The organism is Phaeospirillum tilakii (assembly GCF_042683125.1).
GTDB classification, from domain to species: domain Bacteria; phylum Pseudomonadota; class Alphaproteobacteria; order Rhodospirillales; family Magnetospirillaceae; genus Phaeospirillum; species Phaeospirillum tilakii.
In genome coordinates this window covers 1-50,787 of record NZ_JBHUIY010000027.1, presented here as the reverse complement: position 1 = coordinate 50,787, position 50,787 = coordinate 1, and the positions used below count along the sequence as shown (strand labels likewise).

50 protein-coding genes, 1 tRNA gene and 1 riboswitch are annotated in these 50,787 nt (G+C 70.8%); of the genes, 32 read left to right on the top strand and 19 right to left on the bottom strand.

The window, feature by feature from the left end:
• From ACFSNB_RS13270 to ACFSNB_RS13255, 4 genes are all read left to right on the top strand, one after another.
• Positions 1-519 (top strand): energy transducer TonB (locus tag ACFSNB_RS13270; protein ID WP_377317333.1); only part of this gene is annotated, 519 nt, incomplete at its 5' end.
• 120 nt (positions 520-639) lie between these two features.
• Positions 640-1,677 carry a glycosyltransferase family 4 protein gene (locus ACFSNB_RS13265; RefSeq protein ID WP_377317331.1) on the top strand — a complete coding sequence of 346 codons (1,038 nt, stop codon included), beginning with the start codon at positions 640-642 and terminating at the stop codon, positions 1,675-1,677.
• Positions 1,678-1,741: 64 nt separating this feature from the next.
• Positions 1,742-2,329 carry a heme utilization protein gene (locus ACFSNB_RS13260; protein WP_377317329.1) on the top strand — a complete coding sequence of 196 codons (588 nt, stop codon included), beginning with the start codon at positions 1,742-1,744 and terminating at the stop codon, positions 2,327-2,329.
• A 131-nt stretch (positions 2,330-2,460) separates the two neighbouring features.
• On the top strand, positions 2,461-2,694 hold the full coding sequence (locus ACFSNB_RS13255; RefSeq protein WP_377317327.1) for a hypothetical protein: 234 nt from the start codon (positions 2,461-2,463) through the stop codon (positions 2,692-2,694).
• 30 nt (positions 2,695-2,724) lie between these two features.
• On the opposite strand, the gene ACFSNB_RS13250 is transcribed toward ACFSNB_RS13255, so the two are convergent.
• Positions 2,725-4,374: a histidine kinase N-terminal 7TM domain-containing diguanylate cyclase gene (locus ACFSNB_RS13250; protein WP_377317325.1), complete on the bottom strand. Its 1,650-nt coding sequence runs from the start codon at positions 4,372-4,374 to the stop codon at positions 2,725-2,727.
• Positions 4,375-4,532: 158 nt separating this feature from the next.
• On the opposite strand from ACFSNB_RS13250, the gene ACFSNB_RS13245 reads away from it, so the two are divergent.
• Complete coding sequence (locus tag ACFSNB_RS13245; protein ID WP_377317323.1) at positions 4,533-6,380, top strand: tetratricopeptide repeat protein; 1,848 nt, start codon at positions 4,533-4,535, stop codon at positions 6,378-6,380.
• Positions 6,381-6,603: 223 nt separating this feature from the next.
• Here ACFSNB_RS13245 and ACFSNB_RS13240 read toward each other — a convergent pair whose 3' ends face one another.
• From ACFSNB_RS13240 to hyfB, 6 genes are all read right to left on the bottom strand, one after another.
• Positions 6,604-7,134, bottom strand: a complete 531-nt coding sequence (locus tag ACFSNB_RS13240) for an NADH-quinone oxidoreductase subunit B family protein (RefSeq protein WP_377317321.1) — start codon at positions 7,132-7,134, stop codon at positions 6,604-6,606.
• On the bottom strand, positions 7,131-8,603 hold the full coding sequence (locus ACFSNB_RS13235; RefSeq protein WP_377317319.1) for a hydrogenase large subunit: 1,473 nt from the start codon (positions 8,601-8,603) through the stop codon (positions 7,131-7,133). The genes ACFSNB_RS13240 and ACFSNB_RS13235 overlap by 4 nt, the downstream gene beginning before the upstream one ends.
• A 211-nt stretch (positions 8,604-8,814) precedes the next feature.
• The gene (locus ACFSNB_RS13230) at positions 8,815-10,299 is read right to left on the bottom strand and encodes a hydrogenase 4 subunit F (protein WP_377317317.1); all 1,485 of its coding nucleotides are present in this window, start codon (positions 10,297-10,299) and stop codon (positions 8,815-8,817) included.
• Positions 10,296-10,964 carry a hydrogenase-4 component E gene (locus ACFSNB_RS13225; RefSeq protein ID WP_377317315.1) on the bottom strand — a complete coding sequence of 223 codons (669 nt, stop codon included), beginning with the start codon at positions 10,962-10,964 and terminating at the stop codon, positions 10,296-10,298. The genes ACFSNB_RS13230 and ACFSNB_RS13225 overlap by 4 nt, the downstream gene beginning before the upstream one ends.
• The gene (locus tag ACFSNB_RS13220; RefSeq protein WP_377317313.1) at positions 10,964-11,911 is read right to left on the bottom strand and encodes a respiratory chain complex I subunit 1 family protein; all 948 of its coding nucleotides are present in this window, start codon (positions 11,909-11,911) and stop codon (positions 10,964-10,966) included. The genes ACFSNB_RS13225 and ACFSNB_RS13220 overlap by 1 nt, the downstream gene beginning before the upstream one ends.
• A complete protein-coding gene (gene hyfB / locus ACFSNB_RS13215; RefSeq protein WP_377317311.1) occupies positions 11,908-13,923 on the bottom strand; it encodes a hydrogenase 4 subunit B in 2,016 nt (671 codons plus the stop codon). Before hyfB ends, ACFSNB_RS13220 begins: the two co-directional genes overlap by 4 nt.
• A 213-nt stretch (positions 13,924-14,136) precedes the next feature.
• On the opposite strand from hyfB, the gene ACFSNB_RS13210 reads away from it, so the two are divergent.
• The 3 genes from ACFSNB_RS13210 (at position 14,137) to ACFSNB_RS13200 (ending at position 15,502) form a co-directional block, all read left to right on the top strand.
• Positions 14,137-14,646, top strand: a complete 510-nt coding sequence (locus ACFSNB_RS13210; RefSeq protein ID WP_377317309.1) for a hypothetical protein — start codon at positions 14,137-14,139, stop codon at positions 14,644-14,646.
• A gap of 173 nt (positions 14,647-14,819) precedes the next feature.
• Positions 14,820-15,065, top strand: coding sequence for a type II toxin-antitoxin system prevent-host-death family antitoxin (locus ACFSNB_RS13205; RefSeq protein ID WP_377317307.1), 246 nt, complete (start codon positions 14,820-14,822; stop codon positions 15,063-15,065).
• 5 nt (positions 15,066-15,070) lie between these two features.
• Complete coding sequence (locus ACFSNB_RS13200; protein ID WP_377317305.1) at positions 15,071-15,502, top strand: hypothetical protein; 432 nt, start codon at positions 15,071-15,073, stop codon at positions 15,500-15,502.
• Between the two features lie 31 nt (positions 15,503-15,533).
• Here ACFSNB_RS13200 and ACFSNB_RS13195 read toward each other — a convergent pair whose 3' ends face one another.
• On the bottom strand, positions 15,534-16,112 hold the full coding sequence (locus tag ACFSNB_RS13195; protein WP_377317303.1) for a hypothetical protein: 579 nt from the start codon (positions 16,110-16,112) through the stop codon (positions 15,534-15,536).
• Between the two features lie 213 nt (positions 16,113-16,325).
• Positions 16,326-16,997, bottom strand: a complete 672-nt coding sequence (locus tag ACFSNB_RS13190) for an extensin family protein (RefSeq protein WP_377317301.1) — start codon at positions 16,995-16,997, stop codon at positions 16,326-16,328.
• A 267-nt stretch (positions 16,998-17,264) separates the two neighbouring features.
• On the opposite strand from ACFSNB_RS13190, the gene ACFSNB_RS13185 reads away from it, so the two are divergent.
• The 3 genes from ACFSNB_RS13185 to ACFSNB_RS13175 are packed head-to-tail and all read left to right on the top strand — an operon-like array spanning position 17,265 to position 21,286.
• Positions 17,265-18,371, top strand: a complete 1,107-nt coding sequence (locus ACFSNB_RS13185) for an NAD(P)/FAD-dependent oxidoreductase (protein ID WP_377317299.1) — start codon at positions 17,265-17,267, stop codon at positions 18,369-18,371.
• Positions 18,368-19,594 carry a hypothetical protein gene (locus tag ACFSNB_RS13180; RefSeq protein ID WP_377317297.1) on the top strand — a complete coding sequence of 409 codons (1,227 nt, stop codon included), beginning with the start codon at positions 18,368-18,370 and terminating at the stop codon, positions 19,592-19,594. Before ACFSNB_RS13185 ends, ACFSNB_RS13180 begins: the two co-directional genes overlap by 4 nt.
• A gap of 51 nt (positions 19,595-19,645) precedes the next feature.
• On the top strand, positions 19,646-21,286 hold the full coding sequence (locus ACFSNB_RS13175) for an AMP-binding protein (RefSeq protein WP_377317295.1): 1,641 nt from the start codon (positions 19,646-19,648) through the stop codon (positions 21,284-21,286).
• Between the two features lie 193 nt (positions 21,287-21,479).
• Here ACFSNB_RS13175 and gluQRS read toward each other — a convergent pair whose 3' ends face one another.
• On the bottom strand, positions 21,480-22,304 hold the full coding sequence (gene gluQRS, locus ACFSNB_RS13170) for a tRNA glutamyl-Q(34) synthetase GluQRS (RefSeq protein ID WP_377317293.1): 825 nt from the start codon (positions 22,302-22,304) through the stop codon (positions 21,480-21,482).
• Positions 22,305-22,436: 132 nt separating this feature from the next.
• Between gluQRS and ACFSNB_RS13165 the strand changes: the two genes are divergently transcribed.
• From ACFSNB_RS13165 to hemW, 9 genes are all read left to right on the top strand, one after another.
• Positions 22,437-23,111, top strand: coding sequence for an alpha/beta hydrolase (locus ACFSNB_RS13165; protein WP_377317291.1), 675 nt, complete (start codon positions 22,437-22,439; stop codon positions 23,109-23,111).
• 155 nt (positions 23,112-23,266) lie between these two features.
• Positions 23,267-24,001 carry a heme ABC transporter permease gene (locus tag ACFSNB_RS13160; protein ID WP_377317289.1) on the top strand — a complete coding sequence of 245 codons (735 nt, stop codon included), beginning with the start codon at positions 23,267-23,269 and terminating at the stop codon, positions 23,999-24,001.
• Positions 24,002-24,005: 4 nt separating this feature from the next.
• Complete coding sequence (ccmD, locus tag ACFSNB_RS13155; protein ID WP_377317287.1) at positions 24,006-24,203, top strand: heme exporter protein CcmD; 198 nt, start codon at positions 24,006-24,008, stop codon at positions 24,201-24,203.
• Positions 24,200-24,643, top strand: coding sequence for a cytochrome c maturation protein CcmE (gene ccmE / locus ACFSNB_RS13150; RefSeq protein WP_377317285.1), 444 nt, complete (start codon positions 24,200-24,202; stop codon positions 24,641-24,643). The genes ccmD and ccmE overlap by 4 nt, the downstream gene beginning before the upstream one ends.
• 89 nt (positions 24,644-24,732) lie before the next feature.
• Positions 24,733-26,718, top strand: coding sequence for a heme lyase CcmF/NrfE family subunit (locus ACFSNB_RS13145; protein WP_377317283.1), 1,986 nt, complete (start codon positions 24,733-24,735; stop codon positions 26,716-26,718).
• 19 nt (positions 26,719-26,737) lie between these two features.
• Positions 26,738-27,283 (top strand): DsbE family thiol:disulfide interchange protein, encoded by a 546-nt coding sequence (locus ACFSNB_RS13140; RefSeq protein WP_377317281.1) that lies wholly within the window; start codon positions 26,738-26,740, stop codon positions 27,281-27,283.
• Complete coding sequence (locus ACFSNB_RS13135; protein ID WP_377317279.1) at positions 27,280-27,759, top strand: cytochrome c-type biogenesis protein; 480 nt, start codon at positions 27,280-27,282, stop codon at positions 27,757-27,759. Before ACFSNB_RS13140 ends, ACFSNB_RS13135 begins: the two co-directional genes overlap by 4 nt.
• On the top strand, positions 27,756-28,574 hold the full coding sequence (gene ccmI, locus ACFSNB_RS13130) for a c-type cytochrome biogenesis protein CcmI (protein WP_377317277.1): 819 nt from the start codon (positions 27,756-27,758) through the stop codon (positions 28,572-28,574). The genes ACFSNB_RS13135 and ccmI overlap by 4 nt, the downstream gene beginning before the upstream one ends.
• A gap of 75 nt (positions 28,575-28,649) precedes the next feature.
• Positions 28,650-29,762, top strand: coding sequence for a radical SAM family heme chaperone HemW (hemW, locus tag ACFSNB_RS13125; RefSeq protein ID WP_377317275.1), 1,113 nt, complete (start codon positions 28,650-28,652; stop codon positions 29,760-29,762).
• Between the two features lie 67 nt (positions 29,763-29,829).
• On the opposite strand, the gene ACFSNB_RS13120 is transcribed toward hemW, so the two are convergent.
• Positions 29,830-30,171, bottom strand: a complete 342-nt coding sequence (locus ACFSNB_RS13120; protein WP_377317273.1) for a hypothetical protein — start codon at positions 30,169-30,171, stop codon at positions 29,830-29,832.
• 117 nt (positions 30,172-30,288) lie between these two features.
• On the opposite strand from ACFSNB_RS13120, the gene nudC reads away from it, so the two are divergent.
• Positions 30,289-31,218, top strand: a complete 930-nt coding sequence (gene nudC, locus ACFSNB_RS13115) for an NAD(+) diphosphatase (RefSeq protein ID WP_377317271.1) — start codon at positions 30,289-30,291, stop codon at positions 31,216-31,218.
• 22 nt (positions 31,219-31,240) lie between these two features.
• Here the strand turns inward: nudC and ACFSNB_RS13110 are convergent, their stop codons facing one another.
• Positions 31,241-32,665 carry a TrkH family potassium uptake protein gene (locus ACFSNB_RS13110; RefSeq protein WP_377317269.1) on the bottom strand — a complete coding sequence of 475 codons (1,425 nt, stop codon included), beginning with the start codon at positions 32,663-32,665 and terminating at the stop codon, positions 31,241-31,243.
• Positions 32,666-32,676: 11 nt separating this feature from the next.
• Positions 32,677-34,125, bottom strand: a complete 1,449-nt coding sequence (locus ACFSNB_RS13105; RefSeq protein WP_377317267.1) for a TrkH family potassium uptake protein — start codon at positions 34,123-34,125, stop codon at positions 32,677-32,679.
• A 162-nt stretch (positions 34,126-34,287) separates the two neighbouring features.
• On the opposite strand from ACFSNB_RS13105, the gene ACFSNB_RS13100 reads away from it, so the two are divergent.
• The 8 genes from ACFSNB_RS13100 (at position 34,288) to ACFSNB_RS13065 (ending at position 41,539) form a co-directional block, all read left to right on the top strand.
• Positions 34,288-34,584, top strand: a complete 297-nt coding sequence (locus ACFSNB_RS13100; RefSeq protein ID WP_377317265.1) for a YggT family protein — start codon at positions 34,288-34,290, stop codon at positions 34,582-34,584.
• A 2-nt stretch (positions 34,585-34,586) separates the two neighbouring features.
• Entirely contained in the window at positions 34,587-34,919 is a 333-nt protein-coding gene (locus ACFSNB_RS13095) for a DUF167 family protein (protein WP_377317263.1), read from the top strand.
• The gene (gene folD, locus ACFSNB_RS13090) at positions 34,912-35,805 is read left to right on the top strand and encodes a bifunctional methylenetetrahydrofolate dehydrogenase/methenyltetrahydrofolate cyclohydrolase FolD (protein WP_377317261.1); all 894 of its coding nucleotides are present in this window, start codon (positions 34,912-34,914) and stop codon (positions 35,803-35,805) included. The genes ACFSNB_RS13095 and folD overlap by 8 nt, the downstream gene beginning before the upstream one ends.
• Positions 35,806-35,834: 29 nt before the next feature.
• Entirely contained in the window at positions 35,835-37,199 is a 1,365-nt protein-coding gene (locus tag ACFSNB_RS13085) for a TldD/PmbA family protein (RefSeq protein WP_377317259.1), read from the top strand.
• 85 nt (positions 37,200-37,284) lie between these two features.
• The gene (locus tag ACFSNB_RS13080) at positions 37,285-38,091 is read left to right on the top strand and encodes a hypothetical protein (protein ID WP_377317257.1); all 807 of its coding nucleotides are present in this window, start codon (positions 37,285-37,287) and stop codon (positions 38,089-38,091) included.
• 117 nt (positions 38,092-38,208) lie between these two features.
• A riboswitch (TPP riboswitch) is annotated at positions 38,209-38,325 on the top strand.
• A 56-nt stretch (positions 38,326-38,381) separates the two neighbouring features.
• Positions 38,382-40,220: a phosphomethylpyrimidine synthase ThiC gene (thiC, locus tag ACFSNB_RS13075; protein WP_377317255.1), complete on the top strand. Its 1,839-nt coding sequence runs from the start codon at positions 38,382-38,384 to the stop codon at positions 40,218-40,220.
• A 105-nt stretch (positions 40,221-40,325) separates the two neighbouring features.
• Complete coding sequence (locus ACFSNB_RS13070; RefSeq protein ID WP_377317253.1) at positions 40,326-40,919, top strand: NMCC_0638 family (lipo)protein; 594 nt, start codon at positions 40,326-40,328, stop codon at positions 40,917-40,919.
• Entirely contained in the window at positions 40,916-41,539 is a 624-nt protein-coding gene (locus tag ACFSNB_RS13065; protein ID WP_377317251.1) for a hypothetical protein, read from the top strand. The genes ACFSNB_RS13070 and ACFSNB_RS13065 overlap by 4 nt, the downstream gene beginning before the upstream one ends.
• Before the next feature lie 111 nt (positions 41,540-41,650).
• Here ACFSNB_RS13065 and ACFSNB_RS13060 read toward each other — a convergent pair whose 3' ends face one another.
• The 4 genes from ACFSNB_RS13060 to ACFSNB_RS13045 form a co-directional block, all read right to left on the bottom strand.
• Positions 41,651-42,967, bottom strand: coding sequence for a porin (locus ACFSNB_RS13060; protein WP_377317249.1), 1,317 nt, complete (start codon positions 42,965-42,967; stop codon positions 41,651-41,653).
• Between the two features lie 292 nt (positions 42,968-43,259).
• Entirely contained in the window at positions 43,260-44,576 is a 1,317-nt protein-coding gene (locus tag ACFSNB_RS13055; RefSeq protein ID WP_377317247.1) for a porin, read from the bottom strand.
• Between the two features lie 396 nt (positions 44,577-44,972).
• A complete protein-coding gene (locus ACFSNB_RS13050) occupies positions 44,973-45,212 on the bottom strand; it encodes a DUF1150 family protein (RefSeq protein WP_377317245.1) in 240 nt (79 codons plus the stop codon).
• A 3-nt stretch (positions 45,213-45,215) separates the two neighbouring features.
• Entirely contained in the window at positions 45,216-45,644 is a 429-nt protein-coding gene (locus tag ACFSNB_RS13045; protein ID WP_377317243.1) for an Hsp20 family protein, read from the bottom strand.
• Positions 45,645-45,855: 211 nt separating this feature from the next.
• On the opposite strand from ACFSNB_RS13045, the gene ACFSNB_RS13040 reads away from it, so the two are divergent.
• The 3 genes from ACFSNB_RS13040 to ACFSNB_RS13030 all read left to right on the top strand — a co-directional run bounded on the left by ACFSNB_RS13040 (position 45,856) and on the right by ACFSNB_RS13030 (position 50,018).
• On the top strand, positions 45,856-46,566 hold the full coding sequence (locus ACFSNB_RS13040; protein WP_377317241.1) for a cytidylate kinase-like family protein: 711 nt from the start codon (positions 45,856-45,858) through the stop codon (positions 46,564-46,566).
• Between the two features lie 138 nt (positions 46,567-46,704).
• A complete protein-coding gene (locus tag ACFSNB_RS13035; RefSeq protein ID WP_377317239.1) occupies positions 46,705-49,146 on the top strand; it encodes a circularly permuted type 2 ATP-grasp protein in 2,442 nt (813 codons plus the stop codon).
• Positions 49,143-50,018: a transglutaminase family protein gene (locus ACFSNB_RS13030; RefSeq protein ID WP_377317237.1), complete on the top strand. Its 876-nt coding sequence runs from the start codon at positions 49,143-49,145 to the stop codon at positions 50,016-50,018. The genes ACFSNB_RS13035 and ACFSNB_RS13030 overlap by 4 nt, the downstream gene beginning before the upstream one ends.
• A 146-nt stretch (positions 50,019-50,164) precedes the next feature.
• Here the strand turns inward: ACFSNB_RS13030 and ACFSNB_RS13025 are convergent, their stop codons facing one another.
• Together ACFSNB_RS13025 and ACFSNB_RS13020 are read right to left on the bottom strand one after the other, a co-directional pair.
• Complete coding sequence (locus tag ACFSNB_RS13025) at positions 50,165-50,461, bottom strand: hypothetical protein (protein WP_377317235.1); 297 nt, start codon at positions 50,459-50,461, stop codon at positions 50,165-50,167.
• Between the two features lie 199 nt (positions 50,462-50,660).
• Positions 50,661-50,737: transfer RNA gene (locus ACFSNB_RS13020), tRNA-Met, on the bottom strand.
• Positions 50,738-50,787 lie beyond the last annotated feature (50 nt).

Below are 50,787 nucleotides of genomic sequence, written 5' to 3'. Positions count from 1 at the left end.
CCGGCCCGGCCGCAGCCGCCGCTGATGACCAGCAAGCTGCCGCCGCCGCCGCCCCAGCTGAAGCGGGCCCGGCCGGCCGAACGCTCGGCCAGTCCGCAGGGCCATGACGACCGCCGCCCCGCCAGCCCGGGCGTGCTCGGGGTCGGCCCGGTGGGCGGCGCGCGCGGCGGCGCGGTGCGCGGCGAGCTGAGCCAGAGCGCGCAGGATTTCCTTCAGGCCCAGATCCTGCGGATGTGGCATTTCGATTTCAGCCCGTTGCGCGGCAAGGGGGTGGTGATCTCGGCGGTGATCGAGATCGACCGCGACGGCACCCTGCTCGGGGGAATGAACCGGGCGGCGCCGTGGAACCCGGGGGCGGTGATCCCCGGCTACGAACGGATGCCCGACAGCCCGGTGCGGCGGGCGCTGGAATCCTACCTGCTGGCGCTGCGGATGGCCCAGCCGCTGACCCTGCCGCCCGACGACGGCAAGGGCTGGCCGCGCCGGATGGTGCTGCGCTTCGCGATCGATTCGCTGTAGGCCGCCCCGGCTCTGGCGGCGGCGGGCGGCGGCCCCCACCTTCCCTCTGTCATCGTCTCGTCACTTGCCCCGCCCCCCGGCTCGGCCTAACCGTGGCGGACTGAGGAGAGGGAAGCGAAGATGCGGATCGCGATGGTCACCGACGCCTGGACCCCGCAGCGCAACGGGGTGGTGCGGGTGCTGACCGCGCTGACCGCGACGCTGAAGGCGATGGGCCACGAAATCGGGGTGTTCGAGCCCGGCGCCTTTCCCACCCTGCCCTGCCCGAGCTATCCCGAGATCCCGCTGGCGCTGTTCCCCGGGGCACGGCTGGCCGGGCTGCTGGAGGCGTTCGCCCCCGACGCGGTCCATCTCGCCACCGAGGGGCCGCTCGGCTGGGCCGGGCGCGGCTGGTGCCTGGAACGCGGCCTGCCCTTCACCACCGCCTATCACACCAAATTCCCCGATTACGTCACCGCCCGCACCGGGCTGCCGCTCGACTGGTCCTATGCGGTGATGCGCCGGTTCCACCGCCCGGCGGCGGCGACCTTGTGCCCGTCGCCCTCGGTCTACCGCGAATTGCGCGAACGCGGCTTTCCCGGCGCGGTGGAATGGTCGCACGGGGTCGATACCGACACCTTCCGCCCGCGCGGCAAGGGGATGTTCGGCCTGCCCCGGCCGGTGTTCCTCTATGTCGGCCGGGTGGCGGTGGAAAAGAACCTGCCGGCCTTCCTCGATCTCGACCTGCCCGGCTCGAAACTGGTGGTCGGCGACGGCCCGGCCCGGGCCGGACTGATGCGGCGCTACCCCGAGGCCCATTTCCACATCGTCAACGGCGACGACGAGCTGGCGCGGGCCTACAGCGACGGCGACGTGTTCGTGTTCCCGAGCCGCACCGACACCTTCGGGCTGGTGATGCTGGAGGCGCTGGCCTGCGGGGTGCCGGTGGCCGCCTTCCCGGTGACCGGGCCGCGCGACGTGGTCGATGGCGCGGCGGTGGGGGTGCTGTCGGAGGATCTGGCCGGTGCGGCGCGCGCGGCGCTGGCCATCGCCCCCGACGCCTGCCGGGCCCACGCCGCCCGCTTCTCCTGGGGCGCGGTGGCCCGCCAGTTCCTGACCCGGCTGCGCCCGTTCGGCCCCGCCGCGCAAAAAGGCGCCGCCACCACGCAAGCCGGTTGATTCTTGCCGGGCCGAAGCCGAAACTGCCGCGGTTTTTCCATCCCGTTGTGAGGAGGGGTCGACCGTGAGTCGGTTCCGTGTCGTCGCCGTTGCCTGTTGCCTGGTTTTCACCGCCGCCGCCGCCGAGGCCCGCACCGCCAAGAGCGAGGGCGGCAGCTGCGCCTCGCCCGAGCAGATCCGCGCCGCCCAGTTGCGCCAGTTCCACGATCAACTCCAGGTCGCCGCGCTGAACTGCCGCGCCGACGACGCCACCCTGCGCGACAAATGGGGCGCCTATGCCGCCCGCTTCAGCGGCACGATGGCCGAAAACGCCCGCACCCTCCAGGTGCTGTTCAAGAGCCAGGCCGGGTTCGACCGCTACAACACCAAGGTGACCAATTACGAATCGGTGCGGGTGCACGAGATCGAGGATTACTGCGCCACCCGCGCCCAGATGTTCGATCAGGTGATGACGATGAGCCCGGCCCAGCTCGGCGATTTCGCCGCCGCCACCATCGGCCAGCCCGACCACGTCTCGCCCTGCGGCCAGGGCAAGACCCGTCAGGCCAAGGCCGAGGCCAAGCCGAAGCCGGAGAAGCACAAGGAAAAGGCCGAAAAGCCGGCGGCCGGACACGGCACCACCCCGGCCGCCAAGAGCGACGCGGACAAATAGGGGCTTCGGCCCCGGCGGTCTCTCATCCCTGCCCTGCCTGCGCCATGGTGGCATCTCCCTCGTGGATGATCTACCATGAGGCAAGATCCCGGGACCGATTCGGTCCCGGGGCAGAGACGGGAGGGACCGCCATGTCCAACCCCATCCAACTCGCCCTGACGCTGCACCACGCCTGGATCGACGCCTGGCTGGCCTCCACCAGTCTGGCGCTCCGAGGCTGGGGCGACCTGATCGACCTCGACGGACGATTGTTCCAGGAGGCCGACGCCCTGATCCGCCGCCATGCCGAAATCGATGACGGGCCGACCTTCACCGGCAAATATGGCCGGCGCCGGTTCGACATCGACCCCGAGCATGATGTCTGATCCCGCAGAGCCGGCGCCGGAAGAGCGGCATCACGCCGGACCGGCGCCGGCGCCTTCGCCCGTCAGCCGGTCGGGCGCGGCGGCGAACGCCTCGGCCCAATGGCACACCTGATTGCGGCCGCGCTCCTTGGCGCGGTAGAGGGCAAGGTCGGCCCGCTGCACCAACTGGTCCCACGAGTCCGCCTCGTCGGGATAGCAGGCGATTCCGGCGGAAAAGCTGACCGCGAGGTCGTGCCCGCGCGCCGGCACCGGCCGGGCGACGAAGGCGGCGCGCCAGCGTTCCACCGCCGCCGCCGCCTGGGCGCCGTCGCTGTCGGGCAGCAGGATCAGAATTTCCTCGCCGCCGACGCGGATCACGAAATCGCTTTCGCGCGCCGCGCCGACCAGATAATCGGCCACCGCCCGCAGCACCGCGTCGCCGGCCAGATGGCCCCAGGTGTCGTTGAGCCGCTTGAAATGATCGAGGTCGATCAGCGCGGCGGCGAGCGGCCGGCCGGCGCGGTCGGCCTCGGCCAGCAGCGCCGGGCGGATCTCCTCAAGGAAATGGCGGTTGCGCAGGCCGGTCAGCAGGTCGCGGTTGGCCTGCTCGCGCAATTTTCGCTGTAACCGAAGATTGACCGCGAGCTGGGTGCGCAGGCGGCGCTCCATCCGCTTGCGGTGGGTGATGTCGCTCAGCACCACCACCCGGCCGACCTGACGGCCGCGATAGGCCAGCAGGCGGGTGCGGATCTCGAAATGATGCTCGCCGTCGTCGCGGTCGAGCCGGACCTCGGCCCGGGCGACCGGATCGTCGCCGGCCGCGTCCGCCGCCGGCAGCGGCAGCGGCAGCACCTCGGCCAGCGTCTGCCCCAGCAGCGGGCCGGGCGCGACCAGGGCCTGGGCGGTGGCGTTGGCCTCGACCACCCGGCCGCCGCCATCGACCACCAGCACCGCCTCGGGCAGGGAATCGACCAGCGGGCGCAGCGCGATCGGCGGCAGCACGAACAATTGGCGCCGGCCGATCATCCAGCAGAACACCGCCGCGGTGAAGACGAAGCTGAACGGGGTGGCGTCGAAGCCATAGGGCATGAAGGTGCGGGTCAGATGGCCGATGCTGGCGATCCAGGGGAACAGCAGCGCGACGATCAGGGCGAAATAATGCCCGCGCGCGGCGCGCGGCGCCTGCTGGGCGGCATCGGCCAGCACCAGCGTGCCGGCGGCCAGCAGCAGGTAGGCGATCAGGAACACCGCGAACACCAGGATGCCGTGGTCGTACAGCACCGGCGCCCCCGGCTGGTCGCCCTGGGGGGTGGTGGCGACATACATCAGGTGGTGCCAGGGATTGGTCAGCGCCGCGACCCACACCAGGAGCGGCAGCAGCCAGCCCAGCAGCCGGACCAGCGGATGGCGCCCGGGGGATTCGCCCTTGCAATAGCCCCACAGGAACGCGGTCCAGTAGATCTGGGTGCCGATGATGCCGGGCCAGGCCATTTCCGCCCACAGCACCTTGTCGGCGGCGGCGGTGACCATGTTCTCGATCGCGGCGGCGGCCGACCACCAGGCGATGGCGAACTGGCTGCGGACGAATTCGCCCTGACCGGGAAACGGGGGCAGACGGCCGCCCCACGCCGCCAGCAGCAGCAGGATCGCGGTCCCGAACAGCAGGAACAGCCCGGGCGGATTGACGGTCCAGTCTGGCACGATCCCGACGATGAGGCCCCCCCTAACCCGGTTGCGGCGGCACGGCCGCGCCGATCTCAGTTCCTAACCCGATCCGCCCCATCCGGCAATCGGGTCGGGCTCTTTTCCGCCCGGCCGCTTTCTGCCAGTGTGGGGGCTCCCGCCGCCGAAAGACAGTGATGAACTCTCGCGACCTCACCGCCGATCTCGCCCTGGCGACCCGGCTCGAGCAGGAGGGCCGGCTCGATCAGGCCGAAGCACTCTGCCGGGCGATGCTGTTCGAGGCGCCCGACCATCCGGCGGTGCTCCACCTGCTCGCCCTGCTGCTGTGCCGCACCGGCCGCCTCGACCAGGGCGAGGCGCTGCTGGCCGACCTGTCGGCCCACGCCCCCGACGATCCCGCCCTGCTGCGCCCGCTGGCCGAGGCCCAGGCGGCCCGCGGCCGCCACGCGGCGGCGGCGGACAGCTTCGCCCGGCTGACGCAGGTGCGGCCGGGTGACCCCGAGGCCCTGCTCGGCCTCGGGCAGGCGCGGCAGGCGCTGGGCGATGCCGCGGCGGCGCTCGGCTGCTATCTGACCGCGATCGGGCTGGCGCCCACCATGCCGCGCGGCCATTTCCTGCTCGCCATCCTGTTCCAGCAGCAGGGTCGGCTGGAACAGGCCGCCGCCGCCTGCCAGCAGGCGATCGACCTCGCCCCCGGCCGGGCCGGCCATCACCTCACCCTCGGCAACATCCGCCTCGACCAGGGCCGGCTCGACGAGGCCCAGGCGGCGTTCGGCCAGGCGGCGGCGCTCCAGCCCGACTGGCCCGATGCCCTGACCAATCTCGGGCTGGCGTGGCAGCGGCGCGGCGACCTCGATCAGGCGCTGGCGCTGCAACGCCGCGCCGTCGCCTGCGGCCCCGACGACCTCACCGCCTGGACCAATCTGGCCGCCACCCTGCAACTGATCGGCCGGCCGTTCGAGGCGGTCGGCGCCTATGAGCGGGCGGCGGCGCTGGCCCCCACCGACCCTCTGACGCTGTCCAACCTCGCCCAGGCCCTCGACGAGGCCGGACGCGACGACGACGCGCTCGAGGTCCATCGCCGCGCCGTCGCCGCCGGGCCGGACTGCGCCGTCGCCCGCTTCAATCGCGGCGTCACCCTGCTGCGGCGGGGCGACGGGGCCGAGGGCTGGACCGAATATGGCTGGCGCTGGCGCGGCGGGGTGCCCCGGCTGACCCCGCGCGGCTTCGCCCAGCCGGAATGGCGCGGCGAACCGCTCGACGGCGCGACTCTGCTGCTGCATGCAGAGCAGGGCTTCGGCGACACCCTCCAGTTCGTCCGCTTCCTGCCGCAAGCCGCCGCGCGCGGCGGGCGGATCCTGCTGGAAACCCAGCCGCCGCTGGCCGGGCTGCTGGCCGACGCCTTCCCCGGCCTGCCGGTGATCGCCCGGGGCGAGCCGCTGCCGCCGTTCGACCGGCATCTGCCGCTGCTGAGCCTGCCCGCGATTCTCGGCAGCGACGAGGGGGCCGCCATGCCCTATCTGCGCGCCGAGCCGGCCGCCGCCGCCGGCTGGACGGCGCGCCTCGCCGGCCCCGGCCGCGCGGTCGGGCTGGCCTGGAGCGGCAACCCGGCCCACCGTGCCGACCGGCTGCGCTCGATCCCGGCGGCGCAGATGCTCGACCGCCTCGCCGCCGCCCCGGTCCGCCTGTTCGCGCTGCAAAAGGATCCCCGCCCGGCCGATGCCGCCGTGCTGGCGGCCGAGGCGGCACGGATCACCGATCTCGGCCCCGAACTGGTCGATTTCCGCGCCACCGCCGCGATCCTGGCCGGGCTCGATCTGGTGATCACGGTCGATACCGCGCTGGCCCACCTTGCCGGAGCGATGGGGCGGCCGGTGTGGCTGCTGCTGCCGTTCAGCGCCGACTGGCGCTGGCGGCACCGCCGCGAGGACAGCCCGTGGTATCCCTCGATGCGGCTGTTCCGCCAGAGCGAGCCGGGCGATTGGGACGAGGTGTTCGACCGCGTCGCCGCCGCGCTGGGGTGAGACCGGCCCTCTTTGTTTTCACGAAGACGATTCGCGGGGCTCCGCCCCGCCCCCGCCAAGGGCCGCAAGGCCCTTGGAACCCTTTCCTTGCCCTTCGCGCGGCCAACGCCCGCGCCCAAGCTGAAGGTCCCGTCCGCGCCCGACCATCAATGGGATCCAAGGGCCTTGCGGCCCTTGGCGGGGGTGGGCGGAGCCCACATCACCCCGAAACCAGAATTGAGCGTCAGCCCTGGCTGTCGAGCAGGGTCAGCAGCCCGGCCAGGATCGCCTGCGGCTCGGGCGGGCAGCCGGGGATGGTCAGATCGACCGGCAGCACCGCCGCCGCCCCGCCCAGCACCGCGTAGGACCCGGCGAAGCAGCCGCCGTCCCGGGCGCAATCGCCCAGCGCCACCACCCATTTCGGCCCCGGCATCGCGGCATGGGTGCGGGCCAGCGCCTCGGCCATGTTGGCGGTGACCGGCCCCGACACCAGCAGCACGTCGGCATGGCGCGGGCTGGCGACGAAGCGCAGGCCAAGGCGTTCCAGATCGTAGACCGGCCCGTTGGCGGCGTGGATCTCCAGCTCGCAGCCGTTGCACGAGCCGGCATCGACGGCGCGGATCGCCAGCGAACGGCCCAGCCGCCGCCGCGCCTCGCGCTTGACCGCCGCCGCCAGTTCGGCGGTGGCCTCGGGATCGGGACGGAGCGGATCGCGCCGGGTGGCGGGACCGGCGATCAGGGCGCGCAGCATCAGGCGGGCGACCGGCGGAATCATTGGTCATGCCCCGAATAGGAACAGTTGAACGACTTGTTGCACAGCGGGAAGTCGGCGACGATGTTGCCCTTGATCGCCGCCTCCAGCAACGGCCACTGGAACCAGGACGGGTCGTGGGCGTGGAAGGCGGCAATGCGGCCCTCGTCGTCGAGCCGCAGCCACACCGCCACCTCGCCCCGGACGCTTTCGACCAGGGCCAGCCCCTCGCCCGCTTGCGCCGGCAGCGGGGCGAACACCGGCCCGCCCGGCAGTTCGAGCAGGATCCGCCCGATCAGACGCAGGCTTTCCGCCGCCTCGGCGAGCCGCACCAGCACCCGGGCATCGACGTCGCCCTTGAGATGCATCGGCACGGTCAGATCGAGCCGCTGATAGGGCGGATAGCCCGGACTCTGGCGGGCGTCCTGGCTGCGGCCCGAGGCGCGGCCGACCACGCCGCCGGCACCGAAACGGTGGGCCAGCGCCGGGGCCAGGATCCCGGTGCCCTGGGTGCGGTCGGACAGCGAGGGGGTGTTCTCGTAGAGATGGCCGACCCGCGCCAGCGCCGAGCCCAGCCGGTCGATCAGGTCGCGCAGGCAGGCGGTGGCCTCGGGCGGCAGATCGTCGGCCACCCCGCCCGGCACCACCCGGTCCATCAGCAGGCGATGGCCGAACAGCTCGCGGTTGAGGTCGAGCACCTGCTCGCGCAGGGTGATCGTCTCGGCCAGCAGAATCGCGAAGCCGGCATCGTTGGCGATCGCGCCGATGTCGAGCAGATGGCCGGCGAGGCGTTCCAGCTCGGCGAACAGCGCCCGCAGCCAGTGGGCGCGCGGCGGCGCCTCGATCCCGCTGGCGGCCTCGGCGGCGCGGGCGAAGGCCAGGGCGTAGGCGACGGTGGCATCGCCCGAGATCCGTCCGGCCAGCCGCGCGGCGGCGGCGGGGGTGCGGCCGCGCGCCAAAGCGGCGATGCCCTTGTGGGTGTAGCCCAGCCGGGCCTCCAGCCGCACCACCGTCTCACCCTGGGCATGGAAGCGGAAATGGCCCGGCTCGATCACCCCGGCATGGACCGGGCCGACCGGGATCTGATGCAGCCCGGCGCCCTCGGCCGGCAGGAACGGGTACGGCGCGGCGGCCGGCGCGGGCGGCAGCGGCTCGGGCGCCAGCGGGGCGCGCCGGCCCCAGCGGCCATGGTCGAGCCAGGGGCGGGTATCCTCCAGCCCCTCCGGCTCCAGCCCCCACAGGTCGCGGATCGCCCGTTCCAGCCGGATCGCCGACGGCCGCGCCGCCCCCAGCGCCGGGAAGCGCCGGTCCGGGCAGGGCAGCGAGGCGATCGCCACCGCGCCGTCGGCCTCGTCGCGCAGGGCGGCGTGAACCGCGCCGGCCTCGCCCCATTCGGCGATCAGCGCCCAGCCCGGCGCGGCGAGGCGGGCGGCCAGCGCCTGCCAGCCGGCGCGGTCAAGGGCGAAGCGGGGCCATGGCCGCGCCGCGACCACCGGGGCGCCGCGCTCGGCGAGGAAAGCGAGCAGGGTCGGATCGATCGTCGTCAGCGGCTTATCCCCCGGGCTCGTTGGGGACGACGGGGCTGCCGCCCCGGCCCCGCTTGGAGGCTGGCGCCTCCAAACCTCCCCTCTTTTCGAAAAAAAGGGGGTCCGGGGCATCGCCCCGGTTGGGTTTGGGCGAAAGCCCAACGGACACCAGCGGGCATCATCCCAGCATCCCCGCGATTCCGCGCAGCCACGCCGCCAGCGGCGCCGGCAGGGCCAGACCGGCCGCCAGCACCAGCGCCAGATGCAGCCCCATCGGCAGCAGGGCGAGCAGGGTCACCCCGCGCGGGTTGTTGCCGCCGGGCTCAAGCGACGGCGCGCCGAAGGCCAAGCCCTGCAGGCGCAGCAGCAGCGCGCCAAACGCCAGCAGCAGCCCGGCCGCCAGCGGCACCGCCAGCAGCGGCTGGCGGGCGAAGGCGGCGGCGAGGACCAGGAACTCGCTGACGAACACCCCCATCGGCGGCATGCCGGCGATCGCCAGCACCGCGATCACCAGCCCCCAGCCCAGCGCCGGATGGCTGACGGTCAGGCCGCGAATGTCGGCGATCCGCTTGGTGCCGGCGGTCTGGGTGATCAGGCCGACGGCGAAGAACACCGCCGACTTGGTCAGGGCATGCATCGCCATGTGCAGCAGCGCGGCGAAATTGGCCAGCGGCCCGCCGATGCCGAAGGCGAACACCACCACCCCCATATGCTCGATCGAGGAATAGGCGAACAGCCGTTTGACGTCGCCGCGGCGGTACAGCATGAAGCCCGACACGAACAGCGACGACAGCCCCATCATCACCAGCAGCGGCCCGGGATCGAGGGTGGCGCCGTTGGCGGCAATCAGCATCTTGAAACGCAGCAGGGCATAGAGCGCGACGTTGAGCAGCAACCCCGACAGCACCGCCGAGATCGGGGTCGGCCCCTCGGCATGGGCGTCGGGCAGCCAGGCATGCAGCGGCGCCAGCCCGACCTTGGTGCCATAGCCGACCAGCACGAACACGAAGGCGAGGTTGAGCAGATCGGGCTGGAATTCGGCGGCACGGCGCATCAGCTCGGTCCAGGCCATCGCGTCGGCCCCGGCCCCGATCACCGGCTGGGCGGCGAGATAGACCAGGATGGTACCGAACAGCGCCAGCCCGATCCCGACCGAGCAGAGGATGAAGTACTTCCACGCCGCCTCGATCGCCTCGGGGGTGCGGTAGAGGCTGACCATCAGCACCGTGGTCAGGGTCGCCGCCTCAACCGCCACCCACATCACCCCGGTGTTGTTGGCGGTCAGCGCCAGCAGCATGCTGAACAGGAAGGCCTGGAACATCGCGTGGTAGAAGCGCAGGTGATGCGGCGCCAGCTTGGCCGGCTCGCCGCCCCGGGCCATATAGGCGGCCGAGAACCACGCGGTGGTCATGCCGACAAAGGCGGTCAGCACCACCAGATAGAGGTTGAAGCGATCGACGAACAGCAGCCGGCTGGGCGGCGGCGGATCGGCCAGCAGCGCCAGCGCGGCGGCAAAGGTGGTGGCCGAGGCGGCAAGGTTGGCCCAGGCCGCCCCCCGGCCATTGCGCCACACCGCCAGCACCAGCGCCGAGGCCAGCGGCAGCGCCAGCACCCAGGCCAGCGGACTGTCGGGCGGCGGCAGGGCGGCGACGCGTTCGATCATGCCCGGTCCCCGCGATGGGGTTCGAGGTCGGCCAGATCGAGGGTGTCGAACCGCTCGCGGATGCGGAAGAAGAAGATGCCGAACAGGGTCATCGCCACCAGCACCGAAAAGGCCACCGAGATCTCCACCACCAGCGGCATGCCGCGCGCCGACACCGCCGCCAGGATCAACCCGTTCTCCAGCGCCATGAAGCCGACCACCTGGGTCACCGCGTTGCGCCGGGTGATCATCATCAGCAGGCCGAGCAACACCACGCTCATCGCCAGGGCCAGACTTTCCCGCGTCAGTGCCGCCGCGTTGGCGGTAACCGGCAGCACCAGCAGGATCGACAGCGCCACCAGCCCGACCCCGGCCATCATCGTCCAGCCGATCGGCAGGGCGGTTTCGACCGTGCGCTGGATGCCCAGCTTCTCGATCAGCCAATGCAGGGCGAAGGGGACGATCATCGCCTTGAAGATCAGGGCGATCGCGGCGGTGACGTAAAGGTGCGGCGCGTCCTGGACATGGGCCTGCCACCCCGCCGCCGCCGCCAGCGCCAGCGCCTGGAAGGCGAAGGTGTTGATCACCGCGAACAGCCGGCGCTGATAGAGCAGTTGCAGCCCGGCCATCAGCACGGTGGCGCCGATCAGGTGGGCGACGTCGTAGGAAATCTGGCCGGCACCCATCACACCGCCTCCGACACATAGAGGAAGATGGTGGCGAGCAGCCCGAGCAGCAGCGCCCCGCCGAGGAAGTCGGCGTAGCGGAACACCCGCATCTTGGCGATCGCGGTCTCGAACAGCGCCAGCGCCGAGGCCAGCGCGAAGCATTTGGCGAGGAAGGCGCCGAGCCCGATCAGCAGCCCGAGCGGCCCGGCCCCGGCCGGGGCGATCCCCCACGGCACGAACAGCCCGCCGATCAGGGCCAGGAACAGGGTCAGCCGCAGCATCCCGGCCAGTTCCATCAAGGCGAGGTGGCGGCCGGCATAATCCAGCACCATCGCCTCGTGCACCATGGTCAGTTCGAGGTGGGTGGACGGGTTGTCGATCGGAATCCGCCCGCATTCGGCCACCGCCACCATCACCAGCGCCGCCAAAGCGAGGCCGAGCGAGACCTCGATCCCCACCCCGCCATTCAGCACGAAGGCGATGATCCGCTCCGGCTGGGTGGTGCCCGACACCAGCGACAGCGAGAAGGTCGCCATCAGCATCGCCGGCTCGGCCAGACTGGCGATCAGCATCTCGCGGCTGGCGCCCAATCCACCGAAGGCGGTGCCGGAATCCAGCCCGGCCAGCGCGGTCCACACCCGCGCCACCGCCAGCAGCGCCACCAGGGCGATCAGATCGGCGGCCGGGGCCAGCGCCTGCCCGGTCGCGAAGGTCGGCACCAGACAGGCGGCCAGCCACACCGCGCTGAAGGTGACGTAGGGGGCGGCGCGGAACAGCCAGGAGGCGGAATGGGCCACCATCGGTTCCTTGCGCATCAGCCGGCGCAGGTCGCGGTAGGGCTGGAAGACCGACGGACCGATCCGGCCCTGGAGCCGGGCCTTGACCAGCCGCACCCAGCCGGTCACCAGCGGGGCCAGCGCCACCACCAGCAGGATCTGGCCGATCTGGAGCACCAGCGCGGTCATGAGCGTTGTCTCCAGGCCACCACCAGCAGCATCAGCACCAGGGTGGCGAACATCATCAGCAGATAGCCGCGCACGGTCAGGAACTGCAACCGGTTGACCCGGTCGGCCAGCGCCTCGACCGCGCGGATCAGCGGGCGGTACAGTCCGTCCCACACCGGGTCGATACTCCGCACGCCGTGGCGCGCCGGCTGGGTCGAGCCCGGCTCGGGCATCTCGACCGTCTCGACCACGCCGAACAGCGCGGCGCCGAACACCCGGCGCTGCGGCTGGGAGAAGCTCTGGGCGGTGTACTGGGTCTCGGGCAACAGCAGCCCGTCGGGGTTGCCGCAATCCCACGGATCGGCGCGGCGGGCGCGCGGCGCGCCGAAGCCGTGCGCCACCGCCACCACCACCCCGAACAGCGCCAGCCCGACCAGCACCAGCACCGTGCCGGAATAGGAGCCCCGGCTGGCCCCGGCCGGCGACAGCCACGGCCAGCCCAGATCCGACGACACCGCGAACGGCCCGCCGGTGATCGGCACCACCACCGCCGACAGGGCGTCGGTGACGGTGACCGGGATCGCGCCGAGCAGCAGGCAGGACGCCGCCAGCACCGCCATGCTGAGCCGCATCGTCACCGGGGTGGGATGGGCCCCGGCCTGGGCGGCGGCGAGCGAGCGCGGCCGGCCGAGGAAGGCGATGCCGTAGGCGCGGACGAAGCAGGCCGCCGCCAGCGCCGCCGCCAGCGCCAGCAGCGCCGCCACCACCGGCACGCCGAACTTCATCGCCCACAAGGGCAGGCTCGGCCCCTTGAACAGCGCCTGGAGGATCAGCCATTCCGACACGAAGCCGTTGAGCGGCGGCAGCGAGGCGATCGCCAGCGCCCCGACCAGGGCGGCCGCCCCGGTCCAGGGCATCTGCTTCAGCAGCCCGCCCAGCGCCCCCAGCCGGCGCTCGCCGGTGGCAGCCTGCACCGCCCCGGCGGCGAGGAACAGCAGGGTCTTGAAGGTGGCGTGATTGACGATGTGATAGAGCGCGCCGACCAGCGCCAGCGCCGCCAGCGCCGGCTCGCCGCCATCCTTGAACGCCAGCGCCAGCCCCAGCCCGATCGCGACGATGCCGACATTCTCGACCGTCGAATAGGCCAGCAGGCGCTTGAGATCGTCCTGGACCAGCGCGTGCAGCACGCCCAGCACCGCGCTGACCCCGCCGATCGCCATCAGCGCCGCGCCCCATTCCCACGGCACCCGCCCGACCAGATCGAACAGCAGGCGGATCAGGGCATACAGCGCGACCTTGGTCATCACCCCGCTCATCAGCGCCGAGACCGGGCTGGGGGCGGCGGGATGGGCCTCGGGCAGCCAGACATGCAGCGGCGCCAGCCCGGCCTTCGACCCGGCCCCGATCAGCGCCAGCGGCACCACCGCCGCCACCGACGCCGCCGGGGCGGCGGCGCGCAGGGCGGTGAAATCCCACGCCCCGGCCGGCCCGGCCAGCGCGGCGAAGGCGCCGAGCAGGCACAGGGTGCCGAACAGCGCCATGGTCAGATAAAGCTGGCCGGCGGCGCGGCTGTCGGCCGAACGATGGTCGGACACCACCATCAGCCACGAGGCCAGCGACATGAATTCCCACGCCATCAGGAAGGTGACGGCGTCGTCGGCCAGCAACACCCCGTTCATCCCGAACAGGAACAACGGCAGGAACGGCGTCACCCGGCGCGGCTCGGGCAGGTGGCTCGCATAGCCGATGGTGTAGAGCGCGGCGGCGGCGGCGGGAAAATCGACCACCACCAGGAACAGCGCCGACAGCGCGTCCAGCCGCAGATGGACCGCGCCCCACGGCAGCCCGAGCGGCAACACCACGGTCGGCGCCGGCTCGCCGCCGAACAACTGGCCGATTCCGGCCGCCAGCAAGGCGAGGCTGGCGGCGGCGCAGCCGGCGGCGACCAGCCGGTGGGTCGCCGCCCGCCCGCCGGCGACAATCGCCAGCAGCGACAGCAGCGGCAACGCGGCCAGGGCGGCGGCGATCAGCATCGAGGAGCGGACCGGACCATGCCGGACCGGCGGCAACGGGCAACAAATCTCACGCGAATACTCCGCCCCGGCCTGGACAGACCCTCAGAGACGGGCCAAGTGTAGCATGAGCGCCCCGGGGGGCGACAAGACCGGGGCTCCCCCTTGAATTTCCTCGCCTCGTGGCGCAAGGATGAGGCAATCGGGACGGCAGCCGGATCGAAGGGAGCGAGCGTGACGGAATCCGACCTGCCTCCGGAAGAACAGCAGCGGTTCGAGGCGTTCGTCGCCCGGCTGGGCGACGCCAACATCAGCGCCCAGACCCTGCTCGCCACCGATTATCTCAATCACTTCAACGAAATCGTGATGCTGATCGACATGATCCCGGACATGCCGGACATGATCGAGGAATGCAAGGCGTGGGAACCGCGCTCCTACGTCGAACATTTCGCCCAGTCGAGCTTCAAGGACCGCCAGCTCGCGATCGAGGCCTACGACGCCGTCCCCAGCAAATACCGCCGCCCGTTCGAGGAAACCCTGTCCCAGCTCAACACGGTGATCCAGGGCGGGGTCAACCGGCTCGAAGAGGAAATCGTCGCCGGGGCCGATCCCAATCTGGTCGCCGAACACGTCAAGGCGATCAGCCGCGCCGCCCAGGCCCTGATGGATTGCGCCAACGCCATCATCCACGGCTCCGACCGCGCCATGGCCCAGATCGAAATCGACAGCCTGATCACCGCGTAAGCTTTCGCTGGCGCGAAGGGGACGTGGGCGCCGCCCACTCCCGCCAAGGGCCACAAGGCCCTTGGAACCCATTGGTTTTCTCGGAAGGGGGGCGCCAGCTCAACCTTGACGCCGGGCAACACAATACGTATTTTACGTATTATATGCAAATGCGCGATCAAGCGAGGGGCATCATGGATACGGCCGGACGTGTCGTCACCACCGCCGGAGACCTTGTGCGCAAGTTCTCGCATTACAGCGATGTCGCGCTCGGCCAACCAGTCATCGTCACCCGAAACGGACGGCCACGCAATGTCCTCATCTCCGTCGAAGAGTATGAACGGCTGCGGCAGCGGGATCAGCAGGCCTTTCCGGCGGCGGAAACCCCGGATCATTTCCTCGCGGACATCCAAGCTCTCGCCGACGGTGAGGAAGACTGACGGGCATGGGGCCCGAGCGCGGTTCGGTCATTCGTTATTCCTACCTTTGGGCGGATGAAAGCGCCCGAGGGCGGGAAGAAGGCCGGAAGGACCGCCCCGCCCTCGTTCTCGCCTTGTCCATCCGGGACAGTGACGGGAAGACCGAGGTTCTCGTCCTGGCCGTCACCCACACGCCACCGGCCGGGGCCGACGACGCGGTGGCGTTCCCACATGACATCAAACGTCAGTTGGGTTTGGACGATACACCGTCCTGGATCGTGACCACGGAAGCCAATGCCTTCTTCTGGCCCGGGCCGGATCTTCGACCCGTGCCCGGCCGAACGCCGACGACGATGATTTATGGGCGCGTGCCGAACAGTCTGCTCAAACAGGTCGCCCGATCCTACCTCGCGAATCGCGACCGGCAGCGAAGCCGACGGGTCCCAAGGACACAGTAAAAAGATCTATATGCCACCTAAATAAAATAATCTACTCCTCTGAGATCCAACCAAAATCCATGCAAGGGCTTCTAACAGCAACAGATTCAATTTCCTTCATGCAATCCGCAACCATTTCTTCAAAATTTTGCCCGGCGTACATTTCTTTGATTATATCAATGGACGCAACTTCAACAAAATTTTCCGCCATTTTAACCCGATGGCGCAGTTCGTTCATTCCAAAAATCAAATGCAGAGACGCCGCCTCTGAGAAAAGCTTGTCATTCTCAGCCCTAAAAAAGTGATGCGCAAAATAATTTCTACTTTTTTTGAGATCTTTAAGCTCCCCAATCCCAGGTGAGATCTCAGGGCATTTTGAAACGAGGGTTATAAGTCCGCCCAGAGTTGCTGAAAAAGCCTTACGTTCCAGCTTGTCGTGATTAGATTGCCAATCCTGTAAATTTTTAAGTTCCCCGGCCATCACAGCCCGACGCTGTTCGTAGAAAATATAAAAATTCTGAATGGCCGCCTCGAGCAGGGCATATCCTGAAAACAAGAGGCCAAAATGCGACAAAACCTCTTTCTGCAAGTCAACACCATTACCGACAAGTTCAGGGAACTCATCGAGCAATTTCGCGTATCGTTCATCTTTAACCATACGCCCCGCCAAAAAATATAAAAAAGCCGCAAAATCGAAATCAATTGTGCATTTTTACTGATATGTTTACCAAAAAAAATCGCACCAAAAGGAGTGCTGTCGTCGCAGCCTTCTCCACCCAACGGGATCCAAGGGCCCTCGGCCCTTGGCGGGTGTGGGCGGAGCCCACACTTTGTTGTTCCCCGGCTACATCCCGCAGAGTTTATGGGGGCCGATATCGAGGTGGAGGTGGTCGGCGTGGACGGCGTTGTAATTGGGGGTCAGCACCACGCTGAACTGGTCGCAGGCGCCCTGGGCGACCTCGTGGAGGAAGGCCGAGGGGGCACCGCCGGCGCGCCAGTCGCGGCGGACGGTGACGATGCGGCCGTCGGCCAGTTCGAAGCCGCCGATATCGATCGCCTGACCGCGTCCGTGTTCGGACAGGCGGCCGCCGCGCACCGGCTTGCCGGCGGCGGCGGCGGCGACGGTGGCGTCGGTGCGGCGGGCGCGGCACTCGTAGGTGCCCATGTGCAGCAGGCGGGTGACCTTCTGGCCGAAATGGCGCTGGGCGGCGGGCTGGACCACCTCGGCCTCGAAGCGGTCGACCGTCTGCATCATCGTGCAGGACAGCACCCCGGGACGGCTCCAGCCGATGTCGCCTTCGCCGGTGACCTTGACCGGGTTGGTGATCTGGCAGGCGGGAGAAGCGGGGGCCGACAGGCCGGCGAGCGGCTCGAAGACGATGCCGCGATCGCGCAGATCCTTGAGGCAGGCGGCATCGGGGTCGAGCGCGACCGGCGGCGGAGGCGGCGGTGGAGGGGGCGGGGGCGCGGCGCAGGCGCCGGCCAGCGCCGCGACGGCAACCCAGAGAATTCGCACCGCGCGCGCCATCCCCGCCTCGTCGTTTCCGGAAACGAAATCCTTTTAGCGGAGCGGTCGCGGCGAAGTCACGCTTAATCCCCATTGACAAGGCAAAAGGGATCTGTTTGTGGCGTTTTTGCCGCAACGGCGGTGGCGGAACCGCGACGGCGGCGGCCAAGACAAGCACCCCGGCCGGCCAGGACCCCCGCCGCTTTCGCGGTGGGGACGCCGATGTTATGCTTGGCGGTATTTGGCGCGGTCTTCGCGCGGATCGAGAGCCGGGGCATGACGGAACAGCAAAGCGAAGCGGTCGATTGCGTCGTCGTCGGCGCCGGGGTGGTCGGGCTGGCGGTGGCCCGCCGGCTGGCCCAGGCCGGGCGCGAGGTGGTGGTGCTGGAACAGGCCGGGGCGATCGGCACCGGCATTTCCTCGCGCAACAGCGAAGTGATCCATGCCGGGCTGTATTACCCGCCGGGGTCGCTGCGGGCCCGGCTGTGCGCGCCGGGCAACCGGGCGCTGCGGGACCACGCCGCCCGCTGCGGCGTGCCGCATGCCCTGCCCGGCAAGCTGGTGGTGGCCAACGGCGCCGAGGAGGAGGCGACGCTGGCGACGCTGCTGGAGCGCGGCATCGCCAACGGCGCCGAGGGGCTGCGGCTGCTGTCGGCGGCCGAGGCGCGACGGCTGGAACCGGAGCTGGTCTGCACCGCCGCGCTGCTGTCGCCCACCACCGGGATCATCGATTCCCATGCGCTGATGCTGTCGCTGCTGGGCGAGGCCGAGGCGGCGGGGGCGATGCTGGCGCTGCATGCGCCGCTGCTGTCCGGCCGGGCCGAGGGCGGACGGATCGAGCTGGAGGTCGGCGGCGCCGAGCCGATGCGGCTCAGCGCCGCCAGCGTGGTGCTGGCGGCCGGGCTGGGCGCGCCGGGGCTGGGGCGGGCGCTGGGGCTGCAAGACGTGCCGGACGGGCATCTGTGCCGGGGCAATTATTTCGCCCTGACCGGACGGGCGCCGTTCACGCGGCTGGTCTATCCGGTGCCGGTCGCGGCCGGGCTCGGGGTGCATTTCACCCTCGACCTGGGCGGGGCCGGACGGTTCGGCCCCGATGTCGAGTGGCTCGATCACGAATCCTACGAGGTCGATCCGGCCCGGGCGCTGCCGTTCGTCGCCGCGATCCGGCGCTATTGGCCCGGGCTGCCCGACGATGCGCTGGCCCCGGCCTATGCCGGGATCCGGCCGAAGATCACCGCGCCGGGCGAACCGGCGGCCGATTTCCGCATCGACGGGCCGGAGCGCACCGGAATCCCCGGAATGGTGGCGCTTTACGGCATTGAAAGTCCTGGTCTGACATCCTGCCTGACGATCGCCGACCTCGTCGCGGAGTTGCTGACATGACCGGACCGTCCCTGATTCGTCGCCTGACCCTGGCGCTGCTGCTGGCGGGTGGCCTCGCCGGACCGGCCGCCGCGCTCGACAAGCCGCGCGACTTCAACCCGCCGATGCCCGAGCAGGTGCCGAACTTCCGCGCCCAGACCCGCGACGTGCTGATCGAGCTGGCCAGCTACGCCAAGAAGCGCGATCCGCATTTCCAGATCCTGCTGCGCAACGGGGTGGAATTGCTGGCCAAGGGCGATTGGGAGGAGCAGTGGGACGCCCTGCACGATCCCGCCGGCACCAATTTCTATCGCCGCCTGCCGCCGCGCGCGGTCTACCGGCCGCTGGTCAAGCTGCTCGACGGGCTGGTGATCGACGGTCTCTATTGCGGCAAGCAGGCGTTCGACCAGCCGCTGGAGGCCGCGCTGAAGGCCCGCCGCGCCGACGACGCGGTGATCGACCGCGACAAGAAGCTGGGGGTGATCCGCCCGCCGCTGCCGACCGAGATGGGACCGTTCAGCAACGATCCGGCGGTCGAGTTGCGCCGCGCCGCCGAGATCCAGGAAAAGATCGAGCGGATCGAACGCCAACGCCGCATCCTCTATGCGGTCGATGCGATGCGGGCGGAGAACCGGGTGCTGCTGTCGGTCGAAAGCTGCACCGGCCCGGCGGCGGCGGCGGCCCTGCGCGCCGGGGCGCGCGACCATGTGGTGCCCTACCTCACCGCCAGCGGCCGGCTCGACGAGGGGCCGAAGACCCATCCCCCCGGCGAGAATTCGGCCGAGACGACCTCGCTCGGGGCGGTGCGGGCGTGGCTGCCGCTGCTGCGCAGCGACCGGTTCGGCGACAAGGGCGCCTTCGTCGATGCGGTGGCGGGCGACAATGACGATCTGGTGGTGATCGACGTTGCCCAGCGGGCCCAGGGCGTGACCAAGGACGACCTGACCCGGATGAAGTTCAAGAAGATGGGGCCGCGCCGGATGGTGTTCGCGGTGCTGCCGATCGGCCGGGCCTATGACTGGCGCTGGTACTGGCAGAAAGGCTGGGACGTCGGCAATCCGGCCTACCTGTTCGCCCATGACGCGGCGCCGGGCAGCTACATCGTCGATCTTGCCAACGGCGAATGGAAGGCGCTGTTGGGCAAGTACCTCGCCGCGGTGATGGATCTCGGCTTCGACGGCGTGATGTTCGACGATGTCGACACCTATCTGTGGTTCGAGGAACTGATGCCGATCGACCACTGAGCCCGGCGGCCGCCGTCGCCGGCACCGTTCCCTTTCGTCCCCCGAGGCAGCGTGCTCAACAATCCCCGCAGTTACGAAGAAGCCTGCCGCACCTTCCGCTGGCGCGTGCCCGACCGCTACAATCTGGCGTTCGACCTGTGCGACCGCCATGCGCTGGGCGGGGCCGACGGCCACCGCACCGCGCTGGTGGTCGAGCGCCCCGACGGCGAGGGCGAGCATTACACCTTCCTGGTGCTGCGGCTGCTGGCCAACCGGCTGGCCAACGTGCTGGCCGCGCGCGGGGTCGGCGCGGGCGACCGGGTCGGCCTCGCCCTCGCCCCCGGGCTGGAGGCGGCGGTGGCGCTGCTGGCGGTGCTGCGGATGGGGGCGGTGGCGGTGCCGCTGCCGCTCGGGCTCGGGGCCGCGCCGCTGGCGTGGCGGCTCGACAACAGCGGGGCGGTGGCGCTGATCGTCGATCCCGGCGTGCTGCCGGCGGTGGCGCTGGCCCGGCCGCATCTGCCGATGCTCGGCACGGTGCTGGTCGCCGCCGACCGCCCCGGCCCCGACGCCCCGGCGCTGTGGCCGGCGATCGAGGTCGCCTCGGACAGCTTCGCCCCGGTGGTGACCAGCCCGGATTCGCCCGCCTTCCTGTTCTATCCCGGCGACACCGCCGGGCGGCCGGGCGGAGTGATCCACGCCCACCGGGCGATGATCGGCGGCCTGCCGGCGATCGAGCTGGCGCTGGGGCTGTTCCCGCAATTCGGCGACGTCGCCTGGACCCCGGGCGACTGGATGACGCCGGAGGCGCTGTTCCGGCTGGTGCTGCCGGCGTGGCATCACGGAGTGGCGGTGGTGGCGAGCCCAGGTCCGTTCGATCCCGGCCGGGCGCTCGACCGGATCGGCCGGCTGGGCATCCGCGCCACGTGGCTGCCGCCCGAGACGCTGGCGCCGCTGATCGAGGCCAGCACCGGCCGCACCTTCGCCCGGCCGCGCGCGCTGGCCAGCGGCCCCGATCCGCTGACCGCCGACCAGCACGAGGCGGCGCTGCGCGCCTTCGGCATCCATGTCAACGAGGCGTGGGGGGTGCTGGAAACCGGCGCCGTCACCGCCAACCTCGCCGGGATGATGGAACTGCGCCCGCCCTCGCCCGGGCGGGCCGCCCCCGGCCTGACCATCGAGGCGACCGAGGAAACCGGCCTGCCGGTGCGGGCCGGCCGGCGCGGCATCCTGGCGGTGTCGGCCGATGCTCCGGGCAATTTCCTCGGCTATTGGGAGGGGGGCAGCGGCCCGGCCGAACGGCGGGGCAAATGGCTGCTGACCGGGCGGCTGGGCTGCCGCGACCTCGATTACTATGTCTGGCCCGAGCCGCTGGCCTGCGAGGAGGGGGCGGTGCTGATCGCCGGCCGGCGCGTCCGTCTCGACGAGATCGAATCGACCCTGGCCCACCACCCGGCGATCGCCGCCGCCGGGGTGATCGACGTGCCGGGCGGCCTGCGCGCCTTCGTGGTGTTCAAACCCGGTCCCCCGCCCGAACCGGCCGAATTGCGCGAGTGGATCCGCCTGCGCCGGGGCGCCGACGCGGTGCCGCGCTGGATCGAGCCGACCGACGCCCTGCCGCTGACCGTCGATGGCACCCTGCTGCGCGACGAACTGCGCACCCGGCCGCTGCGCCTCGGCGGCACCTCGCCCGAGGATCGCTGGAGCGGGCGCTAGGCGCGCGGGTTCGGTTGGGGCACTGTGGGCTCCGCCCACACCCGCCAAGGGCCGCAAGGCCCTTGGAACCCTTTGGTGGGGGGCGCCGATACGCCTTTCCGCTTGGGCGCGGATGCTTGCCGCGCGAAGGACAAGGAAAGGGTTCCAAGGGCCTTGCGGCCCTTGGCGGGTGCGGGCAGAGCCCGCGCTTTTTTCAGCCGTGCCCGGCCATCGCCCGCACCTGGGCCGGATCCACCCCCGCCTCGCGCAGCGAACGCAGGGTCTGGGCGCGGTCGCGCTTGGCGAGGCGGCGACCGTCGGGGCCGAGCAGCAGCGGATGGTGGGCGTAATCCGGCACCGGCAGCCCGAACAACGCCTGCAACAGCCGATGCAGATCGGTGGCGGCGAACAGGTCCTCGCCCCGGGTCACCAGGGTCACCCCCTGACGAGCATCGTCGAGGGTGACGGCGAGATGATAGCTGGCCGGACAATCCTTGCGCGCCAGCACCACGTCGCCGAAACGGGCCGGGTCGGCCGTCACCGTGCCGGCATGGCGGTCGTGCCAGCAGAGCGGCCCGGCCTCGGCGCAGGCGGCGGCGACGTCGAGCCGCAGGGCGTAGGGCTGGCCGGCGGCGATCCGCTCGGCCCGCTCGGCCGGGGTCAGGGCACGGCAGGTGCCGGGATAAAGCGGCCCGTCCGGCCCATGCGGCGCGGTGGGGGCGGCGGCGATGTCCTTGCGGGTGCAGAAACAGGGATAAAGCAGCCCACGCCCGGCCAGTTGGTCGAGCGCGGCGCGGTATTCGGCGAAATGCGCCGACTGGATCCGCACCGGCCGCGCCCAGACGAGGCCGAGCCAGGCCAGATCCTCCAGGATTTGCCCGGTGAAGACCGGGCGGCAGCGGGTGCGGTCGATGTCCTCGATCCGCAGCAGGAAGCGGCCGCCCTCGGCGCGGGCCGCCTCCCAGGCGGTGAGGGCGGCGTGGGCGTGGCCGAGATGCAGCTCGCCGGTGGGGCTGGGGGCGAAACGGGTGACGATCATCCTGCGCAACGGCCAAGGGAAAAGGCTTCACGACACGGGGCCGGCATGGGAGGATGGCTCCCCCTGGCGGCCGGCGCCGGCGCCAGCCTAGCCCGGATCGCGGCCGCCGTCACCGCCCGCCCCGGAGCCGTCATGTCCGAGCAATCCCCCCTGCCCCTTACCGGCCCCGAGGCCGCCCCCGCCTCCGGTGGACCGGCGGCGCAATTGGTGGTGCTGCTGCACGGGCTGGGGGTGGACGGCTCCGACCTGATCGGCCTCGCCCCCTATTTCGCCGAGGCGCTGCCCGACGCCGCCTTCTTCGCCCCCGACGCGCCCGACCCGTGCGATCTGGTCCCGTTCGGCCGGCAATGGTTCAGCCTGCAGGACCGCGCCGCCAGCCAGGTGGTGGCCGGGGTGCGCGGGGCGGCGCCCCGGCTGGCCGCCACCATCGCCGCCGCCGCCGCGCGCTGGGGAGTCGGTCCCGGCGACGTCGCCCTGGTCGGTTTCAGCCAGGGGGCGATGATGGCGCTCGATGTCGGCCTGCGCCGCGCCCCGCCGCCGGCGGCGATCGTCGCCTTTTCCGGGGCGCTGGTCGATGCCGCCCGCCTGCCCGACGAGATCGCGGGACGGCCGCCGGTGCTGCTGGTCCACGGCGCCGAGGACGAGGTGGTCAATCCGGCCAGCCTCGCCACCGCCGAGCGGGCGCTGGGCGCGGTGGGGGTGCCGGTGCTGGCCCAGTTGCGGCCCGGGCTCGGCCACGCCATCGACGACGAGGGGGCGGCGCTGGCCCGCGCCTTCCTGCTCCAGGCCTTTGGCGGCGCCGACTGACGGCATGCCTCCCGGTTGGCAAGTTGACCCGGAAATCGCGGCGAAAAAAGGGCGGAAACCCGGGCGCCCCCTGCCGTTCGGCCGGGGGACGCAACCGCCGTTTTTCCTCCCCGACGATCGTGACACGCGGCGGATTCCAGGCTAGAACTAGCCGCATGCACCGCTATGCCAATCCCGCCCGCTTCCTGCGTCTGGCCAAGGCGATCCTGCCGTATTCGTCGGGGCTCGCCATCCTCCTCATCGCCTCCGGCCTGTGGTTCTCGCTGGTCGGCTCGCCCGCCGATTACCAGCAGGGCGACAGCATGCGGATCATGTATGTCCACGTCCCCTCCGCCTGGATGGGGATGGTGTGCTACGTCGCGATGGCGGTACTGAGCGCGATCGCCCTGATCTGGAAGCATCCGCTGGCCGATCTGCTGGCCCGGGCCACCGCCCCGGTCGGCGCCGCCTTCACCCTGCTCTGTCTGGTGTCGGGCTCGCTGTGGGGCAAGCCGATGTGGGGGACGTGGTGGGTGTGGGATGCCCGCCTGACCAGCATGCTGATCCTGCTGTTCCTCTATCTCGGCTACATCGCCCTGGTCGACGCCTTCGACGATCCCGAGCGCGGGGCCAAGGCCGGCGCGATCCTGGCGCTGGTCGGCGCGGTCAACATCCCGGTGATCAAGTTCTCGGTCGATTGGTGGAACACCCTGCACCAGCCGGCCAGCGTGGTGAAGATCGGTGGCCCAGCGATCGATCCCAGCATGCTGCTGCCGCTGCTGCTGATGGCATTCGGGTTCAAGGCCTATTGGGTCACCGTGCTGCTGCTGCGCGGCCGGGCCGAGATCGCCGCCCAGAAGATCCGCGTCCTGCGCCTCGCCCGGGTCCAGGCCGCCGCGCAAGGAGAATGAGCGGATGGAAGCCCTCACTGCCTGGTTCGCCATGGGGGGCTATGCCTCCTTCGTCTGGCCGGCCTATGCCCTGACGCTGGCGGTGCTGGCCGCCGTGCTGGTGATCTCGCTGCGGCAGTTGCGCCAGCGCGAGGCCGAACTCGAACAATTGCAGGGCGACCGCCGCGCCCGGCGCGGCGGCGGCAACGGGGCGGCGCCATGAATCGCAAGCAGCGCCGCCTTTATTTCGTGCTGCTGGGGCTGCTGGCGCTGGGCGCCGCCGCCACGCTGGTGCTGACCGCGATCTCGGATTCGCTGGTCTATTTCTATACCCCGAGCGATCTGGTCTCGAAGCAGCAGCCGGAAGGCCGGCGGATGCGGATCGGCGGTCTGGTGCAGGAACACAGCGTGATCCGCGACGGCGAGCGGGTCGCCTTCGTCGTCACCGACCTGCGCCACAGCCTGCCGGTGCGCTATGCCGGGGTGCTGCCCGACCTGTTCCGCGAGGGCCAGGGGGTGGTGGTGGAAGGCCGGCTCGGCGCCGACGGCACCTTCCAGGCCAGCGAGGTGCTGGCCAAGCACGACGAGAAATACATGCCGAAGGACGTCGCCGACGCCCTCAAGAAATCGGGTCAGTGGAAGCCCCCGGCCCCGGCCAACTGAGCGTGGCGGCCGGCTGAGCGCGCCGGGCGGGGGGATCCCCCGCCGCGCCGCGCGGCGCCCGCCCTCTCCGACGAAAGGACCGACCACCGATGATCGCCGAAACCGGCCATTTCGCCCTGGTGCTGGCCCTGGCCGTCGCCGTGATCCAGGCGACGGTGCCGCTGGCCGGCGCCCGGCGCGGCCGCCCCGCCTGGATGGCGGTGGCCGGCCCGGCCTCGGCCCTTCAGTTCCTGCTGATCGGCCTCGCCTTCGCCGCGCTGGTCCATGGCTACGTCACCAGCGACTTCTCGCTGGTCAACGTCGCCGGCAACAGCCACACCGACAAGCCGATGCTGTACAAGGTGGCCGGGGTGTGGGGCAACCACGAGGGCTCGCTGCTGCTGTGGGTCACCATCCTGGCCCTGTTCGGGCTGGCGGTGACCCTGTTCGGCCGCAACCTGCCGCCGGGGCTGAAGGCCCGCGCGCTGGCGGTGCAGGCGATGATCTCGATCGGCTTCCTGCTGTTCCTGCTGCTGACCTCGAACCCGTTCCAGCGGCTCGACTCGGCGCCGTTCAACGGCAACGGCCTCAATCCGATGTTGCAGGATCCCGGCCTCGCCTTCCATCCGCCGATGCTCTATCTCGGCTATGTCGGCTTCTCGATGGCGTTCTCGTTCGCCATCGCCGCCCTGCTCGAAGGCCGGGTCGATGCCGCCTGGGCCCGCTGGGTGCGGCCGTGGACGCTGGCGGCCTGGGTGCTGCTGACCGGCGGCATCTTCCTCGGCTCGTGGTGGGCCTATTACACCCTGGGCTGGGGCGGCTGGTGGTACTGGGATCCGGTCGAGAACGCCTCGCTGATGCCGTGGCTGGCCGGCACCGCCCTGCTCCATTCCGCCGTCGTGGTCGAAAAGCGCGACGCGCTGAAGAGCTGGACCATCCTGCTCGCCATCGTCACCTTCGGCTTTTCGCTGCTCGGCACCTTCCTGGTCCGGTCCGGGGTGCTGACCTCGGTCCATGCCTTCGCTACCGACCCGGCGCGCGGCATCTTCATCCTGCTGCTGCTGGTGGCGGCGATCGGCGGCTCGCTGGCGCTGTACGCGGTGCGGGCGCCGGCGATGAAGATCGGCGGGCTGTTCGCCCCGATCTCGCGCGAGGGCGCGCTGCTGTTCAACAACGTGCTGATGTCGACCGGGGCGGCGACGGTGCTGCTCGGCACCCTTTATCCGCTGATCGCCGACGCGCTGGGGCTGGGCAAGATCTCGGTCGGGCCGCCCTTCTTCAATTCGGTGTTCCTGCCGCTGATGGTGCCGATGGTGGTGATGATGGCGCTGGCGCCGATGATGTCGTGGAAGCGCGGCGATCTCGGCGCGGTGCTGGGGCGGATGCGGCTGGTCGGGCTGATCGCGCTGCTGGTCGCCGCCGCAACATGGCAGCTTCAGGGCGGCAATGCCGGGCCGTGGTGGAGCGCCGCCGGCTTCGGGCTGGCGGCGTGGCTCGGGCTCGGCACCCTGGCCGACCTCGCCGAGCGGATCCGGCTGTTCCAGGCCCCGGTGCAGGCGCCGTTCCGCGCTTTGGCCCTGCCGCGTTCGGCCTGGGGGATGATGCTGGCCCATTTCGGGCTGGCGCTGTTCATCGTCGGCCTGACCGCCTCGGGGGCCTGGACCACCGAATCGGTCCAGGTGCAGAAGATCGGCGAGACGGTGACGGTGGCCGGCCGGGCGGTGACCCTGACCGCGGTCGAGCAGGTCGAGGGGCCGAACTATCTGGCCCGGCGCGGCCATTTCACCGTCAGCCGCAACGGCGTGGTGATCGCCGAGATGGAGCCGGAGAAGCGGGCCTACCGCAATCCGCCCCGCCCGATCACCACCGCCGCGATCCGCTCGGGGATCACCGGCGACCTTTATGTCGTGATCGGCGATCCCGACCCGAAGGGCGGCGAGGCGGCCGGCTATGTCACCCGGCTGTATTTCAACCCCTGCATTCCGTGGCTGTGGGCCGGGGGCCTGCTGCTGATGCTGGGCGGCCTGATCAGCCTCGCCGACCGGCGCCACCGCATCGGCGCGCCGACCCGGGCGGCCCGCGCCGCCGATGCTTGACGACGAAAGGGGCAAGGCGATGCGTCGTGCGCTTTATCTGCTGCCGGTGCTGGTGTTCGTCGGCCTGGCGGTGCTGTTCCTCAAGGGGCTGACCCTCGACCCGCGCGAGATCCCCTCGGTGCTGATCGACCGCCCGGTGCCGGAGATGGCGCTGCCGCCGCTGCCGGGCCGTCCGGCCGACAGCGGGCTGGCCTCGGCTGACCTCAAGGGCCGGGTGTCGGTGGTCAACATCTACGGCTCGTGGTGCATCGCCTGCCTCCAGGAGCACCCCACCCTGCTCGCGCTCAAGCAGCAGGGCGAGGTGCCGATCCACGGCATCGACTGGCGCGACGACCCGGCCCAGGGCGCGGCGTGGCTGGCCAAGCACGGCGATCCCTACCAGCGGGTCGGCAGCGACCCCGCCCCCGGCCGCGCCGCGATCGATTTCGGCGTCACCGGCGCCCCGGAAAGCTTCATCGTCGATCAGAACGGGGTGATCCGCTACAAGCATATCGGCCCGATCACCCCGGACAATTGGCGCAAGACCCTGCTGCCGATCATCCGCAAGCTGGAGGCCGCGCCATGAGAGCGCCCGCTCTGCCCGCCATCCTGCTGCTCGGGCTGCTGGCGGCGGCGCCCGCCGCCCTCGCGGTCAATCCCGACGAGATGCTGCCCGACCCGGCCCAGGAGGCGCGGGCCCGCGCCCTCGGCCAGGGGCTGCGCTGTCTGGTGTGTCAGAACGAATCGATCGACGAATCCGAGGCCGACATCGCCCGCGACCTGCGCCAGATCGTGCGCGAGCAGATCCGCGCCGGCCAGTCCGACCAGCAGATCGAACGGTTCCTGGTCGATCGCTATGGCGATTACGTGCTGCTGAAGCCGCCGTTCAAGCCCGCCACCCTGGTGCTGTGGCTCGGCCCGCCGCTGCTGCTGCTGGTCGGGGCGGCGACGGCGGCTTTGTTCTATCGCCGCCGTCGCGGCGCCCCCGCCCCGGCCGAGGCGCCGCTGAGCGCCGAGGAACAGCGCCGGCTTGAGCGGGTGCTGAAGGAGAAGGGCGAATGATCTGGATCCTGTTCGGTGGCCTGACCGCGGTGACGATGCTGTGGCTGCTGCTGCCGCTGCTGCGCCCGCCGGCCGCCGCCGCCCAGCGCGCCGCCTATGACCTCGCGGTCTATCGCGACCAGCTCGACGAGATCGGCCGCGACATCGAGCGCGGCCTGCTGTCGCCCGATCAGGCCGAGGCCGCCCGCACCGAGATCAAGCGGCGGATGCTGGCCGCCGCCGACGCCCCCGCCACTGTCACCGCCGCCGGCGCCGCCGGCTGGCCGGCGTGGCTGATCGCGCTCGGCCTGCCGCTGCTGTCGTTCGGGCTGTACGCCCTGCTCGGCTCCCCCACCCTGCCCGACCAGCCCTATGCCGGCCGCGCCGCCGAGATCGCCGAGGTCCGCGGCCAGCTGTCGATGATCGAGGACCGGGTGCAGAAGCTGGAGGAACGGCTGAAGGCCAATCCAGGCGACGGGCAGAGCTGGGCGATGCTCGGCCGCTCGCAGCGCGCGCTCGGCCGGGCCGAGCCGGCCCGGCAGGCCTACCGCAAGGCGGTCGCCCTGCTGCCCGACGCGGTCGAACCCCGGATCGAACTGGCCGGGATGCTGATCGAGGAGGCCCAGGCCCCGACCCCCGAGGCGGTGGCGCTGCTGCGCGAGGTGCTGGCCCATCAGCCCGACCAGCCCGACGCGCTCTATTTCGTCGCCCAGGCCGAGCTGGGCGCCGGCCACACCGCCCAGGCGCGCGAGATGCTGACCCGGCTGGCCACGCTGCTGCCGGCCGGATCGAGCGACCGCGCCGAGGTCGAGAAGCAGATCGAAAAGCTGAAATAAACGGTGATGCGGGCGCTGCCCGCACCCGCCAAGGGCCGCAAGGCCCTTGGATCCCGTCGGTTGGGGAGGGGGACGGTGCGGGGGGATGCCGGGTTCGGGCTTTATCTGCACTGGCCGTTCTGCCGGTCGAAATGTCCCTATTGTGACTTCAACAGTCGGCCAAGCGCGGCGGTCGATCAGCGGCGTTGGGGGCGGGCGCTGGCGGCGGAGATGGCCCATTTCGCCGCCCAGACCCCGGGGCGGCGAGTCACCAGTCTGTTTTTCGGCGGCGGGACTCCGTCGCTGCTCGATCCGGCGATCGTCGCGGCGCTGATCGAGCGGGCGCGGCAGCTCTGGGCCTGCGATCCCGATTGGGAAGTGACGCTGGAGGCCAATCCGTCGAGCGTCGAGGCCGGGCGCTTCGCCGGCTATCGGGACGCCGGAATCAACCGGCTGTCGCTCGGGCTTCAGGCGCTTGACGACGCCGCGCTGCGCTGGCTCGGGCGGCCGCATGATCTGGCCGAGGGGCTGGCGGCGCTGGCGACGGCGCGGGCAACGTTTCCCCGCGTCTCGTTCGACCTGATCCATTCCCGCCCCGGCCAGAGCCTCGCCGCCTGGGGCGAGGAACTAGGCCGGGCGCTCGATCTCGGCCCGGATCACCTGTCGCTGTACCAGTTGACGATCGAGGACGGCACCGCCTTCGCCCGCCAGGGCATCGCCGCGCCGGCCGACGATGACGGCCGCGCCCTGCTCGACCTGACCCGCGCCATCACCGCCCGCGCCGGCCTGCCCGCCTACGAAGTCTCCAACCACGCCCGCCCCGGCGCGGAGTGCCGTCACAACCTGACCTATTGGCGCGGCGGCGACTGGGTCGGGATCGGCCCCGGCGCCCATGGCCGGCTCGGGGCCCGCGCCCTGGCCCAACAGCACGACCCGACCATCTGGCTGACCACGGTCGAAGCCGCCGGCCACGCCACCGCCGAGGACGAAATCCTCTCCCCCGCCGCCCTGGCCGCCGAACGGCTGATGATGGGCCTGCGCCTGGCCGAGGGCCTCGAACTCGACGACACGCTCCGCGCCGCGATCGACCCGACGGCGCTGACCGACCTGATCGAGGCCGGCCTGCTGCGCCGTGACGGCGCGCGGCTGGCGGCGACGCCCACCGGCTGGCCGCTGCTCGACACGCTGCTGGCCCACCTGCTGCTCTGAAGAAAACAAAGGGGGTCCGGGGCATCGCCCCGGCGGGTCGCGGGCAGAGCCCGCGCGAAGAGCGCCGTCAGTCCCGGCGCGGCCCGGCGGCGCGTTCGCGGGCCAGGGCGAAGGCGCAGGCATTGTGAAACAGGCTGATCGCCCCGGCGAGGGCTCCGAGGGCCGAACGCTGCTCGGGGGTCGGCTCGACCGGGCGGAGGCGGCGCAGATCGACCAGCAGGCGCATCACCGCGCGGGCCGGCAGGGCGCCGAGCGGCGGCGGCGGGGCCACCTGACCGGGAAACGCCGCGCCGAGGGCGGACAGCGCGGCCAGGATGTAATCGCGGTCGGCCGGCTCCAGCGCGACCGGCCGCTCCGGCGCCAGTCGGACCAACCGTTCCCCGGAAAAATCGACCACCGCGTCCGTCATCGCCGCCTCGCCCGCCGGTGTCACCGTGATGAAACCAATATGGGGTATCGGCGCCGCTTCGGCAAAGGGATGTGGCGCCGGCTTGAGCCCGGCCGCGCCCCGTGCCAAGCTGCGCCGATGAATGATTCCCTCTGCTATCATGGCGGCGGCTTCGACCGCGCCGCCGAGTTGCGTCGCGGCATCGATCCGGCGCATCTGCTGACGGCGGACGACAGCCTCGTCCTGCCGTTCTGGCGCGGCCTCCAGGCGATCGATCCCGCCTCGGCGCGGGCGGTGCGCTTCGCCCCGGCGACGCTGGCGCCGCTGCTCGACCGGCTCGACCCGCCGCTGCTGCTGCTGGGGCGCGAGGCGGGGCGGCCGGTGCTGGCGCTCGACCTGTCGGCGCTGGACGGCCCGGGCGAGGACGGTCCGGTGCTGGACGGGCCGGAAGGCTGGGCGTGGCGCGGCCTGCGGGCGATGGCGCCGGTGCTGCCGGCGGCGGAAAGCGCCCTGCTGGCCTATGCCCGCGCCATGCTGCTGTGGCGGGCGCGCACCCGCTTCTGTCCGGTCTGCGGCACGCCGCTGCGGTTCGAGGAGGCCGGCCATGTCGGCCGCTGCCGCGACACCGCCTGCGCCGCCGCCCAGTTCCCCCGCACCGATCCGGCGGTGATCGCGCTGGTGACCGACCCCGCCGGGCGGGCGCTGCTCGGCCGCCAGCCGCACTGGACCCCGGGGCAGGTGTCCTGCCTCGCCGGGTTCGTCGAACCGGGCGAGACGCTGGAGGAGGCGGTGGCGCGCGAGGTGTGGGAGGAAGCCGGGGTGCGCGCCGGCGCCGCCCGCTATGTCGCCAGCCAGCCCTGGCCGTTCCCCGCCTCGCTGATGGTCGGCTTCACCGCCACCGCCCCGGCCGACGAGCCCCGCCCCGACCACGACGAACTGGAGGCGGTGCATTGGTTCAGCCGCGAGGAGGTCGGCCGGCGGCTGGCCGCCGGCACCCTGCGGCTGCCGGCGCCGGATTCGATCGCCCATCGCCTGATCGGGACGTGGCTGGGCGGCGGCGAGCCCTGATCCCGTCCCGGCCCGGCCGCGCTCACTGCCGCCAGAAGGCCGGGGCGAACAGCACCAGCAGCGGGAAGATCTCGACCCGGCCAAGCAGCATGCCCAGCATCAGCAGCGGCTTGGCCGCGTCGGGCAGGCCGGCATAGCTGACGCCGGGGCCGAGATTGGCCAGCGCCGCCGCCGCGCCGCCGATCGCGGTGACGAAATCGACCCCGAAGAAGGCCAGCGCCATCGCCAGCAGGGCGAAGGACAGCGCATAGACGAACAGAAAGCCCAGCACCGATTCGACCACCCCGTCGCCGATCGGCCGGCGGTTGAAGGTGACGATCTGGACCGAATGCGGCCGCAGCAGGCGGCGAAGCTGGATCAGCGCGGCGGTGAACAGGCATTGCAGCCGGAACACCTTCATCCCGCCGCCGGCCGAGCCGGCGCAGCCGCCGACGAAGGCGAGGAAGAACAGGATCGCCGCCGGCAGCCCGCCCCAGGTGGCGACCGGGGCGATGGTGAAGCCGGTGCCGCTCATCACCGAGGCGACGGTGAACGCCCCCTGGCGCAGCGCCTCGGCCGGGGCGCGGTCGAGGCTGATCCACAGCCAGGCGGCGAGGCCGAACCCGCCGAGGCCGAGCAGGGCCAGATACCAGCCGATCTGGCTGTCTCCCAGCAGGGCGCGGCCCTCGCCGCGCGCCAGCCGGTAATAGAGCAGGACGGGCAGGCCGGCGGCGACCATCCCCGCCGTCAGCAGCAGTTCGGCGGCGGGATTGTGGAAATGGCCGATCGAGGCGTCGGAGGTCGAGAACCCGCCGGCCGACAGGGTGGACAGCGCCTGGGCGCAGGCCTCGAAACCGCTGAGCCCGACCCGCCACAGCCCGAGCGCCAGCAGCAGGGTCAGGCCGGCATAGAAGGCGAACAGGGCGGCGGCGATGCGGCGGCCCCGGGCCAGCGCCCGCTCCGGCGCGCCGGGCAGCTCGACCCGGAACAGCTGCATCCCGCCGATCGCCAGCGCCGGCAGCACCGCCACCACCATCGCGATCACCCCGAGCCCGCCCAGCCAGTTGAGCAACGCCCGCCACAGCAGCAGCCCGCGCGGCAGATGGTCGAGCCCGACCAGCACCGTCGCCCCCGAGCCGGTCAGGCCGCTGGCCGCCTCGAACAGGGCGTCGAGCGGCGCCAGCGCCGCCGTCCCCCACGCCAGCGGCAGCGCCGCGAACGGCACCGGCACCGCCCAGGCCGCCACCACCGCCAGATAGATCTGGCGGATGGTCCAGGCCGGACGCGGACCGTTCATCCCGAGCGCCAGGGCAAGGCCGACCAGCAGGGTGATCCCGGCCGCCACCACGAAGGCGCGCGCCTCGGCCTGACCGTCATGCAGGTCGAGCGCCGCCGGCAGCAGCATCGCCACCGCCAGGGCGCACAGCAGCTGGCCGGCCAGACGCAGCACGGGGCGGACGTCGATCATCGCTTTCTCCCCTACGGCCGCCAGTAACTGCGCGAGAACAGCACCGCGACGATGAACAGCTCAAGCCGCCCGATCATCATTTCCGCCGCCAGCACCCATTTCGCCGCGTCGGGCAGCGGACGATAGCTGCCCATCGGCCCGATCAGGTCGCCGATCCCCGGTCCGGCATTGGCCAGCGCCGCCGCCGAGCCCGACAAGGCGGTGACGAAATCGACCCCGACCGTGGTCAGCGCCAGCGCGAACAGCGCGAACACCAGGAAATACAGCACGACGAAGGCCAGCACCGAGCCGAGCACCGCCGGCGCCACCGCGTCGCGGTTGTAGCGGATCACCGTCATGCGGTGGGGATGGAGCAGCCGGCCGGCCTGGGCCCCGGCCAGGGCGAACAGCAGGTCCCAGCGCAGGATCTTGATCCCGCCCGCCGCCGAGCCGGTGCAGCCGCCGATGAACAGCAGGATGAAGAACACCACATGGGCGAAGCCACCCCAGGCGTTCCAGTCGGTCGAGGCGTAGCCGGTGGTCGAGACGATCGAGGTGACCGAGAAGGCGGCATGGCGCAGGGCCAGATCGGGCGCCATGTCGTTGACCGCCCATTGCCACAGCGCCAGCGCGCCGGAAAACACCGCGACGAACCACAGGTACCAGCGGGTCTGGGCGTCCTCGAACAGGCCGGCGCGGGCCGCCCGCCCGGCGCCGGTCCACAGGATCAGGCTGGAACCGCCGACCAGCATCGCCGCCACCGCCACCCACTGCACCTCGGCCCCCCAGCGGGCCAGCCGCTGGTCCGAGGTCGAGAAGCCGCCGGTCGAGATCGCCGACAAGGCATGGCAGATCGCGTCGAACCGCCCCATCCCGGCGAGCCAGAACGCCAGCGCGGCCAGGGCGGTGAAGGCGGCGTAGACCAGGGCGATCGAGCCGGCGACCTGGAGGATGCGCGGCCCGATCCGCTCGGTCTTGTCCGAGCTTTCCATCCGGAACACCTGCATGCCGCCGATCCGCAGCGCCGGCAGCACCGCCACCGCCATCACGATGATGCCGGCCCCGCCCAGCCAGTTGAGCAGCGCCCGCCACAGCAGCAGCCCGCGCGGGGCATGGTCGAGCCCGACCATCACCGTCGCCCCGGTGGTGGTCAGGCCGCTGACCGCCTCGAACACCGCGTCGGTGAAGGCCAGCCCGGGGGCGGCCAGGGCGAACGGCAAAGCGGCGAAACCGGCGGAGGACACCCACCCCACCACCGTCAGCAGGAAGGATTGCCGCGCGGTGAGGGCGAAGCGGCCGGGCTGGGCGGTGCCGAGGGCCAGGGCCAGCCCGAAGAAGGCGGTGATCGTGGCGGCCAGCAGGAACGACGCGGCGTCACCGTCGCGCGCCATCGCGTCGGCCAGGGCCGGGAACAGCATCGCGACCGCCAGCACCAGCAGCAGCAGCCCGTTGACGAACAGCACCGGCCGAAGGTCGATCACGTCCTCCCCCACCCCCCCCTTGTCACGCCCGACTCTTGACCCTGATTCGCCGGGCTTGTCCAGCGAATCGTGTCGGAGACCCCCGCCGCGCCGGCTGGTGACAAGCGAAGCAAACCGGGCTAGGCTTGCCTTACAACAGACCTGCGTGGGGAGATGCCGGCAATGCATGCGATCCTGACCTCGGCGATCGAGGTCGTCATTGTGGCCTTGAATCTGTACTGGTACGTCGTCCTGGCCGCGGTGGTGCTGAGCTGGCTGGTCGCGTTCGGAATCGTCAACACCTACAATTCGACCGTCCGCACCGTGCTGACGGTGATCTCCCGCCTGACCGAGCCGGTGCTGCGGCCGATCCGCCGGGTGATGCCCGATCTCGGCTCGGTCGATCTGTCGCCGATCGTGCTCTGGCTGGGGCTGTATTTCGTGATCCGGGTGCTGGAGCAGCTCCGCTACACGATTTGAGCATGGAACCGGCCGCCTCGCCTTTTGCCCCGGCGGCGGGCGGCCTGCGCGTCACCTTGCGGCTGACCCCCAAGGCCGGCCGCGACCGGGTGGTCGGCGTGGTCGCCGATGCCGAGGGCGGCGCGGTGCTGAAGGTTCAGGTCACCGCCGTGCCGGAGGACGGCAAGGCCAACGCCGCGTTGCTGAAGCTGCTGGCCAAGAGCTGGCGGCTGCCGCGTACCGCGCTGACCATCGTCCAGGGCGCGACCGACCGACGCAAGGTGATCGAGATTTCCGGCGACGCCGCCTTGTTGCGGCCGCGCCTTGAACAATGGATGGCCGAACATCATGACTGACGCCACGCTCATCGACGGCAACGCCTTTTCCGCCGGCCTGCGCGACCGCATCCGGGCCCAGGTCCACACCCTGCGCGAAACCCGGCGGATCACCCCCGGCCTCGCCGTGGTGCTGGTGGGCGAGGATCCGGCCAGCCAGGTCTATGTCCGCAGCAAGCACAAGCGCACGGTCGAGACCGGGATGGAGTCCTTCGTCCACACCCTGCCGGCCGACACCCCCGAAGACGAATTGCTGACCCTGATCGCCGGGCTCAACCGTGATCCCCAGGTCCACGGCATCCTGGTCCAGCTGCCGCTGCCGCGCCATATCGACGCCCAGAAGGTGATCGAGGCGATCGACCCGGCCAAGGACGTCGACGGCTTCCACCCGGTCAATGTCGGCCGGCTCGCCGCCGGCGGCGAGGCGCTGGTGCCCTGCACCCCCTATGGCTCGCTGCTGCTGCTGAAGGACCGGCTCGGCGACCTGTCCGGGCTGGAGGCGGTGGTGATCGGCCGTTCCAACATCGTCGGCAAGCCGATGGCCCAGTTGCTGTTGCAGGAAAACTGCACCGTCACCATCGCCCATTCCCGCACCCGCGACCTGCCGGCGGTGGTGCGCCGGGCCGACATCGTCGTCGCCGCGGTCGGCAAGCCGGAGATGGTGCGGGGCGACTGGCTGAAGCCGGGCTGCACCGTGATCGACGTCGGCATCAACCGCGTCGCCAAGCCGGCGCCGGAGGAAGGCACCCGGCTGGTCGGCGACGTCGCCTTCGCCGAGGCGGTCACGGTGGCCGGGGCGATCACCCCGGTGCCGGGCGGAGTCGGGCCGATGACCATCGCCTGCCTGCTGCGCAACACCCTGGTCGCCTGCGCCCGGCAGAACCGCCTCCCCCTCGACGCGATCTGATCCCGACCCGCCGCAGCGGAGCCCCGCCGATGCCGTCCCCCCGCCCCCCCGCCTCCTCCGAACTGTCCCTCGACCGTCTGGCCGATCTGGTCGCCGCCGCCCGCCGGGCCGGCGCCGACGCGGCCGAGGCGGTGCAGATCGAAACGACCTCGCTCGGGGTCGGCTGGCGCCTCGGCGCGCTGGAACGGCTGGAACGGGCCGAGGGCGGCGATCTCGGCCTCAGGGTGCTGATCGGCCGTCGTCAGGCCTTCGTCTCCTCCTCGGACCGCTCGGCCGCCGCCCTCGACGAACTGGTCGAACGGGCGGTGGCGATGGCCCGCATCGTCCCCGAGGATCCGTGGTGCGGTCTGGCCGAGCCCGACCAGCTCGCCCGCGACCTGCCGGCGCTCGACCTGTTCGACCCGACCGAGCCGACCGCCGAGGCGCTGATCGAGGCCGCCCGCCACGCCGAGGATGCGGCCCGCGCCGTCGCCGGCGTCACCAATTCCGACGGCGCCGAGGCCAACTGGGGCCGCTCGCGGGTGGCGCTGGCCGGCTCGAACGGGCTGGCCGTCTGCTATGCCGCCAGCCATTCCGCCCTGTCGGTCGGGGTGCTGGCCGGCGACGCCGCCGGGGGGATGGAACGCGATTACGACCATACCGGCGCGGTCCATCGCGCCGATCTGCGCTCGCCCGAGGCGGTCGGCGCCGAGGCCGGCCGCCGCGCCGTGCGCCGGCTGGGGGCGCGCAAGGTCGGCTCGTGCCAGGTGCCGGTGGTGTTCGATCCCCGGGTCGCCCGCGGCCTGCTCGCCAGCTTCGCCGGCGCGATCAACGGCGCGGCGGTGGCGCGCGGCACCAGCTTCCTCAAGGACCGGCTGGGCGAGCCGGTGTTCGGCCCCGGCATCCGCGTCATCGACGACCCCCACCGCCCGCGCGGCCTGCGCTCCCGCCCCTGCGACGGCGAGGGGCTGCCGACCCGGCGGCAGGCGATCGTCGAGGATGGGGTGCTGACCCGCTGGCTGCTCGACCTGCGCTCGGCCCGCCAGCTCGGCCTCGCCCCCACCGGCCATGCCAGCCGGAGCACCGGCGCGCCCCCCAGCCCCTCGGCCAGCAATTTCCATCTCGAGGCCGGGGCGGTGACCCCGGCCGAACTGATCGGCGACATTCCCGACGGGTTCTACGTCACCGAATTGTTCGGCCAGGGGGTCAACGGCATCACCGGCGATTATTCGCGCGGCGCCTCCGGCCTGTGGATCTCGGGCGGCGAACTGGCCTTCCCGGTCGCCGGCGTCACCATCGCCGGCAACCTCAAGGACATGTTCCGCGCCCTGACCCCGGCCAACGACCTCGAATTGCGCCACGGCATCGATTCCCCCACCCTGCGCATCGACGGGATGACCATCGCCGGGCGCTGATCTGGCACGCCCCCTTAACCTGTGGTAGAGTGAGATCCGTCTCACGCCACCACGGGCGCGGCAGCCGCCGCGGGGGGAGGTCGCGATGAATGCCCCGATCCAGTCGCCGGCCGCGATCGGCCGGCCGGTTTCGTCGATGCCCGACTCTCCCGTCGTCCGGCTGCGCGCCGATCTCGTCCGGCTGCTGCGCCACGCCGCCCTCAGCAAATCGGTGACCACCCAGGACGGCGACTACACGACCGCCGCCAAGATCCTGGCCCAGGACGACGCCACCCTGGCCGGAGATCCGGCGCTGCTGGCCCAGATCGACCAGTTCAGCCAGAAGGCTTTTCCGGTCACCGCCGCCTCGCTCGAAATCGCCGAGATCATGGAAAGTCATGGCCAGGGGCTGGCGGCACGGGAACACCGGACCTACCGTGACGTCACCCATTTGATCACATGCTGGGAAATCGCCACGTTCCTCTCCCTGGCCCTGGTGCTCGCCGCGACCAGTCTCCATTTTGCCCTGCCCGCCGATTCCGGCACCCTCCTCAGGACGATGCTGGGGGAGGGCACGAAATACTCGATCCTGCCGATGCTGCTCGGCCTGCTCGGGGCCTGCACCTTCATCCTGCGCAGCATCCTCAACAACCTCGCCGCCAAGACCTTCGTGCTGCGCGACGGCGCCCGCTTCCGCCTGCGCGCGGTGCTGGGGCTGGTGCTCGGCTATCTGGTGCCCCTGCTGTCGACGATCGCCGGCGGCCCCGGCCCGACCAACCCGAAAATCCTGGTGGCGTCATTCCTGGCCGGGTTCGCGGTCGAGCCGACCTTCAGCGCGCTGGACAGCCTTGCCTTGACCTTTCGCGATCTGGTCAGCCGCTCCCCCGCCGCCGGGGCCGGCGGAAAAGGCTGACCCGCCCCCGACCATCGATGGGATCCAAGGGCCTTGCGGCCCTTGGCGGGTGCGGGCAGAGCCCGCCGGAACGATGGTTCGCTTGACAGCGCCCAGCCGGTCACGTCACTGTCACGTCACAGACCGAAGGGGAGCCCCGGCATGCGCGGGGCTGAGAGGCTGGCCCGGACGCGGCGGCGACCCTTGGAACCTGATCCGGGTCATTCCGGCGAAGGGATCGGCGTCTTCCGCCTTTGTTCCTGCGCTGCGTCGATTGACCCCGGCTCCCTCCAGACAGGAAAGAGGCGAGGATGTCCGACCACGCTGCCCCCGCTCCCCGCATCACCACCGGCCCGCTGCCCGGCTCGCGCAAGATCCATGTCGAGGGCTCGCGCCCCGATTTGCGCGTGGCGATGCGCGAGGTCGATCTCGCCCCCGGCTGCGGCGAGCCGCCGGTCCGGCTGTATGATTGTTCCGGCCCCTACACCGATCCGGCGGCGACGGTCGACATCGCCAAGGGCCTGCCGCCGCTGCGCACCGCCTGGGTGCTGGAGCGCGGCGACGTCGAGACCTATCCCGGCCGGCCCCACCGCCCCGAGGATGACGGGCTGAAGCCGGGCGAGACCATCGCCGTGCCGGTGTTCGACCGGGGCGGCCGCCTGCCGCTGCGGGCCAAGCCGGGCTGCCGCCCGACCCAGCGCGCCTATGCCCGCGCCGGCATCGTCACCCCCGAGATGGAATATGTCGCCATCCGCGAGAATCTGCGCCGGGCCGACCTGACCCGCGCCAACCGCGACGGCGAGGATTTCGGCGCGGCGATCCCCGACGAGGTGACGCCCGAATTCGTCCGCGACGAGATCGCCCGCGGCCGCGCCATCCTGCCCGCCAATCCCAACCATCCCGAAGCCGAGCCGATGATCATCGGCCGCAACTTCCTGACCAAGATCAACGCCAACATCGGCAATTCGGCGGTGGCCTCCTCGGTCGAGGCCGAGGTCGAGAAGATGGTGTGGGCGATCCGCTGGGGCGCCGACACGGTGATGGATCTCTCGACCGGGCGGCACATCCACGCGACCCGCGAATGGATCCTGCGCAACGCCCCGGTGCCGATCGGCACCGTGCCGATCTATCAGGCGCTGGAAAAGGTCGATGGCCGCGCCGAAGACCTGACCTGGGAGGTGTTCCGCGACACCCTGATCGAACAGGCCGAGCAGGGGGTCGATTACGTCACCATCCATGCCGGGCTGCGCCTCGCCCACATCCCGCTGACCGCCAAGCGGGTCACCGGCATCGTCAGCCGGGGCGGCTCGATCATCGCCAAATGGTGTCTCGCCCATCACCGCGAGAACTTCCTCTACACCCATTTCGACGAGATCTGCGAGATCCTCACCGCCTACGACGTCGGCATCTCCCTCGGCGACGGGCTGCGCCCCGGCTCGATCGCCGACGGCAACGACGCCGCCCAGTTCGCCGAACTGGAAACCCTGGGCGAGCTGACCCACCGCGCCTGGGCGTTCGACACCCAGGTGATGATCGAGGGCCCCGGCCATGTGCCGATGCACAAGATCAAGGTCAATGTCGAGAAGCAGCTCGCTTTGTGCGGCGAGGCGCCGTTCTACACCCTCGGGCCGCTGGTGACCGACATCGCCCCCGGCTACGACCACATCACCAGCGCGATCGGCGCGGCGATGATCGGCTGGTTCGGCACCGCGATGCTGTGTTACGTCACCCCCAAGGAGCATCTCGGCCTGCCCGACCGCCAGGACGTGCGCGAGGGGGTGGTGACCTACAAGCTGGCCGCCCATGCCGCCGACCTCGCCAAGGGGCACCCGGCGGCGCGGCTGCGCGACGACGCGCTGAGCCGGGCCCGCTTCGAGTTCCGCTGGCGCGACCAGTTCCACCTCTCGCTCGATCCCGAAAAGGCCCAGGACTTCCACGACCAGTCGCTGCCGGCCGACGGCGCCAAGCTGGCCCATTTCTGTTCGATGTGCGGGCCGAAATTCTGCGCCTACCAGATCTCGCAGGAGGTGCGCGACCTTGCCGCCAGCCAGGACGGCATGGCGGCCCAGGACGGCATGGCGGCAATGAGTGAGAAGTTCCGCGCCGAAGGCGGGGAGATCTACCAGCCGGCCAAGCCGGCGGCGGAGTAAAAAGAGTCCGGGCGCTGCCCGGGCCCGCCAGGGGCCGCAAGGCCCCTGGACCCCGTCGATTGGGGGGAGCTTGCGCCCGGGCGCCGGCTATGGTCTGCTCTCGGCATGAGAGCATTCTTCTCCCTCTGCTGCGGCGTGGTGGCGCTGGGGCTCGGTAGCGAACCGGTGGCGGCGGCACCGGCCGCCGATGGCGTGGCCGAGTTGGCCTCGCGCACCTTCCTGCTGTCCTGTGTCGCCTATCAGGGCGATTACGACACGCTGCGCCAGCATCTCCAGCCGGGGCAGGATCTCTATCTGCCGCCGCTGACCGCCGACGCCGCCCGCCCCTATCTGCGCGGGCGCGAAGGCGACGCCTGGGCCCGGGCCGATGCCGGGCTGGTGCTGGCGCTGCTGCGGGCCGACCGCTCCTGTCTGCTGTTCGTGCGCAAGGTCGGGACCGAGGCGCTGGCCCGCCGGTTGGAAGCCGATCTGCGCGCCGGGCTGGGCGGTTCGTTCACCGTGCGGGCGGCCGGCGACGAAACCCGCCAGGGCATGCGCGCCCGGTCGTTCGATCTGATTCCAACCGGATCCTACCGCGAGGCGCTGGTGCACCAGCTCGGCGGCGATCCGCCGGGGGCGCGGGTGGTGCTGACCACCGCCGACGGCGCCAATCCCGACCTGCAGGCGATCCTCACCATCGGCACGAGGCCATCCCCATGAGGCTGCGATCCGTCCTGGCGCTGCTGGCGCTGCTGTCCGCGTCCCCCCTCCCCTCCCTGGCCGGGCCGGTGCCCGATCAGGCCGCCCTGCGCGACCAGACCAGCCGGCTGGCGATCGCAGTGCTGGGCGAGATCTGCCTGCTCAACATCGGCGACGCCAACGGCATCGCCACCGCCGCCGCCCCCGGGGGCGAATTTGGCTTCATCGAGGCCCCGGCCGACCTGACCGCCCCGCTGCTGGGCGATCGCGGCGGCTATGTCCGGGTGCTGCGCCGGCCGGGCATGGGCGCGGTCACCCTGGTCGCCAGCAAGGACGGCGATTGTTCGGTGATGGCCGAATATGCCGACGCGGCGGCGATCCGCACCCACCTGCTGTCGATGGTCGAACGTGGCGGGCTGCGCAACGGCGGCAGTCTGGTGGTGCTCGACACCCGCGAAGACAACGGGGTGCGGCTGACCGATTACGCCCTCAATCCCCAGGGCTGGTTCGCCGAACTGCTGGCCAAGCGTTTCAACGGCGAGGGCGCCGCGCCGCTGCCGCTGGTCACCGCCATCGCCCCCCCCGGCCGCGCCGCCAGCGAGGCGATTCTGTCGGTCCGGCGGCCACCGACCGCCCACTGATCCCGACAAAAAGGGGGGAGGTCTGGAGGCGAACGCCTCCAGGCGGGGCGCGGGGCGGCAGCCCCGCAGGAGGCGGCCCCGACCGGACCGCCCCCCTCCGAGCCGCTCGCGTCAGAACTTCAGCGACAGGCCGGTCATGCCGAAATAGCCGTCGTTCTTCAGCGTGTCGCGATAGCCGTTGCTCGACAGCTTGTAGAGACCGCTCTCGAAATCGGCGTAACCGACCGAGGCCAGCAGATCGATGCCGGGGCTGAGGGCGTATTTGCCCGAGGCCTGATAGACGTCGATGGTGTCGTCGTCATGCTTGCCGATGCCGTAGCTGTCGAGCTTGACGCCTCGGGTCGCCGAATGGAAATAGGCGAAGCTGATGGCATAGGGGCCGGAGGCGTATTGCAGGCCGACATCATAGGCCTCGCCGCCGAAATCATAGCGGTAATTGACCCCGTTGCCGACCCCGAGCGCCCGTCCGATCGCGGTGGCGGCGGCGGTGCCAACCGGGTTGTTGCCGACGCTGCCATTGGCGCCGGTCGAGGTGGTGGAGACGTTGCCGGCCTTGGCGATCTGGTCGCGCGCCAGCTGGTATGACCCACCCAGGGTGAAGCCGGCATAGGACAGCTGGCTGCCGCCGCTGTACTGGTTGACCCGCTCGCCGGCGGCCAGTTCGGTCTGGAACGCCCCGGCCGACAGCTTGACCCCGACCGGGCCGAGGCTGGTGGCATAGCCGGCGCCGAGACCGTAGGCCTGGCCCCGGTTCTTGCCCTGGCCGCGATTGTCTTCGGTGGTGGCGTCGGGGACGTAGGTGGCGCCCAGGGTGACCCCGGCGAAGGTCGGGGTGAAATAGACGATCTTCTCCGCCTTGTTGTCGGCGATGATCGAGGTGGTCTGCCAGACTCCGGTGTACCCCTCGCGCTCGTTCATCCCCTCGACCGCCGCCGGTCGGGCCACCGCGAAGCCGGCGGTGGCCATGCCGCCGTCGTTCCAGTTGGCGGCGGCGTCGGGCGCCTGCACATGCAGCTGGTAGGCCGCGTTCTTGAGGGTGCCGAGCATCAGCTTGCCGAAGCCGCCTTCGACCCAGGCATAGCTGTGGTCGATCGGATCGGTGGTTTCGTCGGTGTGGCCGCCGGCTTCAAGCGACACGAACACCCCGACCTTCAGGCCGTTGTCGAGCGCGGTGCTGCCCTGGAACCAGATCTCGTTGTCGCCCTTGATGCCGGCGGTGTTGTAGGCACCGCTGGCGCCGCTGCTGTAGCCGCCCTGGCCGGTATAACCCAGCGCCTTGCTGTAGGCGCCGCTCTGGCTGGCGCCGACCACCCACCACTTGGAAAAGCCGCCGACATTGATCTTGATCGGATCCGCCGCCTCGGCCGGCCCGAGCCCGCCCAGGCACCCGGCCACCAACGCGGTGCCGACCAGAAGTCTGTTTTTCATGACCACCCTCGTCTTGAAAAGAATTGCCCGATATAGAGTGAAGACCCTAAAGGCAACACTCTATCCCGTGATTGTCACATTACTTCTCCCTGGAAGCGGGTTTCCCGTCAAGAAATAGCGCGGGTATCCGAGAAAAAACAGAACATCACCCCCTGCGGGAGAAGTTTTGTCGCGGGAGAATCTATCGGGAGGCAATAATTATGCTGCAATAGCGAAGAAAAAGAGAGGGCGCACCATAAGAAAAGGGCGGCCCAATGGGCCGCCCTTCCCTAACTCTGACGCTGAGACGTTCTTAGAACTTCAGCGACAGGCCGGTCATGCCGAAGTAACCGTCGTTCTTCAGCTGATCCTTGTAGGCGTTGTGCGAGAGGCTGTAGAGGCCGCTCTCGTAGTTGGCGTAACCGGCCGAGGCCAGCAGATCGATGCCCGGGCTCAGGCTGTACTTGCCCGAAGCCTGATAGAACTCGATGGTGTCGTCGTCATGCTTGGAGAAAGCGGTGCCGTCGAGCTTGGCGCCCCGGGTCTCGGACCGGAAGTACGAGAAGCTGATCGCATACGGGCCGGTGGCATACTGCAGGCCGACGTCGTAGCCCTGCCCGCCGTAATCGTACTTGTAGCTGGAACCGGTGCCCAGAGCATTGTTGATCATGCTCGCGGCGGAACCACCCAGCGGGTTGTTGACCACGGACGCGTTGCCGTTCTGACCGTTGTAGGTGGTGGTGGCCAAGCCGCCGCTCTTGGCGATCTGGTCGCGGGCGAGCTGATACGAACCACCCAGGGTGAAGCCGGCATAGGACAGCTGCACACCGGACGAGTACTGGTTCAGGATTTCACCGGCGTTCAGTTCGGTCTGAACCGCACCGGCGGACAGCTTGATGCCGACCGGGCCGATCGACCGGGCATAGCCGGCGCCGACGCCGTAGGCCTGGCCACGGTTCTTGCCCTGGCCGCGATTGTCCTCGCTGGTGGCGTCGGGGACATAGGTGGCACCGAGGGTCAGGCCGGCAAACACCGGAGTGACGTAGGTGATCTTCTCCGACTTGTTGTCGGTGATGATCGCGGTGGTGTTGGTGGCCGAGCTGAAGCCGGCGCGCTGGTTCAGGCCCTCGACCGCGGCCGGACGGACCACGGCGTAATTGCCGGTGGCGATGCCGCCGTCACCCCAGTTGCCAGCGGCGTCGGGCGCCTGCACATGCAGCAGGGCGGCGCCGTTCTTCAGGGTGCCGAGCATCAGCTTACCGAAGCCGCCTTCGACCCAGGCGTAGGACTGGTCGATCGGATCGGTGGTCTGATCACCGTTGCCGCCGGCTTCCAGCGACACGAACACGCCGACCTTCAGGCCGTTGTCCAGCGCGGTTTCGCCCTTGAACCAGATCTCGTTGTCGCCCTTGATGTCGACGGTGTTGTACGACCCGTTGGAGCCGTTGTAGCCATTGCCACCGCTGGAGTTCATGGCCTTGCTGAAGGCGCTGCTCTGGCTGGCGCCGACGACCCACCACTTGGAGAAGCCGCCGACGTTCAACTTGATCGGGTCGGCCGCTTGGGCGGCGTCGGTGCCGAAGAGGCTGGCCGCCACCAGCGCGGTGCTGGCGAAAAGAATCTTTTTCATGGTGTCTCCTCATCTCGGAACAACGACGCCAGAACCGAACGACCGTTTGCTCCACCGTCACGATTCCAGCGAATTGCCGAGGCCATATCGCCATGACCGGCCCGGTTGCGTCAAGCCGCCGGCCCCACCCCCTGTGGTGATCGTCGCGCACTGTGGCAGGAAAGCAACAACCCCGCCGTTCGGGTGGGCGGCGCAGCACAAAGCCCCGCCTCCGTTCAAGACGGAGGATCGGCCGGCGGCGACGGACGGTCAAACCAGGGGGACGGCGCCGACAATAGTTGCCCCGGCCCCGGCCGCGACTGGCGGACGGGGCGGCAACAACAGCGTCAATAAAGTGAAAGTTCAATGAAAACACCACCAGCCGCCGGAGCGGACTCCGGCGGCGGCGTGGCGGCGTCAATGCACGTCGAGCGGTTCGAGATCGTGCTGGCGCAGGGCGGCGAAGGCGAGCGGACGGTTGGGCGCGGTGCCGATCCGGGTGCCGTCGGCGGCATGGATCGCCCAGGCGCCGGCGTTATCGGGACGGACATAGGCGACCTGGGCGAGGCCGAGTCCGGCCAGATCGGCCTCGCTCATCACCGCGGCCGGCGGTTCGGGGGCGGCCTTCGGCCGTGCGGGGACGGGAATGGTGGTCATGGCTCAACCCTCCTCGCCGGCGGGGACGCGGATCGCGACGGTGCGGACCCGGGTTTCCGGCTGACGCCGGTACAGATCGACATGCAGCAGGCCGCGCTCGAGCGAGGCGCCCTCGACCTCGATGCCCTCGGCCAGCACGAAGGCGCGCTGGAACTGGCGGGCGCCGATGCCGCGATGGATGAACACCCGCTCGGCGCCGTCATCGGCCTGACGGCCCCGGATCACCAGCTGATTGTCCTCGATCGCCACCGACAGGTCGGACATCGCGAATCCCGCCACCGCCAGGGTGATGCGCAGACGGCTGTCGTCGACCTGCTCGATGTTGTAGGGCGGGTAGCCCTCGGGCGAGGTCTTGGAAATGCGGTCGAGCACCCGTTCGAAATGGTCGAACCCGAGCAGCAGCGGACTGTTGAAGGTGGTCAGGCGGGACATGGCGCGGTTCTCCTCCGGCGGCGAGCGAGAGCGGCGGCGGGGCCCGTGACGGCACCCCGGCGTCGGCGAACACCTATGATCTTGGGGCATTGGGGCCCGCCGTCAAGCGCGGCGACAACCGCGGCCCCGCCGCGACGGCCGAGGTTGCAACATCCCGGCCAAGGGGTATCATGAGGATCCAAGTCCTGATGGCAGCAGCGGTGGGGCAGACATGACGACCAACCTCCTTTCCGTGATTTCCGCCCTGGCCGAGGCGGCCGCCACCCGTCATGACGGCGCCCCCGCCCGCCCGCCCAAGCCGCTGATCACCCTGTCGCGCGATTTCGGTTCGGGCGGCGACGTGATCGCCACCCGGCTCGGGCAGGTGCTCGACCTGCCGCTCTACGACCACCAGCTCCTCAACGAGATCGCGGTGCGGCTGAAGGACGACCCGGCGATCGTCCGCATGCTTGACGAGGAATTCGGCCGCGCCAAGGACATGTGGCTCTACCGCCTGCTGTCGGGCAAGGACGTCAGCGCCGACGCCTACCGCGATTCGCTGGTCAAGGTGGTGATGAGCCTCAACCGGGTCGGCGGCATCGTCATCGGCCGTGGCGCCCATGTCATCCTGGCCGGGGAATGCGCGCTGCGGGTGCGGATCGCCGGCAGCCCCGAGATCTGTGCGCGGCGGATGGCCGCCGCCGGCCATGGCGACGAGGCCGGCCTGCTGGCCAAGGCCCAGGAGGTCAATCACAAGCGCGGCAAGTTCGTCTGGGACGTGTTCCAGTCGCGCCTGTCCGACGCCAGCGAGTTCGACCTGACCATCAACACCGACCGGATGTCCGATTTCGAGGACGTGGTCGAGACCATCGTCGTGCTGGCCAAGGCGGTGCAGAGCGGCCGGGTGCTGCGGCACGACCTCCAGACGCGCAAGCCGGCCTGATCGCGCCCCGGCGCGACCGGCCCTGACCCGACCCCGGCCCCACCCGCCGGGGTCCATCCCCCAGAGGAGGCCAAAGCGGTCGGAGAGCCCCCCCTCCCCCCTCCCGACGGCCCGTTCGCGCTGCCCGAAGCCGAGGGTTTGGCCCCCGCCCCCGCCGCCGGCTTCATCGATGCCTTCGCCTCCCTGCCCGCCGGCGAGATCGGCCGGCGCTGGGATCTGGCCCAGGCGCTGCTGCGCGACAACGGCGTCACCTACAACATCCATGGCGACCGGGCCGGGCTCGACCGCCCGTGGCAGCTCGACCCGCTGCCGGTGATCCTGCCGGCGGCGGAATGGGCCGACCTGTCCGCCGCGATCGCCCAGCGCGCCGGCCTGCTCGACAGCGTGCTGGCCGACCTGCACGGAAGGCGCGGCCTGATCGCCGACGGGCTGCTGCCGCCCGGCCTGCTCTATGCCAATCCGGCCTTCCAGCGCGCCTGCCACGGCTGGCAGCCCTGGGGCGGCCGTCATCTCCAGCTTTACGCCGCCGATCTCGGCCGGGGCGCCGACGGGGTGTGGCGGGTGCTGACCGACCATGCCGAGGTGCCGGCCGGGGCCGGCTACGCGCTGGAGAACCGCACCATCGTCACCCGGGTGCTGCCCGAGATGCACCGCTCGCTGCCGGTCGAGCGGCTTGGGCCGTTCTTCGACACCCTGCGCCGCAGCCTGCTGGCGCTGGCGCCGCGCCGGACCGAGCAGGCGCGGATGGTGCTGATGACCCCGGGCCCGCTCGACGAGGCCTATTTCGAGCATGCCTTCCTCGCCCGCCAGCTCGGCATCACCCTGGTCGAGGGCGAGGACCTGACCGTGCGCGACCGCACCGTGTTCCTCAAGACCCTGACCGGGCTGCAACGGGTCGACGTGATCCTGCGCCACATCGACGGCGAATGGTGCGACCCGCTCGAACTGCGCGGCGATTCCGCCTTCGGCGTCGCCGGGCTGGTCCAGGCCGCCCGCGCCGGCAACGTCGCCCTGGCCAACGCGCTGGGAGCCGGGCTGGTCGATGGCGCCCAGATGATGCCGTTCCTGCCGGCGATCGCCGAAAACCGGCTGGGCCAGACGCTGGCGCTGCCGTCGGTGCCGAGCTGGTGGTGCGGCACCCCCGACGGGCTGGAGACGGTGCGGGCCTCGTTCGACCGCCTCGCCCTGCGCCCGGCCTTCCGCCCCCGCGTCTCCCCGGTGCTGCCCGCGTTGCTCACCCCCGGCGAACGCGCCGCCCTGGCCCAGGCGGTCGAGCACCGGCCGTGGGAATGGGTGGCCCAGGCGGTGGACGACCTCGCCGCCGCCCCGGTATGGCATCACGGCCGGCTGGAGCCCCGCCCGATCACCCTCAGGGTGTTCGCGGTGGCCGGAGAGCGCGGCTGGACGGTGATGGCGGGCGGGCTGGTGCGGGTGGCCGACCCGCGCCGGCCGCCGCGCACCGGGCTGGCCACCGGCGGCGGCATCAGCAAGGACCTGTGGGTGCTGTCGGCCGCGCGTGCCCCCTCGCCCGCCGCCAGCCGGCCGCTGCGGGCGCGGGTGACCCTGGTGCGCGGCAGCCGCGACCTGCCGTCGCGCGTCGCCGACGACATGTTCTGGCTTGGCCGCAACCTCGAACGCTGCGAGGCCACCACCCGCCTGCTGCGCGCCGCGCTGCAACGGACCGAGGAGGCGCTCGACCAGGGCGACGGGCCGCGCGCCGCCGAGACCCTGGCCACCGTCGGCCGGCTCGGCCTCGCCTTGCCGCCCGGGCTGGGCGACCACCCGGCGCCGCAACTGCCCCGGCGGGTGGTCGAGTTCCATGCCGGCACCCATGCCGGCAGCCTCGCCGACCATGCCGCGCGGATGATCCGGCTCGCCGGCAGCCTGCGCGACCGCCTGTCGCTCGACACCTGGCGGGCGTTGCAGCGGCTGAAGGACGAGGTGGCGGCGCTGACCGGGCGCGACCGCCGCAGCGACACCCAGGGCCGGCTCAATCAGGTGGTGCTGACCGCCGAGGCGGTCAGCGGCCTCGCGATGGAGAACATGACGCGCGGGCCGATGTGGCTGTTCTGGGACACCGGCCGCCGGGTCGAACGGGCGACGGCGATCGCCGACACCCTGGGCGGGGCGCTGAGCGAGGCCGTCGACGAGCAGGGGGTGCCGATGGACCTGCTGCTGGAAATCTGGGACAGCGTGATGACCTACCGCTCGCGCTATCTCGCCGCACCCCGCCTCGCCGCCGTGCTCGACCTGCTGATGTGCGACGAGAACAATCCGCGCGCCTTGGCGTTCCAGCTCGCCGCGCTCGAACGGCACATGGACCGGCTGGTCGGCATCTCGGGCGAGACCGGCTTCCTGCGGCCGGAGCAGCGGCTGATGACGGTGCTGTGCGGCATCGTCCGCACCACCGATGTCGGCCTGCTGGCCGATGACGGCCAGGGCGGCGGCTTCGTCGATGCCGAACGCCTGCTCGAACAATTGCGCTCGCGGCTGTGGGAGTTGTCCGAGGTGATCTCGCGCGAATATTTCACCCACGCCCAGTGGCGGCTGCCGCTGGCGCCGATGGACCCGCTGCCATGAAGTTCCGCGTCCGCCACGTCACCCGCTATCATTACGGCGCGGCGGTGTCGCTGTCGCACCACGCCGCCCATCTGCGTCCGCGCGGCACCACCCGCCAGCGCCAGCGCGAGGTCAGCCTACAGATCCGCCCCGACCCGGCGGTGCTGACCGATGGCGGGCTCGATTATTTCGGCAACCCGATCACCTTCTTCACCGTCCAGGAGCCGCACACCACCCTCGAGATCGAGGCCGGCTTCGTGGTCGAGACCCTGCCGCCGCCGCCCCTGCCGCCGCAGGGCGGCCCGGCCTGGGAGACGGTGCGCGACCAGCTCGCGCTGGGCACCGGCCCCGGGGTCGAACGCGCGCTCGATTTCCTCTATCCCTCGCCGCATGTGCCGCTGCTGGCCGAGGCCGCCGCCTACGCCGCGCCCTCGTTCCCGCCCCGCCGCCCGCTGATCGAGGCGGTGCTTGATCTGACCCGGCGGATCAACCAGGATTTCGCCTTCGATCCCGACGCCACCGCCGTCGGCATCCCGCTGACCGAAGTGTTCGCCGGCCGGCGCGGCGTCTGCCAGGATTTCGCCCATGCCGGCATCGCCTGCCTGCGCGCCCTTGGCCTGTCGGCGCGCTACATCAGCGGCTACATCCGCACCCTGCCGCCGCCCGGCCAGGAAAAGCTCCAGGGCGCCGACGCTTCGCACGCCTGGCTGGCCGCCTTCGTCCCCGGCTGGGGCTGGCTGTCGGTCGATCCCACCAACGACATGCTGGCGGGCGAGGATCATGTGGTGGTGGCCTGGGGCCGCGATTACGACGATGTCAGCCCGATTCGCGGCGTGGTGCTGGGCGGCGGCGACCATCATGTCGAGGTCGCGGTCGACGTCGATCCGCTGTAATTCAGATCAGGACCTCGCGGTGGCTGTTGCGGGAGGGGGCGGCCGGGGTATTCGGCGCGATGCCGACGGCGGTGCCGGGGGAAGCGCCGGTTGACCGGGAGGCGCTGCACGGCAAGATCGGCCAGTTGACGGCGGAGAACGTTATATCATTCTTCCAGAGGCCACATGGTCAGGTCGTCGACGGGGCGAGGCATCCGACTTTCGAGCCAATCAGCAACCGTGCCGGGCCTCATTGCGTCGTCTCGACATTCAATGACCCATGAAAGGTAATCCCCCGGCCCACCATTCATGTAGGGCGGAGGCGATACTGGCTTGAAGACGGTCGGCAGACGCTCGGACATGGAGAGCTCGTTGAGAACGGAAGCCAGTTCCTGAACCGTGTACCACGCCAGTTGGTGGTCGATTTCAATCGAGAATTTTATCCACCAAACGCCATCGCTCATGCCTGAACCAAATCCGGCTGAAAGTGTGTCATTGGTCCTGATGGCCGGCACACGCACGAGGAATTCGAGCAGCTTATGAAATCGCGGATGATGTGCGTCGGATATCGTCAGGGCGCCCTCCCCTGCCACCGTTGTTGCCCCAGGCTGAAGACAAACAAAAACGCCGCAGCGTATGAGGCTGCGGCGAGTTCGTTCAAGTTGGTTGCGGGGGCAGGATTTGAACCTACGACCTTCAGGTTATGAGCCTGACGAGCTACCGGGCTGCTCCACCCCGCGTTAATGCGCTGGCGCGGCGAGGGGGATTGTAATCGTGATAGGTTTTTTTG

Excerpts from the sequence above, each read along its gene's own strand:
- ACFSNB_RS13265 (WP_377317331.1), top strand. The coding sequence starts at position 640 with ATGCGGATCGCGATGGTCACCGACGCCTGGACCCCGCAGCGCAACGGG.
- ACFSNB_RS13255 (WP_377317327.1), top strand. The coding sequence starts at position 2,461 with ATGTCCAACCCCATCCAACTCGCCCTGACGCTGCACCACGCCTGGATC.
- ACFSNB_RS13245 (WP_377317323.1), top strand. The coding sequence starts at position 4,533 with ATGAACTCTCGCGACCTCACCGCCGATCTCGCCCTGGCGACCCGGCTC.
- ACFSNB_RS13240 (WP_377317321.1), bottom strand. The coding sequence starts at position 7,134 with ATGATTCCGCCGGTCGCCCGCCTGATGCTGCGCGCCCTGATCGCCGGT.
- ACFSNB_RS13230 (WP_377317317.1), bottom strand. The coding sequence starts at position 10,299 with ATGATCGAACGCGTCGCCGCCCTGCCGCCGCCCGACAGTCCGCTGGCC.
- ACFSNB_RS13225 (WP_377317315.1), bottom strand. The coding sequence starts at position 10,964 with ATGGGTGCCGGCCAGATTTCCTACGACGTCGCCCACCTGATCGGCGCC.
- ACFSNB_RS13220 (WP_377317313.1), bottom strand. The coding sequence starts at position 11,911 with ATGACCGCGCTGGTGCTCCAGATCGGCCAGATCCTGCTGGTGGTGGCG.
- hyfB (WP_377317311.1), bottom strand. The coding sequence starts at position 13,923 with ATGCTGATCGCCGCCGCCCTGGCCGCGTTGCCGCTGCTGTCGCTGCTG.
- ACFSNB_RS13205 (WP_377317307.1), top strand. The coding sequence starts at position 14,820 with ATGGATACGGCCGGACGTGTCGTCACCACCGCCGGAGACCTTGTGCGC.
- ACFSNB_RS13200 (WP_377317305.1), top strand. The coding sequence starts at position 15,071 with ATGGGGCCCGAGCGCGGTTCGGTCATTCGTTATTCCTACCTTTGGGCG.
- ACFSNB_RS13185 (WP_377317299.1), top strand. The coding sequence starts at position 17,265 with ATGACGGAACAGCAAAGCGAAGCGGTCGATTGCGTCGTCGTCGGCGCC.
- ACFSNB_RS13180 (WP_377317297.1), top strand. The coding sequence starts at position 18,368 with ATGACCGGACCGTCCCTGATTCGTCGCCTGACCCTGGCGCTGCTGCTG.
- gluQRS (WP_377317293.1), bottom strand. The coding sequence starts at position 22,304 with ATGATCGTCACCCGTTTCGCCCCCAGCCCCACCGGCGAGCTGCATCTC.
- ACFSNB_RS13165 (WP_377317291.1), top strand. The coding sequence starts at position 22,437 with ATGTCCGAGCAATCCCCCCTGCCCCTTACCGGCCCCGAGGCCGCCCCC.
- ACFSNB_RS13160 (WP_377317289.1), top strand. The coding sequence starts at position 23,267 with ATGCACCGCTATGCCAATCCCGCCCGCTTCCTGCGTCTGGCCAAGGCG.
- ccmD (WP_377317287.1), top strand. The coding sequence starts at position 24,006 with ATGGAAGCCCTCACTGCCTGGTTCGCCATGGGGGGCTATGCCTCCTTC.
- ccmE (WP_377317285.1), top strand. The coding sequence starts at position 24,200 with ATGAATCGCAAGCAGCGCCGCCTTTATTTCGTGCTGCTGGGGCTGCTG.
- ACFSNB_RS13145 (WP_377317283.1), top strand. The coding sequence starts at position 24,733 with ATGATCGCCGAAACCGGCCATTTCGCCCTGGTGCTGGCCCTGGCCGTC.
- ACFSNB_RS13140 (WP_377317281.1), top strand. The coding sequence starts at position 26,738 with ATGCGTCGTGCGCTTTATCTGCTGCCGGTGCTGGTGTTCGTCGGCCTG.
- ACFSNB_RS13135 (WP_377317279.1), top strand. The coding sequence starts at position 27,280 with ATGAGAGCGCCCGCTCTGCCCGCCATCCTGCTGCTCGGGCTGCTGGCG.
- ccmI (WP_377317277.1), top strand. The coding sequence starts at position 27,756 with ATGATCTGGATCCTGTTCGGTGGCCTGACCGCGGTGACGATGCTGTGG.
- ACFSNB_RS13120 (WP_377317273.1), bottom strand. The coding sequence starts at position 30,171 with ATGACGGACGCGGTGGTCGATTTTTCCGGGGAACGGTTGGTCCGACTG.
- nudC (WP_377317271.1), top strand. The coding sequence starts at position 30,289 with ATGAATGATTCCCTCTGCTATCATGGCGGCGGCTTCGACCGCGCCGCC.
- ACFSNB_RS13110 (WP_377317269.1), bottom strand. The coding sequence starts at position 32,665 with ATGATCGACGTCCGCCCCGTGCTGCGTCTGGCCGGCCAGCTGCTGTGC.
- ACFSNB_RS13100 (WP_377317265.1), top strand. The coding sequence starts at position 34,288 with ATGCATGCGATCCTGACCTCGGCGATCGAGGTCGTCATTGTGGCCTTG.
- ACFSNB_RS13095 (WP_377317263.1), top strand. The coding sequence starts at position 34,587 with ATGGAACCGGCCGCCTCGCCTTTTGCCCCGGCGGCGGGCGGCCTGCGC.
- folD (WP_377317261.1), top strand. The coding sequence starts at position 34,912 with ATGACTGACGCCACGCTCATCGACGGCAACGCCTTTTCCGCCGGCCTG.
- ACFSNB_RS13085 (WP_377317259.1), top strand. The coding sequence starts at position 35,835 with ATGCCGTCCCCCCGCCCCCCCGCCTCCTCCGAACTGTCCCTCGACCGT.
- ACFSNB_RS13080 (WP_377317257.1), top strand. The coding sequence starts at position 37,285 with ATGAATGCCCCGATCCAGTCGCCGGCCGCGATCGGCCGGCCGGTTTCG.
- thiC (WP_377317255.1), top strand. The coding sequence starts at position 38,382 with ATGTCCGACCACGCTGCCCCCGCTCCCCGCATCACCACCGGCCCGCTG.
- ACFSNB_RS13070 (WP_377317253.1), top strand. The coding sequence starts at position 40,326 with ATGAGAGCATTCTTCTCCCTCTGCTGCGGCGTGGTGGCGCTGGGGCTC.
- ACFSNB_RS13065 (WP_377317251.1), top strand. The coding sequence starts at position 40,916 with ATGAGGCTGCGATCCGTCCTGGCGCTGCTGGCGCTGCTGTCCGCGTCC.
- ACFSNB_RS13060 (WP_377317249.1), bottom strand. The coding sequence starts at position 42,967 with ATGAAAAACAGACTTCTGGTCGGCACCGCGTTGGTGGCCGGGTGCCTG.
- ACFSNB_RS13055 (WP_377317247.1), bottom strand. The coding sequence starts at position 44,576 with ATGAAAAAGATTCTTTTCGCCAGCACCGCGCTGGTGGCGGCCAGCCTC.
- ACFSNB_RS13050 (WP_377317245.1), bottom strand. The coding sequence starts at position 45,212 with ATGACCACCATTCCCGTCCCCGCACGGCCGAAGGCCGCCCCCGAACCG.
- ACFSNB_RS13045 (WP_377317243.1), bottom strand. The coding sequence starts at position 45,644 with ATGTCCCGCCTGACCACCTTCAACAGTCCGCTGCTGCTCGGGTTCGAC.
- ACFSNB_RS13040 (WP_377317241.1), top strand. The coding sequence starts at position 45,856 with ATGACGACCAACCTCCTTTCCGTGATTTCCGCCCTGGCCGAGGCGGCC.
- ACFSNB_RS13030 (WP_377317237.1), top strand. The coding sequence starts at position 49,143 with ATGAAGTTCCGCGTCCGCCACGTCACCCGCTATCATTACGGCGCGGCG.
- ACFSNB_RS13025 (WP_377317235.1), bottom strand. The coding sequence starts at position 50,461 with ATGAGCGATGGCGTTTGGTGGATAAAATTCTCGATTGAAATCGACCAC.